General features: G+C 67.4%; 54 protein-coding genes and 2 tRNA genes (2 of these 56 running past the window's edge). 34 read left to right on the top strand and 22 right to left on the bottom strand.

The window, feature by feature from the left end; translation table 11 throughout:
- On the top strand, positions 1–388 hold the end of the coding sequence (gene yidC / locus B7P44_RS17595; protein WP_084906288.1) for a membrane protein insertase YidC. It extends 1,286 nt beyond the left edge of the window; 388 of the gene's 1,674 nt are visible here — the last part of the coding sequence; its start codon lies off the left edge, out of view; it ends in the stop codon at positions 386–388.
- A gap of 118 nt (positions 389–506) precedes the next feature.
- Here the strand turns inward: yidC and B7P44_RS17590 are convergent, their stop codons facing one another.
- Entirely contained in the window at positions 507–929 is a 423-nt protein-coding gene (locus tag B7P44_RS17590; protein WP_084906286.1) for a transcriptional regulator, read from the bottom strand.
- Between the two features lie 336 nt (positions 930–1,265).
- Between B7P44_RS17590 and mnmE the strand changes: the two genes are divergently transcribed.
- Together mnmE and B7P44_RS17580 are read left to right on the top strand one after the other, a co-directional pair.
- Positions 1,266–2,660 (top strand): tRNA uridine-5-carboxymethylaminomethyl(34) synthesis GTPase MnmE, encoded by a 1,395-nt coding sequence (gene mnmE, locus B7P44_RS17585; RefSeq protein WP_084906284.1) that lies wholly within the window; start codon positions 1,266–1,268, stop codon positions 2,658–2,660.
- Between the two features lie 231 nt (positions 2,661–2,891).
- The gene (locus B7P44_RS17580; RefSeq protein WP_084906282.1) at positions 2,892–3,803 is read left to right on the top strand and encodes a hypothetical protein; all 912 of its coding nucleotides are present in this window, start codon (positions 2,892–2,894) and stop codon (positions 3,801–3,803) included.
- A gap of 139 nt (positions 3,804–3,942) precedes the next feature.
- On the opposite strand, the gene B7P44_RS37155 is transcribed toward B7P44_RS17580, so the two are convergent.
- From B7P44_RS37155 to B7P44_RS37150, 4 genes are all read right to left on the bottom strand, one after another.
- Entirely contained in the window at positions 3,943–4,080 is a 138-nt protein-coding gene (locus B7P44_RS37155) for a hypothetical protein (protein WP_162296938.1), read from the bottom strand.
- Positions 4,081–4,216: 136 nt separating this feature from the next.
- Entirely contained in the window at positions 4,217–5,572 is a 1,356-nt protein-coding gene (locus B7P44_RS17570; protein ID WP_084906278.1) for a GGDEF domain-containing protein, read from the bottom strand.
- Between the two features lie 85 nt (positions 5,573–5,657).
- Complete coding sequence (locus B7P44_RS17565; protein ID WP_084906276.1) at positions 5,658–5,906, bottom strand: DUF2795 domain-containing protein; 249 nt, start codon at positions 5,904–5,906, stop codon at positions 5,658–5,660.
- A 78-nt stretch (positions 5,907–5,984) separates the two neighbouring features.
- Complete coding sequence (locus tag B7P44_RS37150; protein ID WP_042586622.1) at positions 5,985–6,155, bottom strand: hypothetical protein; 171 nt, start codon at positions 6,153–6,155, stop codon at positions 5,985–5,987.
- 154 nt (positions 6,156–6,309) lie between these two features.
- Between B7P44_RS37150 and speG the strand changes: the two genes are divergently transcribed.
- The 3 genes from speG to B7P44_RS17550 all read left to right on the top strand — a co-directional run bounded on the left by speG (position 6,310) and on the right by B7P44_RS17550 (position 8,350).
- Entirely contained in the window at positions 6,310–6,852 is a 543-nt protein-coding gene (gene speG / locus B7P44_RS17560; protein WP_084906274.1) for a spermidine N1-acetyltransferase, read from the top strand.
- Between the two features lie 429 nt (positions 6,853–7,281).
- Positions 7,282–7,629 carry a surface attachment protein Sap1 gene (sap1, locus tag B7P44_RS17555; RefSeq protein WP_084906272.1) on the top strand — a complete coding sequence of 116 codons (348 nt, stop codon included), beginning with the start codon at positions 7,282–7,284 and terminating at the stop codon, positions 7,627–7,629.
- 166 nt (positions 7,630–7,795) lie between these two features.
- A complete protein-coding gene (locus B7P44_RS17550) occupies positions 7,796–8,350 on the top strand; it encodes a YaeQ family protein (RefSeq protein WP_084906270.1) in 555 nt (184 codons plus the stop codon).
- An 18-nt stretch (positions 8,351–8,368) separates the two neighbouring features.
- Here B7P44_RS17550 and B7P44_RS17545 read toward each other — a convergent pair whose 3' ends face one another.
- Positions 8,369–8,782: a VOC family protein gene (locus B7P44_RS17545; RefSeq protein ID WP_084906268.1), complete on the bottom strand. Its 414-nt coding sequence runs from the start codon at positions 8,780–8,782 to the stop codon at positions 8,369–8,371.
- A gap of 409 nt (positions 8,783–9,191) precedes the next feature.
- Here B7P44_RS17545 and ada point away from each other — a divergent pair, with 409 nt between their 5' ends.
- The 3 genes from ada (at position 9,192) to gshA (ending at position 13,135) form a co-directional block, all read left to right on the top strand.
- Positions 9,192–10,295 (top strand): bifunctional DNA-binding transcriptional regulator/O6-methylguanine-DNA methyltransferase Ada, encoded by a 1,104-nt coding sequence (gene ada / locus B7P44_RS17535; protein WP_084906265.1) that lies wholly within the window; start codon positions 9,192–9,194, stop codon positions 10,293–10,295.
- A gap of 23 nt (positions 10,296–10,318) precedes the next feature.
- The gene (locus tag B7P44_RS17530) at positions 10,319–11,242 is read left to right on the top strand and encodes a DNA-3-methyladenine glycosylase family protein (RefSeq protein ID WP_084906263.1); all 924 of its coding nucleotides are present in this window, start codon (positions 10,319–10,321) and stop codon (positions 11,240–11,242) included.
- A gap of 279 nt (positions 11,243–11,521) precedes the next feature.
- On the top strand, positions 11,522–13,135 hold the full coding sequence (gene gshA, locus B7P44_RS17525) for a glutamate--cysteine ligase (protein ID WP_084906262.1): 1,614 nt from the start codon (positions 11,522–11,524) through the stop codon (positions 13,133–13,135).
- 157 nt (positions 13,136–13,292) lie between these two features.
- Here the strand turns inward: gshA and B7P44_RS17520 are convergent, their stop codons facing one another.
- Positions 13,293–13,613, bottom strand: coding sequence for a DUF4148 domain-containing protein (locus tag B7P44_RS17520; protein WP_084906260.1), 321 nt, complete (start codon positions 13,611–13,613; stop codon positions 13,293–13,295).
- A 567-nt stretch (positions 13,614–14,180) separates the two neighbouring features.
- On the opposite strand from B7P44_RS17520, the gene B7P44_RS17515 reads away from it, so the two are divergent.
- Entirely contained in the window at positions 14,181–15,824 is a 1,644-nt protein-coding gene (locus tag B7P44_RS17515; RefSeq protein ID WP_084906258.1) for an L-lactate permease, read from the top strand.
- Between the two features lie 19 nt (positions 15,825–15,843).
- On the opposite strand, the gene B7P44_RS17510 is transcribed toward B7P44_RS17515, so the two are convergent.
- A complete protein-coding gene (locus tag B7P44_RS17510) occupies positions 15,844–16,734 on the bottom strand; it encodes a LysR family transcriptional regulator (protein ID WP_084906256.1) in 891 nt (296 codons plus the stop codon).
- A gap of 234 nt (positions 16,735–16,968) precedes the next feature.
- On the opposite strand from B7P44_RS17510, the gene B7P44_RS17505 reads away from it, so the two are divergent.
- Together B7P44_RS17505 and B7P44_RS17500 are read left to right on the top strand one after the other, a co-directional pair.
- Complete coding sequence (locus B7P44_RS17505; protein ID WP_084906254.1) at positions 16,969–19,134, top strand: phosphocholine-specific phospholipase C; 2,166 nt, start codon at positions 16,969–16,971, stop codon at positions 19,132–19,134.
- Between the two features lie 164 nt (positions 19,135–19,298).
- Positions 19,299–20,024, top strand: a complete 726-nt coding sequence (locus B7P44_RS17500) for a phosphonate utilization associated transcriptional regulator (protein ID WP_084906252.1) — start codon at positions 19,299–19,301, stop codon at positions 20,022–20,024.
- Between the two features lie 114 nt (positions 20,025–20,138).
- On the opposite strand, the gene B7P44_RS17495 is transcribed toward B7P44_RS17500, so the two are convergent.
- The 4 genes from B7P44_RS17495 to B7P44_RS17480 all read right to left on the bottom strand — a co-directional run bounded on the left by B7P44_RS17495 (position 20,139) and on the right by B7P44_RS17480 (position 23,057).
- The gene (locus B7P44_RS17495; RefSeq protein WP_059611996.1) at positions 20,139–20,366 is read right to left on the bottom strand and encodes a hypothetical protein; all 228 of its coding nucleotides are present in this window, start codon (positions 20,364–20,366) and stop codon (positions 20,139–20,141) included.
- A 9-nt stretch (positions 20,367–20,375) separates the two neighbouring features.
- On the bottom strand, positions 20,376–20,741 hold the full coding sequence (locus B7P44_RS17490; RefSeq protein WP_084906250.1) for a Tse2 family ADP-ribosyltransferase toxin: 366 nt from the start codon (positions 20,739–20,741) through the stop codon (positions 20,376–20,378).
- 291 nt (positions 20,742–21,032) lie between these two features.
- On the bottom strand, positions 21,033–21,425 hold the full coding sequence (locus B7P44_RS17485) for a DUF1493 family protein (protein WP_084906248.1): 393 nt from the start codon (positions 21,423–21,425) through the stop codon (positions 21,033–21,035).
- A gap of 243 nt (positions 21,426–21,668) precedes the next feature.
- On the bottom strand, positions 21,669–23,057 hold the full coding sequence (locus B7P44_RS17480; protein WP_084906246.1) for an FAD-dependent oxidoreductase: 1,389 nt from the start codon (positions 23,055–23,057) through the stop codon (positions 21,669–21,671).
- 249 nt (positions 23,058–23,306) lie between these two features.
- Between B7P44_RS17480 and phnA the strand changes: the two genes are divergently transcribed.
- Entirely contained in the window at positions 23,307–24,545 is a 1,239-nt protein-coding gene (gene phnA, locus B7P44_RS17475; RefSeq protein ID WP_084906243.1) for a phosphonoacetate hydrolase, read from the top strand.
- 29 nt (positions 24,546–24,574) lie between these two features.
- Positions 24,575–26,029 carry a phosphonoacetaldehyde dehydrogenase gene (gene phnY, locus B7P44_RS17470; protein ID WP_084906775.1) on the top strand — a complete coding sequence of 485 codons (1,455 nt, stop codon included), beginning with the start codon at positions 24,575–24,577 and terminating at the stop codon, positions 26,027–26,029.
- An 86-nt stretch (positions 26,030–26,115) separates the two neighbouring features.
- On the opposite strand, the gene B7P44_RS17465 is transcribed toward phnY, so the two are convergent.
- Positions 26,116–26,394: a hypothetical protein gene (locus tag B7P44_RS17465; RefSeq protein WP_084906241.1), complete on the bottom strand. Its 279-nt coding sequence runs from the start codon at positions 26,392–26,394 to the stop codon at positions 26,116–26,118.
- 333 nt (positions 26,395–26,727) lie between these two features.
- On the opposite strand from B7P44_RS17465, the gene B7P44_RS17460 reads away from it, so the two are divergent.
- From B7P44_RS17460 to B7P44_RS17450, 3 genes are read left to right on the top strand one after another with little or no spacing between them, the layout of a single operon-like run.
- Positions 26,728–27,510, top strand: a complete 783-nt coding sequence (locus B7P44_RS17460; protein ID WP_084906239.1) for an amino acid ABC transporter substrate-binding protein — start codon at positions 26,728–26,730, stop codon at positions 27,508–27,510.
- Positions 27,511–27,524: 14 nt separating this feature from the next.
- On the top strand, positions 27,525–28,205 hold the full coding sequence (locus B7P44_RS17455) for an amino acid ABC transporter permease (RefSeq protein ID WP_084906237.1): 681 nt from the start codon (positions 27,525–27,527) through the stop codon (positions 28,203–28,205).
- Entirely contained in the window at positions 28,202–28,960 is a 759-nt protein-coding gene (locus B7P44_RS17450) for an amino acid ABC transporter ATP-binding protein (protein ID WP_084906235.1), read from the top strand. The genes B7P44_RS17455 and B7P44_RS17450 overlap by 4 nt, the downstream gene beginning before the upstream one ends.
- 219 nt (positions 28,961–29,179) lie before the next feature.
- Here B7P44_RS17450 and B7P44_RS17445 read toward each other — a convergent pair.
- Positions 29,180–29,255: transfer RNA gene (locus tag B7P44_RS17445), tRNA-Lys, on the bottom strand.
- Between the two features lie 192 nt (positions 29,256–29,447).
- Between B7P44_RS17445 and B7P44_RS17440 the strand changes: the two genes are divergently transcribed.
- Both B7P44_RS17440 and B7P44_RS17435 read left to right on the top strand, forming a co-directional pair.
- Positions 29,448–29,852: a PaaI family thioesterase gene (locus B7P44_RS17440; protein ID WP_084906233.1), complete on the top strand. Its 405-nt coding sequence runs from the start codon at positions 29,448–29,450 to the stop codon at positions 29,850–29,852.
- A 10-nt stretch (positions 29,853–29,862) separates the two neighbouring features.
- Positions 29,863–30,729, top strand: coding sequence for a patatin-like phospholipase family protein (locus B7P44_RS17435; protein WP_084906231.1), 867 nt, complete (start codon positions 29,863–29,865; stop codon positions 30,727–30,729).
- Positions 30,730–30,770: 41 nt separating this feature from the next.
- On the opposite strand, the gene B7P44_RS17430 is transcribed toward B7P44_RS17435, so the two are convergent.
- A complete protein-coding gene (locus B7P44_RS17430) occupies positions 30,771–31,784 on the bottom strand; it encodes a D-2-hydroxyacid dehydrogenase family protein (RefSeq protein WP_084906229.1) in 1,014 nt (337 codons plus the stop codon).
- Between the two features lie 422 nt (positions 31,785–32,206).
- Between B7P44_RS17430 and B7P44_RS17425 the strand changes: the two genes are divergently transcribed.
- The gene (locus B7P44_RS17425; protein WP_084906227.1) at positions 32,207–33,256 is read left to right on the top strand and encodes a LysR family transcriptional regulator; all 1,050 of its coding nucleotides are present in this window, start codon (positions 32,207–32,209) and stop codon (positions 33,254–33,256) included.
- Positions 33,257–33,374: 118 nt separating this feature from the next.
- Here B7P44_RS17425 and B7P44_RS17420 read toward each other — a convergent pair whose 3' ends face one another.
- The 3 genes from B7P44_RS17420 to dprA form a co-directional block, all read right to left on the bottom strand.
- Positions 33,375–36,032: a DNA topoisomerase III gene (locus B7P44_RS17420; RefSeq protein WP_084906225.1), complete on the bottom strand. Its 2,658-nt coding sequence runs from the start codon at positions 36,030–36,032 to the stop codon at positions 33,375–33,377.
- A gap of 191 nt (positions 36,033–36,223) precedes the next feature.
- Positions 36,224–36,604 (bottom strand): thioredoxin family protein, encoded by a 381-nt coding sequence (locus B7P44_RS17415; protein ID WP_084906223.1) that lies wholly within the window; start codon positions 36,602–36,604, stop codon positions 36,224–36,226.
- A gap of 40 nt (positions 36,605–36,644) precedes the next feature.
- Complete coding sequence (gene dprA, locus B7P44_RS17410) at positions 36,645–37,850, bottom strand: DNA-processing protein DprA (RefSeq protein WP_084906221.1); 1,206 nt, start codon at positions 37,848–37,850, stop codon at positions 36,645–36,647.
- Between the two features lie 185 nt (positions 37,851–38,035).
- On the opposite strand from dprA, the gene def reads away from it, so the two are divergent.
- The 14 genes from def to B7P44_RS17340 all read left to right on the top strand — a co-directional run bounded on the left by def (position 38,036) and on the right by B7P44_RS17340 (position 50,755).
- A complete protein-coding gene (gene def, locus B7P44_RS17405) occupies positions 38,036–38,539 on the top strand; it encodes a peptide deformylase (RefSeq protein ID WP_084906219.1) in 504 nt (167 codons plus the stop codon).
- 35 nt (positions 38,540–38,574) lie between these two features.
- A complete protein-coding gene (fmt, locus tag B7P44_RS17400) occupies positions 38,575–39,558 on the top strand; it encodes a methionyl-tRNA formyltransferase (RefSeq protein ID WP_084906217.1) in 984 nt (327 codons plus the stop codon).
- A gap of 111 nt (positions 39,559–39,669) precedes the next feature.
- The gene (locus B7P44_RS17395; RefSeq protein ID WP_084906215.1) at positions 39,670–40,311 is read left to right on the top strand and encodes a LysE family translocator; all 642 of its coding nucleotides are present in this window, start codon (positions 39,670–39,672) and stop codon (positions 40,309–40,311) included.
- A 106-nt stretch (positions 40,312–40,417) separates the two neighbouring features.
- Positions 40,418–41,275: a zinc metalloprotease HtpX gene (gene htpX / locus B7P44_RS17390; RefSeq protein WP_084906213.1), complete on the top strand. Its 858-nt coding sequence runs from the start codon at positions 40,418–40,420 to the stop codon at positions 41,273–41,275.
- A gap of 190 nt (positions 41,276–41,465) precedes the next feature.
- Complete coding sequence (rsmB, locus tag B7P44_RS17385; RefSeq protein WP_084906211.1) at positions 41,466–42,863, top strand: 16S rRNA (cytosine(967)-C(5))-methyltransferase RsmB; 1,398 nt, start codon at positions 41,466–41,468, stop codon at positions 42,861–42,863.
- On the top strand, positions 42,860–43,450 hold the full coding sequence (locus B7P44_RS17380; protein WP_084906209.1) for a DUF4390 domain-containing protein: 591 nt from the start codon (positions 42,860–42,862) through the stop codon (positions 43,448–43,450). Before rsmB ends, B7P44_RS17380 begins: the two co-directional genes overlap by 4 nt.
- Positions 43,440–45,881, top strand: coding sequence for a sensor histidine kinase EsaS (esaS, locus tag B7P44_RS17375; protein WP_084906207.1), 2,442 nt, complete (start codon positions 43,440–43,442; stop codon positions 45,879–45,881). The genes B7P44_RS17380 and esaS overlap by 11 nt, the downstream gene beginning before the upstream one ends.
- Positions 45,882–46,583, top strand: coding sequence for a response regulator transcription factor EsaR (esaR, locus tag B7P44_RS17370; RefSeq protein WP_084906205.1), 702 nt, complete (start codon positions 45,882–45,884; stop codon positions 46,581–46,583).
- A 61-nt stretch (positions 46,584–46,644) separates the two neighbouring features.
- Positions 46,645–46,720, top strand: a tRNA-Phe gene (locus B7P44_RS17365).
- 337 nt (positions 46,721–47,057) lie between these two features.
- Entirely contained in the window at positions 47,058–47,792 is a 735-nt protein-coding gene (gene queC, locus B7P44_RS17360; protein WP_084906203.1) for a 7-cyano-7-deazaguanine synthase QueC, read from the top strand.
- A 69-nt stretch (positions 47,793–47,861) separates the two neighbouring features.
- Positions 47,862–48,494 carry a 7-carboxy-7-deazaguanine synthase gene (queE, locus tag B7P44_RS17355; protein ID WP_060168110.1) on the top strand — a complete coding sequence of 211 codons (633 nt, stop codon included), beginning with the start codon at positions 47,862–47,864 and terminating at the stop codon, positions 48,492–48,494.
- Positions 48,495–48,513: 19 nt separating this feature from the next.
- On the top strand, positions 48,514–48,966 hold the full coding sequence (queD, locus tag B7P44_RS17350) for a 6-carboxytetrahydropterin synthase QueD (protein ID WP_084906201.1): 453 nt from the start codon (positions 48,514–48,516) through the stop codon (positions 48,964–48,966).
- Positions 48,967–49,202: 236 nt separating this feature from the next.
- The gene (locus B7P44_RS17345; protein WP_084906199.1) at positions 49,203–49,988 is read left to right on the top strand and encodes an HpcH/HpaI aldolase family protein; all 786 of its coding nucleotides are present in this window, start codon (positions 49,203–49,205) and stop codon (positions 49,986–49,988) included.
- The gene (locus B7P44_RS17340; RefSeq protein ID WP_084906197.1) at positions 49,985–50,755 is read left to right on the top strand and encodes a tetratricopeptide repeat protein; all 771 of its coding nucleotides are present in this window, start codon (positions 49,985–49,987) and stop codon (positions 50,753–50,755) included. Before B7P44_RS17345 ends, B7P44_RS17340 begins: the two co-directional genes overlap by 4 nt.
- Before the next feature lie 57 nt (positions 50,756–50,812).
- On the opposite strand, the gene rodA is transcribed toward B7P44_RS17340, so the two are convergent.
- From rodA to mreC, 4 genes are all read right to left on the bottom strand, one after another.
- Positions 50,813–51,961: a rod shape-determining protein RodA gene (gene rodA, locus B7P44_RS17335; protein WP_084906195.1), complete on the bottom strand. Its 1,149-nt coding sequence runs from the start codon at positions 51,959–51,961 to the stop codon at positions 50,813–50,815.
- A gap of 11 nt (positions 51,962–51,972) precedes the next feature.
- Positions 51,973–54,258 carry a penicillin-binding protein 2 gene (mrdA, locus tag B7P44_RS17330; protein WP_084906773.1) on the bottom strand — a complete coding sequence of 762 codons (2,286 nt, stop codon included), beginning with the start codon at positions 54,256–54,258 and terminating at the stop codon, positions 51,973–51,975.
- 113 nt (positions 54,259–54,371) lie between these two features.
- Positions 54,372–54,884 (bottom strand): rod shape-determining protein MreD, encoded by a 513-nt coding sequence (mreD, locus tag B7P44_RS17325; RefSeq protein WP_017334618.1) that lies wholly within the window; start codon positions 54,882–54,884, stop codon positions 54,372–54,374.
- Positions 54,881–55,700, bottom strand: the 3' portion of a protein-coding gene (mreC, locus tag B7P44_RS17320) for a rod shape-determining protein MreC (RefSeq protein ID WP_084906192.1). 266 nt of this gene lie beyond the right edge of the window; only the last 820 of its 1,086 coding nucleotides appear in the window; its start codon lies beyond the right edge, outside the window; the stop codon is at positions 54,881–54,883. The genes mreD and mreC overlap by 4 nt, the downstream gene beginning before the upstream one ends.

The following is a 55,700-nucleotide window of genomic DNA, read 5'->3' as shown; positions in this document are numbered from 1 at the left end:
GGAGAAGGTCAATCCGTTCGGCGGCTGCCTGCCGGTCGTGATCCAGATCCCGGTGTTCATCTCGCTGTACTGGGTGCTGCTCGCGTCGGTCGAAATGCGCGGCGCGCCGTGGATTCTGTGGATTCATGACCTGTCGCAGCGCGACCCGTTCTTCATCCTGCCGGTGCTGATGGCCGTCTCGATGTTCGTGCAGACCAAGCTGAACCCGACGCCGCCGGACCCGGTCCAGGCGAAGATGATGATGTTCATGCCGATCGCGTTCTCGGTGATGTTCTTCTTCTTCCCGGCGGGCCTCGTGCTGTACTACGTCGTGAACAACGTGCTGTCGATCGCGCAGCAGTACTACATCACGCGCAAGCTGGGCGGGGTCAAGAAGAAACCCGCCTGACGATCGACGATCGGCCGGCGCACGGGCGGAAGCTGTCCGCCTGCAGCGCCGGTCATCGCGACGATGCAAAAAAGCCGCAGGGCCTTCGGGCCCTGCGGCTTTTTTGCTGATGCGGCGCTCAGCGCTTCGACGAGTCGCCGTAGAACTGTTCGATCAGTTCCTGAACCAGGTAGCGATGGTGGGGCGACAGCGCCTCGATTTTCGACGCGAGTTCGATCGTCTCGGGCGTCGGCGGATAGCGCTCGTCGCGCGGCAGCGGTTGCGGCGTCGGATGCACCACGGCGCTCGGCGACGGGCCGTAGTGCAACCAGTGGAGCTCGACGCGCAGCCAATCCGCGAGCGTGCGCAACTTGTCCTGCGTCGGGATCGTGCGCCCTGTCAGCCATTTGTGCGCGGTTTGCGGCGACACCGGATGCTCGCCGTGGTGGCGAAGATTGAACTGGTTGGCAAGCTCCGTCGCGCCCGCGATCTTGTGCGGGCTGCGCTGCAAGGCGAATTTCAGGCGCTCGGAGAACGCCTTTTTCTCTTCGGATGTCGGCATGGAAGAGATTGTGCATTTCGACTAACGGCTTTCAGACAACCATTCAAGATAAACGTATCTCTTTCAGAAGAGTCTCAAGCTATTGTCAGACGAAATAACAGCCATGCCGGCGGCGTGTGAATCGCCCCGATTGGGCGGACATATCCGAAACTGAAGCCTGTTCGCGGGGTTGGATTTGTATTTGTCTTATCTCTAATGGGATAAATTAATTCGAGTCCTAATACCGGTTTGGCCGGGCGCGGTGACGGGCGCGTCGTCACGCTACAATGCCGGCGTCCCTATGCCAATGCGTCTTTCCGCGCGGGTTGGCCGTTCCATTGCTGATTTCCGATTGCCATGCTTGCTACCGATTCCGATCCGATCGTCGCCATTGCCACTGCCGCCGGCCGCGGCGGGATCGGCGTCGTCCGCGTGTCGTTCGGGCGGGGCGGCGAGGCGGCGGCGCTGCCGCTGATCGACGCGTTGTGCGGGCAGCGGCTCGCGCCGCGCCACGCGAGCTACGTGCCGTTCCTCGATGAGCACGGCGCGCCGCTCGACCGCGGCATTGCGCTGTATTTCCCGGCGCCGCATTCGTACACGGGCGAGCATGTGCTCGAACTGCAGGGGCACGGCGGGCCGATCGTGATGCAGCTGCTGCTGCAGCGCTGCCTCGACGCCGGCCGCGGCTTCGGGCTGCGGCTCGCGGAGCCGGGCGAATTCACGCGGCGCGCATTCCTGAACGACAAGCTCGATCTCGCGCAGGCCGAGGCGGTCGCCGACCTGATCGAGGCGAGCACCGAGGCGGCCGCGCGCTCGGCCGGCCGTTCGCTCGACGGCGCGTTCTCGCGGCAGATCCATACGCTTGTCGACGACGTGATCACGCTGCGGATGCTGGTCGAGGCGACGCTGGATTTTCCGGAAGAGGAGATCGATTTTCTCGAGGCGGCGGACGCGCGCGGCAAGCTCGCGCGCATCCGCGAGCAGCTCGCGCACGTGCTCGGCGATGCGCGGCAGGGTGCGTTGCTGCGCGAGGGGCTGTCGGTGGTGCTCGCGGGGCAGCCGAACGTCGGCAAGTCGTCGCTGCTGAACGCGCTGGCGGGCGCCGAGCTCGCGATCGTCACGCCGATCGCCGGCACGACGCGCGACAAGGTCGCGCAGACGATCCAGGTCGAGGGGATTCCGCTGCACATCATCGATACGGCGGGGCTGCGCGAGACCGAGGACGAGGTCGAGCGGATCGGCATCGCGCGCACGTGGAGTGAGATCGAGCGCGCGGACGTCGTGTTGCACCTGCTCGATTCGCGCGGCGGGATGACGGCCGACGACGAGGCGATCGCTGCGCGGTTTCCGGCGGGCGTGCCGGTCGTGCGCGTGCTGAACAAGACGGACCTGACCGGCGCGCCGGCGTCGGTTGCGCATCCGGCGGCGGAAGGGGATCTCACCGAGGTGCACCTGTCGGCGAAGCGCGGCGACGGGATCGACCTGCTGCGCGGCGAGCTGCTGCGGATCGCCGGGTGGCAGGCGGGCGCCGAGGGCGTGTACCTGGCGCGCGAGCGGCACCTGATCGCGCTGCGCGCGGCGCAGGAACATCTCGCGCAGGCGGCCGATCACGCGGAACAGCGTGCGCAGTCGCTCGACCTGTTCGCGGAAGAACTGCGGCTCGCGCAGGAACAGCTCAATTCGATTACCGGGGAATTTACTTCGGATGACTTGCTGGGGGTGATCTTCAGCAGGTTTTGTATCGGGAAATAGCCCGTCCCCTATTGTTGGCAAACATCGCCAATCAAAGCCTTTCTCGTCGGTGAAGGCGAGCCGCGGCAACACGTGTGCTTCTCGGGCGCTGGTGTCGAGATCGCGGCGCAGCAGTGTGGTCGGGGGGCGAGTGGGTTCGCATGGCAGGACGTCGCTTCGCGAACGTACGTCTCGGCCGGCGCCCGCCGCGTAACGTTCCGCGGTCACCCACTTTCGACGAAGGCCCCCTTCATGATGAATTCCCGCATTGTCAATCAGCCGGCCAACTCGACCGTGCAGCCCTCGACATCGAACCCGGCCACGCAGGCGAATGCAAATCAGAGCGCTTCCGGCGCCCGGCCGATGGCGCAGGCGACACAAGGTCCGCTCGCGGCATTGCGACGCTCCGATTCGATGACGGAGGTTCACGGGTTCCAGGGCGGCGGTGTCAGGAGTGCGATGCGTATCAGTGTGAAGGTCGGGACTGAAGCGCCGGACGTCCGGCGGACCGCAGCCTATGTGAAACGGCCCGGGGCTCAGACGGTCGCCAGACTCGACGATTACAGCACGCTGCGTGACGGGGCGCCCGGGACGCCAGTTGCAAATGTGCCGGGCAGCGATGGGAGTCGGCGCGACCAGTCGCCTGAGAGAATCGCGCGATCACAGAGACACGATGACACGCGGATTTCGATCAATGACGCGGAAGTGCCAATGCTGTTCGAAGGCCGCGAGATCGCCCAACAGGCAATGGGCGCGGCCGCAAAAACCGCACCCTGGCAGGTCGAAGTCGAGTATCACGGCAACGACGGGCCGTGCGGAGACAACGAGAACGTTGGATGCAAAGGGCGCCTGGCGAAAGCCTCCGCGACGCTCGAGGCAGAGTTTCTACGCCAGGCGCCGGCGGGATCGACGTTCAAGGCGACGTCAGTCTATTCGCGGTTCCAGGAGACCACGCGCGGAAACGATTCCATCCCGACCAAGTATGGATATTCCGAATCCGATCCAAAGATGACGTACGGCTCCGACGGTGACGAAGTCAAGGCGCACACGATTCTGGAGACCCGCAAGCCGGAGCCCCGCGTACTGCCGCCCAGCAGGCCGGTCACCTCCGGGCTCTCGTTTGCCGAGATGGCGCGCAACAAATCAAGCACGCCTGGCAGCTGAAGGCCCGCGGCAAGGAGCGCCGCGCGCGCTCGGTGCCGCTCACGCTGGAGGCGGCGAGCCGACAAACCGCTCGCCGTGCTCGACGCCGCGGAATACCGGTGCGGCTTCCTGCGCGATCCGCTGTCCGCCTTCACCACCCTCAATCCCAATCCCGATGATGATGGTGATGGTAGTACCCGCCGCCGTAATACCCGCCACCGTAATAACCGTCATACGGCGCAACGACACAGCCGCTCAACAGCGCGGCGACGCCGGCAATCAACAACAGGGTTTTCATGGCGCTCACCTGCCCAGGTTCAAGATGAACCCAGCATAGCGAGCGCCCCCGGCAGCGGCTGTAAGGAATCGTTTCCCAGCCGTGCATTGCGTAACGGCGGATTATTCCGGTCAAAACGCCCGTTAAAAAAGGCGGTTCACACCGCCATGATCCGGTTGCGTCCGGCATCCTTCGCACGATACAGCGCGGCGTCGGCTGCTTCGATCAGCGCATCCGGCATCGTCAGTTCGTCGGGCGACGCAGTCGCGCAGCCGACGCTGACCGACACGCGCCCGGCCGGCCCGTGCGTCGGCAGATTGAGCCGCAGCACCGCCTCGCGCGCTTCCTCCGCGACGAGCCGCGCGCCGCGCGCGCTGGTGTTCGGCAGCACGATCGCGAACTCTTCGCCGCCGTAACGCGCGACGAGATCCGCGGGCCGGCGCACGACGCCCGTCAGCGCATTCGCGACCGCGATCAGGCATGCGTCGCCCTTCACGTGGCCGAACGCGTCGTTGTACGCCTTGAAATGATCGACATCGACCATCAGCAGTGACAGCGGCTCGCCTTGCCGACGCGCCTGCAGGAACAGCAGGTGGAAATGATCGTTGAAGTGGCTGCGGTTGTAGACGCCCGTCAGCCCGTCGCGCGCGGACGAGCGTATCAGCGTCGCGTGCGCCTCGAACAGGCGCTGATACAGCATCGTCACTTCCCACGCGAGCACGCAGACGAGCACGCCGGGCGTGAACATGCTGAACACGCGCGCAACGTACCAGCCGACCGTGAAGCGGTTCGCGCTCAGCAGGTTCAGCGTGGTATCGGTGAGGCACGCGAGCACGGCGATCGCGAGCCACAGGTCGAGCGTCGTGCGCAGCCGGCCGGTGAACAGCACGGCGGCGAGCGCGAGTGCGTTGAGCGTCCAGACGACGAGCGCGACCGCGTTGACCGGCAACACGGCCGCGTCGCCGGGCGGACGGAACGCGGGCGGCAACGGCACCTTCAGCGCGAGCACGCACAGCAGCGCGGCCGTGGCCGCCGGCCCGCCGATCAGCGCGATCGTCCACCCGCGCATCCGCGGCGCGCTGATCGCCTTGCGCACCATGCGCTCGCGCGCGAACAGCGCCAGCAACACGAAGGACGGAAAGCCCGCGTGCCAGAAGATCCACATCCACGCGGCGCTTTGCGGCAGTGCGCCGAGCAGGCCATGCGGCGCGAACACGCCGGGAAACGTCAGCAGCTGCAGCGCGACGGCGAGCGCGGTGAACGCATAGGCGCCGCCGAGCGCACCGAGCACCGGCTGGCGTGTGACGGTGAACTGCGCGCCGAGGAAGAACGCCGCGATGCAGGCTGTGGTGAACACGGTCAGCGCGCACATCGGCATGAACGGCTCGACCGCGGGCAGCGCGACGTTCGCATGTGGTGCGGCGATGCCGAGCGTGAGCAGGATGGCGAGTGCCGACAGCGTGGCGAACCAGATTTGCCGTCGCGTGGTGTGCTGGATCAGGATGCCTTCCATGAGGTCTCCGAGGCGTTCGTGCGCGCAGCCGTCCGGCCGCCGCGCGACCGGTGCGGCCTGATCCTAGCGCGTTATGGGCGCGCGCTCAAATCCCCAGCCCCGGCCCGTAGTTGCCGGCGACCCAGCGCGTGACGGCGTCGATGTCCGCGTAGTCCTGCTCGGGCAGCCCGTCGAGCATCGACAGCACTTCGTTGCTTGCGCCCGCAACGCGCGCGGCGTCGACGATCGCATCCTTGTTCGCGGGGTAGGCGATGCCGGCGAGCACGTCGGCGATCTGCAGGTCGATCGTTTCGTGCGGGATATCCGGCTTGCGGGAGGAAGGGGTGTCGTTCACGTCAGCGCCTTGCAATGGGATCGAAACGGCTCGCGCGTCGGCAATGGGCGCAAACGCACCCGGCCGGCGCGGGATGCGTCAATGCCCGCGCCGCACGCGGCGCCACGGATGCTTCCAGTCGATATGCGGGGCGTTCTCGTCGCGCGGATGCTGACGCCGGTGTTCCTGCCAGAGTTCATCGGAAAACAGCACAGCCACGATCACGAGCGGCAGCACCAGAAAGACACCGAGTATCACTTGCTCGATCACGATAGCCTCCTTGCGGTGGCAGGAACCCTTAACCCATTCTAGGCTCTCAACCTCGCCCACGTTCATTTTCTTACCGTGTACACCGGGAGCAATCGGGACTGCGCCTGACAGGGCGCCCCTGCGCTTCATTGCGTGCAATCCAAGGACCCTTACGATGCAACTACAAAACGAAACACACACGCTCGCGCTGAGGCCGCTCGAGCGTCAGGACCTGCGCTTCGTGCATGAACTGAACAACGACGCGAAGATCATGCGCTACTGGTTCGAGGAGCCGTACGAAACCTTCGCGGAGCTGTCGCAACTGTATGACCGTCACGTGCACGACCAGCGCGAGCGCCGCTTCGTCGCGGTCGATCCGCAAGGCGAGCTGGTCGGGCTCGTCGAGCTGATCGAGCTCGACTACATCCACCGTCGCGGCGAATTCCAGATCATCATCGCGCCGCACTGCCAGGGGCGCGGCTATGCGGGCCAGGCGACGCGTCTCGCGGTCGCGTACGCGTTCAAGGTGCTGAACCTGCGCAAGCTGTACCTGATCGTGGATACGTCCAATGCGGCGGCCATTCACGTTTATGAAAAATGCGGGTTCCGGCACGAGGCGGAATTGATCGAGGAATTCTTCGGCAACGGGACGTATCACAACGCTTACCGGATGTGTCAGTTCCAGAGCGATTTTTTCGAACGGCAGCGCGCGGCCTGACGTACGGGTAAATGCCAGGGTTTCGATGCCTGGCATTTTTCTTGTTTGCGCTTAATAGCGTGGCGCAATGCAGTAAAGCCGCGCCCGCATCGGATGACTTTATGTGCGATGCATCAAATCGTCCGGATATCGAAATGGATTATCCAAACCGTTCATCCGGCGTCGTGGCGATTCGGTGAAAGCCTTGCCGGACAAGGCTTTGCGGCCCCCGTCCCGAGGCAGCGGGCCGCGCATGGATTTTTGCCGCACGGGCGACAGGTCGCCGAAAGGTGTGGCGCACCGAGTGCGACAATTCGCCGCTATTGCGATCGCACAACAAATGTGCTTGCTATCGTCTATCGGTCTCCTAAGCTGAAAAATGTTGCTTCACGCTGACCTTTAAACACATAGCTAACTCAGCCTGTCGCCAGTGCGCATGGGAGACTGAACATGATGAAACGAACCGGTGTGTTTGTTGCGCTTGTCGGTGCATTTGCCGTGGTGTCGATTGCCCAGGCAGGCGGCGATGCCGCCGTGAAGCCGCGGCAGGAGATCCAGCTGACGCAGAACGCGTGGGGCTGCCTGTCGAAAGATAATCTGGATTCCGTACTGAATCACGAGCGCGACGGCCACTCGCAGGCGAAGCAGCAATACTTCGACGACTTCCGCTGCCTGTCGGTGCCGGAAGGCCAGCGCTTCCGCGTGGTGTCGGTGGACAACGGCGACGTGCAGTTCGTCAGCGCCGACAACAGCGACCAGCAAGGCCTCTGGACCGATTCGCGCTTCATCAAGCAATAACGCGCCGTTCGATGGGCGCACGCGCGCCGGCGCAAGCCGGCGGCGCGGATCGACACGGCCCGGCTGCCTGCCGGGCCGTTCTGCTGTGCGCGTCATGCTGCGGACGCCGGGCTTTCGGTATCATCACGGCCCGACCTGAACCGATGCCCGCCCGGGCACTTTCCGCATGGCGCTCAAATCCACGATCTACAAAGCCGAACTGCAAATCGCCGACATGGATCGGCACTACTATGGCGACCACACGCTGACGGTCGCGCGCCATCCGTCGGAAACCGACGAGCGGATGATGGTGCGGATCGCCGCGTTCGGGCTGTTCGCGCACGAGCGGCTCGAGTTCTGCAAGGGGCTGTCGGATACCGACGAGCCCGACCTGTGGCAGAAGGACCTGACGGGCGCGATCGACGCCTGGATCGAGGTCGGCCAGCCCGACGAGCGGCGCATCTCGAAGGCGGCGGGCCGCGCCGCGCAGGTGACGGTGATCGCGTACGGCGGCAAGACGTCGGATATCTGGTGGCAAGGCGTGCGCAGCAAGGTGGAGCGGCTGCGCAACGTGCAGGTGCTGTCGCTCGACGACGGCGTCGCGACGGCGCTCGCGCGGCTCGCCGAGCGGACGATGCGCCTGCAGTGCACGGTGCAGGACGGCGCCGCGTGGATCTCGAGCGCGGATCACGATCCGGTCGCGGTCGAATGGACGGTCCTCAAGGCGCGCGCCGACGCGTGACGCACACGCCGGCCGCACTCACGCGATCGCGGCCGGCGGCCCCTTGAGCTCCAGCATGTTGCCTTCCGGGTCGAACAGGTAGATCGACGGGCCGTAGCCGTCGGCGCCGTAGCGTTCCTCGAGCGTGCCTGGCGGCGCGCCGTGCGCGGTGAAATGCGCGGCGAGCGCCTGCGGGTCGAACGGCTCGACGCGCAGGCACAGGTGATCGAGGTTGCGTCCGGCGCCGGGCGGCCCGCTGTCGAGCCGGTCGAGCTTCCCGCCGACGGCGAGCAGGTCGATCAGCGCGTCGCCGGCGCGCAGCTGCACGAGGCCGAGTTCCGGTTGTTCTTTTTCCACACGGCAGCCGACGGCGTCGCAGTAGAAGCGCGTCATCGCGGCCATGTCGGTCACGCGAAGCACGATGTGATCGAGCCCGCGGAGGATCGGTTTCATTGGTGAACGCTCCTTGGCAAGCGAGGTTCATCGAGTGTAGACCACGGCGACGGGGGCGACCGCGCGCGCGGCAGAATCGGCAGACGAAAAAAAAGCCCGCTCACGTGGAACGGGCTTAATCCATATCAGGAGGAGACATGGAGGAGACAGGTCCAACTATACACACGGCGATGGTGCGACGCAATATTGTTTGTGTAAAAAAACGTCAGGACGGCGTTTTGCCGCACCCGCACTGCAACATGAATGTGACGGAACCGTGACTAATGGGCCCGAATGTTGCCCGTTCGTGCCGGTTTTTTTTTGATGCGCCCCGTTTTGCCGGCGCGAATCACAGAGCAAGATTCAGGGCGCGACGGTGCGTGCGGCTGGCTAGAGTAGGCACCGTCTACACTGAGAGTGCGAGGTTCCGATGAAATCCGCCTATCCGACCGACGACGCCCGCTGGAATGCCGTGACCGCCCGTGATCCGCAGGCGGACGGCGCATTCTTCTACGCGGTGCGCACCACCGGCGTGTTCTGCCGCCCGACCTGCGCGTCACGGCTGCCGCGGCGCGAACACGTCGCTTTCTTCGACGATCCGGCCGCCGCACGCGCGGCCGGGTTCCGTCCCTGCAAACGCTGCCAGCCCGAGGGGCTGCCGCGCGAGCTCGAGATCGTCAATCGCGCGTGCGCGGTGCTCGATGCGCATCCCGAGCGGCTCACGCTCCAGCAACTGAGCGATGCGGTGCACGTGAGCCCGTTCCACCTGCAGCGGCTGTTCAAGCGCGTGGTCGGCGTATCGCCGCGGCAGTACCAGGCCGCGCAGCGCGGCGCGGCGTTGCGGCAGGCGCTGCAGAGCGGCCGGCCGGTCACGCAGGCGGCTGTCGACGCGGGCTTCAATTCGCCGTCGCGGCTGTATGCATCGGTGCCGCGCGAGCTGGGAATGGCGCCGTCGGCGTTCCGCCGCCAGGGCGCGGGGCTGCGGATCGACTACGCGACCGCGCCGACGTCGCTCGGCACGGTGCTGGTCGCCGCGACCGCGCAGGGCATCTGCCGGATCGCGTTCGGCGACGATCCCGCGCCGCTCGTCGCCGCGCTGAAGGACGCGTTCGCGCGCGCCGAGCTGGTCGAGTCGCCCGCGCGGCTCGCGCCGTTCGTCGCGCAGATCGGTGCGTACCTGGACGGCACCCGCCGCACCTTCGAGCTGCCGCTCGACATCGCGCCGACCGCGTTCCAGCAGCGCGTGTGGGAGGCGTTGACGAACATTCCGTACGGCGAGACCCGCAGCTATTCGGAGATTGCCGAGGCGCTCGGCGCGCCGCGCGCGGTGCGGGCCGTGGCGTCCGCGTGCGCGTCGAATCCGGTGGCGCTCGCGATTCCGTGCCATCGCGTCGTGCAGAAGGGCGGCGCGCTGGCCGGCTATCGCTGGGGCGTGCGCCGCAAGGCGACGCTGCTCGCGGCCGAGGCACACCATGCGCACGACGCGCACGACGACACGGCCGACATCGCCGTCACGGAGGGCAGCGCAGCTTGAAGGTCGCAACCCCCATCGCAACCATGAGCGGCGGCGTGCCGCCGTCCGTGCAACTCGAGCTGCGCTTCAAGGCGCCCTACGACTGGGCGCGCGTGCTGCGCTTCTTCAGCGGGCGCGCGATTCCGGGCGTCGAGCGGGTCGCAGGCGGCGCGTACCGACGGATCGTCGACCTGAAGGGCGAGCCCGGCCGGCTCACCGTCGAGCGGCATCCGCGCCGGCATTGCCTCGTCGCGACGGTCGAGGGCGCGGCGGCGCGCCACGTCGACGACGCGTTTGGCGCACGCATCGCGTCGATGTTCGACCTGCGCGCCGATCCGGCCGCGATCGGCACGGAGCTGGCGCGCGATCCGTGGTTCGCGCCCCTTGTCGCGGCCGCGCCGGGGCTGCGGGTGCCGGGCGCGTGGTCGGGCTTTGAGCTCGCGGTGCGCGCGATCGTTGGCCAGCAGGTCAGCGTGAAGGCGGCGACGACGATCGTCGGCCGGCTCGTCGAGCGCGCGGGCGAGCGGGTCGTGCACAGCGACGACGGTGCGCCTGCGTGGCGGTTCCCGACGCCGGACGCGCTCGCCGCGTGCGATCTCGCGAAGATCGGGATGCCCGGCAAGCGGGCGGCGGCGCTCACCGGCGTGGCGCGCGCGGTCGCGGCGGGCGACGTGCCGCTCGATCCCGCGCAGGCCGATCTCGCGACGCTGCGCCAAGCGTGGCTCGACCTGCCCGGCATCGGCCCGTGGACCGTCGAATACATCGCGATGCGCGCGTGGCGCGACCCGGACGCGTGGCCCGCGTCCGATCTCGTGCTGATGCAGTCGATCACCGCGCGCGATCCGTCGCTCGACCGGCTCGCGAGCCAGAAGCGCCGCACGGACGGCTGGCGTCCGTGGCGCGCGTATGCGGCGCTCCATCTGTGGAACGAGGTGGCCGACCGCGCAGGCGCGGCGCGCGGCGGGTGACGTAACGAAGCGGGCAGGCTGCCGGCCGGCGCATCCCGCTATCCGGCAGACGAATGCCCGCAACCGTGCGCAACCCGCCGCGTGCGCCTCGCGGCTGCCGAAAAGTCGCGAGGCGCACGGTCCTTTCCGTGCGCTCCGACGCGCCCGGCCAGGCGCGAGGCCGCCTCAAGCGCGTGTCCCGGCGAGATGTTAAAGTGCCCGCTACCAACGAAGCGACCAACAATCCTGCCGGCCGTGCGCGAGCGTTCCGCGCGCTGCCGTGCCCGCACTTGCGCATCAATGTCGAACACCATGACCATCCGCCAGACCGAATTGCTGCTGGATCGCCTCGACGTGCTGAGTTCCGGCCCGACGCGGCAGCATCTGCCCGACGGCCTGCGCGGCATCGAAAAGGAAAGCCTGCGCGTGACGCGCGACGGGATGATCGCGTTCACGCCGCATCCGCGCGCGCTCGGTTCGGCGCTCACGCATCCGTCGCTGACGACCGACTACTCCGAAGCGCTGCTCGAACTGATCACGCCAGCGGAACCCGACGCAGCGCTCACGCTCGAACGCCTCGACGAGCTGCATCGCTACGTGTACGCGTCGCTCGGCGACGAAATGCTGTGGAACGAGTCGATGCCGGGCCTGCTGCCCGCCGACGACCAGATTCCGATCGCCGACTACGGCACGTCGAACATCGGACGCCTGAAGATGGTTTATCGGCTCGGTCTCGCGTATCGGTACGGTCGCACGATGCAATGCATCGCGGGCATCCACTACAACTATTCGCTGCACGAGGAAGTGTGGCGGCGCCTGCACGCGGAAGAAGGCTCGACCGCGTCGCTCGTCGACTACCAGTCCGAGCGCTATCTCGCGCTGATCCGCAACTTCCGCCGCACGAGCTGGCTGCTGATGTACCTGTTCGGCGCGTCGCCGGCGCTCGACCGGCGGTTCCTGCGTGATCGCCCGCACACGCTCGACACGTTCGACGCCGACACGCTGTACCGTCCGTACGCGACGAGCCTGCGGATGAGCGATCTCGGCTACTCGAACACGACCGCGCAGGCGGCGCTGCAGGCGGACTACAACACGCTGTCGGGCTATCTGGACGCGCTGTCGAAGGCCGTGAGCGAGCCGTATCCGCCGTACGAGGCGATCGGCACGCATCGCGACGGCGAGTGGATCCAGATCAACACGAACGTGCTGCAGATCGAGAACGAGTTCTATTCGACGATCCGGCCGAAGCGCGTCACGTATTCGGGCGAGCGTCCGCTGCATGCGCTCGCGTCGCGCGGCGTGCAGTACATCGAGGTGCGCTGTCTCGACATCGATCCGTTCGAGCCGACCGGCATCGCGCTCGGCACCGCGCGCTTCATCGACGCGTACTTGCTGGCGTGCGCGCTCGACGCGAGCCCGCCGCTCGATTGCGATGCGTACCGGGAAGCGAACGCGAACTTCGGCGCCGTGACGATGGAGGGCCGCAAGCCGGGCCTCGCGCTGTCGCGCGACGGCAGCCCGATTGCGCTGCAAGCGTGGGCGGACGAGCTGATGGCGAAAGTCGAAGCCGTCGGCCGCCGTCTCGACGAGATTCGCGGCGGCGACGAGCACGCGCGCGCGATCGCCGCGCAGCGCGAGAAGCTCGCCGATCCGGAGCGCACGCCGTCCGCGCGCGTGCTGCGCACGTTGCGCGACAACGGGCAATCGTTCCTCGCGTTCGCGCGCGCGCAAAGCGACGCGCATGCCGCGCATTTTCGCGCACGGCCGCTTCCGGAGGCCGCCGCGCGTGCCGCGGCTGCGCTCGCCGAGCGCTCGCTCGCCGACCAGGCCGAACTGGAAGCGAAGGAAGCCGGTTCGTTCGACGCTTTCGTCGCCGCCTATCGCGCGTACACGCTGAACCGCTTCAGCGTCTGACGACCACGCACGCGGCCGCGCGCATCGGCGTGCGGATCGCCTGCGCGCGCTGCCGCCGGCGGAATCCGGCGCACGCGCGGCGGCGCGTGCAGGGCAGCCGGCGCGGGCCGGTGGCGCCGTTGGGTGACGCGTCCACGCGGTTCATCGCGCGCCCGCTTCAGTGATGCGAATAGGTCGACGGATCGATCGCAGGCGCTACGTCGCGCTTGCCGGATTCGACCGTCGCATGGCCGGTGCCGCCGTAGCCGGCGGCGTCTGCGCGCGCTTGCGCGACGCGCTGCGTGATCGCCTGCACGTTCTGCGGATAGTCTGGGCTGCTGACGATGGCGGGCCGGTAACCCGCCGCTTCGTACTCGGCCAGTTCCTGTCGAACCTGGGCTCGCGTCAGCGGTTGGGAGGCGGCTTGCGCCTGGGCCGCGGCCGCGGCACCCATCATCAGGATGCCGATACAAGCCGCGCGAATCATCGTCTTCTTCATCTTGCACTCCGGGTTGGTCGAGCGCCGCGCACGGAATCGGCGCGGCGTGAATCGATGCGTGCAGTCTAGGCTTCGGATACCCGAGGAAACATCCCGCTGGCGGATAGGCACCTTTGTTGGCAGTGCAAGATTGCAGCGGTGCGTTGCGGGGGCGGGAAGGCGCGCCGGCTGCCCGGCCGCCCGGACGGGGCGCGGCGCCTGACGCGCGGATTCGTCATATCGGGCTTGCCCCTCCTTGTACAAGCGGCGCGTGCCGCCTAACCTTTTTAAGTGACCGATCGACTGGCCGCGGCGATGTCGTTGCGCAGGCAAGCGACGTCCGGGTCGTTGTGATCGCAGACAGCTTTGCATGGGATCGGGGTGCGAAGCATGGGATACGAATAAGCGCCGAAGCGCCCACTCCGATCGCCCGCGAAGCATGGGACCGGAGTAAGCGCTAAAGCGCTAACTTCGGTCGACCGCGAAGCATGGGACCGGAGTAAGCGCTAAAGCGCTAACTTCGGTCGACCGCGAAGCATGGGACCGAAGTAAGCGCTAAAGCGCTAACTTCGGTCGACAGGAGACACGATGAACCCTTCATCCTCCCTACCCGCAGGCGCCGTCTTCGCCCAACCGCTCACGCCCGTCGGCCACTCGCTGTTGCTGTCGTTCCTCGTCGCGGTGATCCCGATCGCGGTCGCGCTGATCGCGCTCGGCGTGCTGCGCCGCCCCGCGTGGCAGGCGTCGCTCGCGGGGCTGATCGCCGGCCTCGCGGTCGCGATCGGCGCATGGGGGATGCCCGTCGGCCTCGCGTTCGACGCGGTCGCCGCGGGCATGGCGCTCGCGCTGATTCCCGTGATGTGGATCGTCTTCAACGCCTTGCTGCTGTACAACATCGCAGTGAAGTCGGGCCGCTTCGACCAGTTCCGCCAGTGGATGCTCGACCACCTGCCCGACGACCGCCGGCTCGTGCTGCTCGTCGTCGCGTTCTCGTTCGGCTGCCTGCTCGAAGGGATTTCCGGGTTCGGCACGCCGGTCGCGATCACGAGCGCGCTGTTGATCGCGCTCGGCTTCCCGGCGATCGAGGCGCTCACCTACACGCTGCTGTTCAACACCGCGCCGGTCGCGTTCGGCGCGCTCGGCGTGCCGATCACCGTGCTCGGCGCGGTCACGTCGCTGCCGGCCGCGACGCTCGGCGCGATGGTCGGCCGCCAGCTGCCGTTCTTCGCGCTGCTGCTGCCGTTCTACGTGGTGGGCGTGTACGGCGGCGCGCGCTCGATCGCGCGGCTGTGGCCGGCCTTGCTCGTGTCGGGCGGCAGCTTCGCGCTCGCGCAGTTCATCACCTCCAACTTCCTCGGCTATCAGCTCACCGACGTGCTGTCGTCGCTGACGTCGCTGATCGTGACGATCGGCTTCCTGAAAGTGTGGAAGCCGCTGGCGGATCCGCAATTCGCGATCGTGCGCAGCCCGCCCGCGAACGGCGCGGCGGGCGGGCGCGTCGGCTACGGCGGCTGGCTGCCGTGGCTCGTCGTGTCGGTGATCGTGATCGTCTGGGTGCGCGCGAACATCGCGGCGATCGGCGACGTGAAGATCCCGTGGCCGGGGCTGCACAACGCCGTGTACGTCACGCTGTACCAGAAGCCGTATGCGGCGGTCTGGGACTTCCAGCCGCTCGGCACCGGCACCGCGATCCTGCTCGCGGCGATCGTCACGGCCGCGTGGACGCGCACCGGCGCCGGCGATGTCCTCGGCTGCGTCGCGAAGACGTGGCGGCAGACCCGCATCGCGATCGCGACCGTGATGATGATCGTCGGGCTCGCGTACCTGCTGAACTACTCGGGCATCAGCTACACGCTCGGCACCGGCGTCGCGTCGACGGGCGCGCTGTTCCCGCTCGTGTCCGCGTCGCTCGGCTGGATCGCGGTGTTCCTGTCCGGCAGCGACACGTCGGGCAACGCGCTGTTCGGCAACCTGCAGGTGGTCGCCGCGCGGCAGCTCGGCCTCGATCCGGTGCTGATGGCCGCGACCAACTCGTCGGGCGGCGTGATGGGCAAGATGATCTCGCCGCAGAACATCGCGACCGGCGTGTCGACGACCGACCTGAAGGGGCAGGAGGGCGTGGTGTTCGCACGCACCTTCTGGCACAGCGTGATCCTCACGCTGCTGCTCGGCGTGCTCGTGTTCCTGCAGCAGCACGTGCTGACGTGGATGATCCCGGCGCTGCCGAAGTGAACGCGCAGCCCGCTTGCGTTCAGCGCGCGGCCGGCTCGGCGGCGGCTTCGCCGCGCTTCGGCACGATGCACGCGAGGAACGCGTCGATCGCGGGGCTGTGGCGGCGCGCCTTCAGGTAGTACACGTATTCGTCGATCGTCGTGTCGACGCCGCGCAGCGCGATGATCCGCAGGTCGGGGTGGCGTTCGGCCTCGCCGCGCGGAAACAGGCTGCCGCCGACGCCGTGCAGGATCGCCTCGCGGATCGCTTCACGGCTGCCGATCTCCGCGACCGATGCCGGCGCGACGCCGGCCGCCGCGAGGATCGTCTCGGTACAGCTGCGCGTGACCGAGCCCTGTTCGCGGATCAGCAGCCGCACGTCGGCGAGCTGCGCGGCGTCGATCGCGTCGAAGCGCGCGAGCGAATGGCTGCGATGCACGACGAGCACCAGCGGGTCGGTGGAAATCACCTGCCGCTCGAGGCCGTCCGCGTCGTTGCGCTGCGACGAGACGGCGAGATCGATGCGGAACTCGTGCAGCGCCTGCAGCATTTCTTCCGAGTTGCCGATCCGGCACGTGAGCGCGATCGACGGATGCGCATTCGAGAAGCGTCCGACCGCATCCATGATGTAGTACGGCCCCGTCGCGCCGATCCGCAGATGGCCTTCGAACAGGCCGCCGACGTTGCGCAGCATGATGTCGGCCTGCGCTTCGAGCGCGATCATCTGCTCGACGAGCGGCAGCAGCCCAACGCCGGTTTCGGTGACTTCGAGCCGCCGGCCGCTGCGATGGAACAGCTCGACGCCGTACACCTGCTCGACCTGCCGGATCTGCGCGGCGATGGTCGGCTGGCTGACGCCGAGATGTCGCGCGGCACGCGTGATGCTGCCTTGGCGGACAGTCGCGTGGAATGCCTTCAGCTGATCGAACACGGATCGGCCTCTCCCCCTTTCATCGCGCGTCAGGCTAACGCAAGCATGTGTCGGCCCCATGAAACCCGCGTCGTGCGCCGCTTCGCAAAAAAGCTGGGGATGACCGCAAGAAACCTGCGGGAACCGGTCACGGCCGGGACACGCGCTTACGGACTAATAACGGCATCGTCACGCACCGAACCGTCGGCCCCGCTCGCGCCGGCTCCATCCCTACCGACCCACAGGATCCTTTTCATGTCCTCGACCAACCGACGCGATTTCCTGCGCCTTGCCGCCCAGTCAGCCGGGGCGATGGCCGCCTACGCGGGCTTTCCGCCCGCGATCCGCAAGGCGCTCGCGATGCCGGCCGCCTCGCGCACCCGCTCGATCCAGGACGTCGAGCACGTCGTGATCTTCATGCAGGAAAACCGCTCGTTCGACCACTACTTCGGCGGGCTGCGCGGCGTGCGCGGCTTCAACGACCCGCGCCCGCACCTGCTGCCGAACGGCGCGCCGGTCTGGCTGCAGCCGCCGGCCGCCGTGCACACGAAGAACTACCATGCGCGCGGGCTCGACCCGGCCGCGCCGTACGTGCTGCCGTTCTACCTCGATCCGAAGCAGACGACCGAATTCCAGCCGGGCACCAACCACGGCTGGAGCAGCGGCCACCTCGCGTGGAACAACGGCCAGTGGGACCAGTGGGTGAACCAGAAGCAGGACGTGCTGACGATGGGCTACCTGAAGCGCCAGGACCTGACCTATCACTACGCGCTCGCCGACGCGTTCACGATCTGCGATGCGTACTTCTGCTCGGCGCACGCCGACACCGCGCCGAACCGCATCTACCTGTGGACCGGCACGATCGATTCGCGCAACGTGTACGGCACGAAGCCGAACGGCCCCGGCATCGGCGAGCGCAACAACGTCAACGGCTATACGTGGACGACCTATGCGGAGCGGCTCGAGAACGCGAACGTCAGCTGGAAGGTGTACCAGGGCGGCACCGGCATCCCGGGCGACCCGACCGACAACTACACCGACAACTCGCTGATGTTCTTCAAGCGTTTTCAGGTGAAGGAAGGCGCGAGCGGCCCGCTCGTCGACAAGGGCGCGTCGAACCACACGCTCGCGGAGCTGAAGGCCGACGTGCAGGCGAATCGCCTGCCACAGGTGTCGTGGATCGTCGCGCCGTACAAGTACAGCGAGCATCCTCAGGCGTCGCCGACCGACGGCGCGTTCTACATCAACATGGTGCTCGAGGCGCTGACGTCGAATCCGGACGTGTGGGCGAAGACGGTGTTCATCCTCAACTACGACGAGAACGACGGGCTGTTCGACCACATCGTGCCGCCGGTGCCGCCCGTCACGAGCGGCGTGAACGGGCAGGGCGTCGTGTCGGCGAACCTGCTGGGCAATCTCGGCGACGAGCTGCTCGACCTGAACAAGTATCCGGGCGAGATGAGCCCGCTCGTGCCGGGCGCGGACCCGGGCGGCATCCAGCCGATCGGCCTCGGGCCACGCGTGCCGCTGATCATCATCTCGCCGTGGACGAAGGGCGGCTGGGTGTGCTCGGAGACCTTCGATCACACGTCCGTGCTGCGTTTCCTCGAGGCGCGCTTCGGCGTCAAGGAGCCGAACATCAGCGCGTGGCGCCGCTCGGTCTGTGGCGACCTGACGTCGGCGTTCGACTTCTCCGGCAAGCCGGACGCGTCGACGGTGAGCTTCACGGTGCCGCAGCACCTCACGACGGCGGGCCAGGCGTACCAAGTGCCCGCGCAGCAGGCGATGCCCGCGCAGGAAGCCGGCACGCGGCCGGCGCGCGCGCTGCCTTACGAGGTCTTCGTGCACAGCCACGTGAACAGCCACGACGGCAACGTGTGGCTGGATTTCGCGAACACCGGCGACGCGGGCGCGGCGTTCTACGTGTACGACCGCCGCAATCCGTCGAGCCAGCCGCGCCGCTATGCGGTGTCCGCGGGCGACAAGCTCGCCGACAGCTGGAGCACGTCGGTCGCGCAGGGCGACTATCACCTCGCGGTGTACGGCCCGAACGGCTATCTGTGCGAGTTCCAGGGCAACACGGCGCGCGCGATGGACGGCCATCACGCGAACCCGGAAGCGAAGCTCGGCTACGACGTGCGCAACCGCCACGTGTACCTGCAGCTGCGCAACAGCGGCTGCGCGACGTGCCGCGTGGTCGTCGACAACGCGTACAGCCATGCGCATGCGCGCACCTATGTGCTGGAGCCGGGCGAGCGTGTCGAGGATCACTGGGAGCTGAGCTCGAGCCACGGCTGGTACGACCTGAGCATCGTCGCGACCACGACGGGCGGCGCGAGCGACAAGGTCGTGCGCCGCTTCGCCGGGCACGTCGAGACGGGCCGGCCAAGCCAGAGCGACCCGGGGCCGGTGAAGCGCTGACGCGCACCGGTGCAGGCCGCGATGCCGGAGGGCATCGCGGCCCGTCGGGGTTGGCGTTTGGAGACTGAAAACTGTTGACAATGTGTCGGGCCGCGGGTATATAACGGAGCATTCGCCGACAAGGCGCTCCCGTTTCTCACCGCATCCCCGCTGCCTGCCCGACCATGACTTCCCCGAACGCGCTCAACGCCATCGAACTCCTGCAGAGCCAGTCGCTCGCGATGATCGTGCAGGACATGCTCGAGCGCGCGATCGTGTCCGGCGAATACGCGCCCGGCGAGAAGCTCAACGAAGTCGACATCGCGACGAAGCTGAACGTGTCGCGCGGCCCCGTGCGCGAAGCGTTCCGCGCGCTCGAGCAGGCGGGCCTGCTGCGCAACGAGAAGAATCGCGGCGTGACGGTGCGCGTCGTGCCGTTGCGCGAAGCCGAGGAGATCTACGAAGTGCGCGCGATGCTCGACGAGTCGGTCGCGCGCGCGCTCGCGAAGCGCATCTCGCCCGAGACGCTCAAGGTGCTGAAAGGCATCATCCAGTCGATGAAGGCGGCGGCGAAGGCACACGACGTCACGCGCTATACCGAGCTCAACGTGCAGTTCCACGACGCGATGGTCGTCGGCGTCGGCAACACGCACCTGACCGACACCTATCGCCGGCTCGTGCGGCAACTCGGCCTGCTGCGGCAGGCGGCGATCGAGTCCGAGGAGGATGCGCTGACGGTGTCGGCGTCCGAGCACGAGAAGATCGTGCAGACGCTCGGCAGCGGCGACGAGGAGAAGGCGGTCGCGCTCGTGCGCGAGCATCTCGCGCACGGCCTCGCGCGGATGCGCCGCACGCACGAGCAGGGATTGCCGGCGACGGGAAAGGCGGCGCGGGGGAAGGCGGGCACGTGAACAACGGGCGCGGGACGCGCGGCTGGCATATCGATGACGAAAGGGCGCCGATCCGATGGATCGGTGCCCTTTGTGTTTTAGCGCGGTCCGTTTTTCCTGCCGCGCCGGATGGGTTCAGCCCCGGTCGAAATTGACGATGTCGGGGCCGAATGCGGCGACCGCCTTTGGGGTGATTTCGTCTCTGACGATGCGTAGCAGAACGAGGTCGTTGCCGTAATCGGCCACGACGTCCTCATCGTCGGATGTGTTACAGATATCGGTCCATTGCTTGTCTGTTTCGGCAAGCGCCTCGAGGAGGATTTTGACCTGACTGGCTGTTAGTTCGAGTTTCATGATTTCCATATAGAACTCCTATTTTTTGTTGAATTCCCGCGTGGCGGACATGGCCATTTCTTCAAGAAGTCCCTTGTATTTGTCAAGAGGCATGCTCCTTGCAGGGGCAATAACATAGTGATCCTTGCCATCTGGAATGATCCTCAAATCGCCAGGAACATGAGCCCCTTTTTTGAATCGCCACACCCATCCGCCAACAGGGCGATGCATGATGCCATCGGCGGTGAAGAGACTGATCCCCTTGCCGTTTGACTGCACGACATTGACGCCGTTGATCTGAACGACAGTTATATCTCTGGGCCGGATATGAGTCAATCTGGGGCTTGTCGAGTTGCCGAGGCGATAAAGATCCTCGCTTAATAGAAAACATTCGGAGGGAAGCATATGGGTCCCATATTAAATATATTGGGAGTGAATGCTAACAAGGAATTTTTTTGAGAAAATCAATCTCATTAATAAAATTAAATTTTATTGCGCTGTTGGTGCAAGCCGGAGCGGCACCGATCAATTGCGCCCGGCCCCGTACGGATGCGTCGAATGTACGAGCGTGGTTTGTCGGCGATCAGCAAGGTGCGCGGGAGAGAATCAGCATGTGACAGGGCGCATCGATGATGAAAGGGCGCCGAGCTGTTCGGGATTGCAGGTGCTTGATCTGGCTGACGTGGTATCCCGCTTCTATTTGCCGGTTTGTTTGTCGAAAAAATCGTCCATAACCCAGCCGGTCTCCGACAGAGCCTCGCAATCCCATTTTCGGTTGAGGGCCGCCTTGTGGAGCATTCCGACTGTCATTGTCTCTCTTTTTAGTGAGTGAGGTTTTCTCAGTATGTGTTTTTTGAAAAGATGCGAGATGAATCCCTCTCCTTCCATGAAAAAGTAGCGGCAAAAATCGTAGTCGCCCCGCTTCACTGTGAAGGTTTCGAAGAACTTTTCCATAAAATCATTGGCGTCATCTCCGTGTTGGCCCAAAGAATGCACAACATTCATGTCGTCGGTAATGGGCTTCTTGGGAGGCATGCAGGCCTCCTGCCGGATAAACGCAACCAGATCGTCCCGCGTGTAATTTTCCATTAAAACACTCTGTCCTCAGGCTTGGCGGCCAACACTTCCGCAATCAACCCGCCGCCCGCAGTAGTTTAGCGGGCGGCCGCCATCAATCCTGCATGGGTCTTGGCCGATCGGTTTTTTTGCACAAAGATCGCAGCACCACATGCCACCGGCATCGCCAGGCCAATCACGGGCCGGTGCGAGCCTCACGACAGTGGCCCCGACCACGCTCGGTGCGGTGCTCAGCGCGCCTTCATGACCCGCACATCAAGCCTTGTCCGCTTTCCCCGCCGCGCTCGCAAACCCGGAAAGCCAAGTATCGACAATCCACGGCCGCCTGTTCGCATCCTCCGCACGCTCCTTGCGGCGAATCGCGTTGCGCACGACATGCGAGCCGACGTAGCGCAACGGCTCCGGCGGGAACTGGCCGAGCGGGCCGCGCGTGAGCGGGCTGCGCGTCCACGCGTTGTCGAGGCCGAGCACCAGCGACGACAGGATCTGCCCGCCCATGTAGGTCGGCCCCACGCCGTTGCCCGAATAGCCGAAGCCATAGAACACGTGCGGCGCGCCGTCGAGGCGGCCGAAGAACGGGAAGCCCGTCACCGAGCGGTCCGACGGGCCGTTCCAGCTTGCGGTGATCGGCACGCCGGCGAGCGACGGGAAGAATTCGCGCAGGCTCTGCGTGAGCTGCGCCTCGTAGGGCGAGCGCTGGTCGAACACCGGCGCGATGCGGCCGCGCCACGCGAACGTGTTGCCGCCCTTGCCGAGCATCAGCCGCCCGTCCGGCGTGCTGCGGTAGTAGTACACGAAGATCCGCGAATCGAGCACCGACACGCCGTCGGCGAGCCCCGTCCTCGCGAGCAATTCCGGACACTTCTCGGTGATGACCATGTCGCTCGACACGACCGCGATCGTGCGCGCGAACTGCGGGAAGCGGCTCGCCATCCACGCGTTGATCGCGAACACGAGCTTGCCCGCGGTGACGCTGCCGGCCGGCGTGCGCACGACGGCCGGCGGCCCCGGCGTGAAGTCGAGCATCGGCGTGCGCTCGTGGATGCGGATGCCCATCGCGAGCGCGACGCGGCGCAGCCCGCGCACGAGCTTGCCCGGATGCACGGTCGCGGCGATCGGCGAGTACACGCCGTCGAGGTTGCGCGCCGAGCCCGAGCGGCGTGCGACTTCCGCCGGCGGAAGCGGCGCGTAGCTGTGGATGCCGCACGCGGCGAGCGCGTCGAGCACCGGCGCGAGCGTGCCGACCTGGGCGGGCGACGTCGCGGTGTACAGCGTGCCGTCGACGCGCAGTTCCGCATCGATGCCGTGATCGCGACAGAAATTGGCGATGTGCTGCACGGCTGCTTCGGATGCCTTCACGAGCCGGATCGCCTCGGCTTCGCCGAACAGGCGCCGCAGCGTCAGGAATTTCGCTGACCACGTGAGCAGGCAGCCGCCGTTGCGGCCGCTCGCGCCCGCGCCGCACAGGTCGCTTTCGAGGATCACGACGTCGAGCGCGGGGTTGTGCTGCTTCGCCTGAATCGCGGTCCACAGGCCGGTGAAGCCGCCGCCGACGATGCAGACGTCGGCCTGCGTCGCGCCTTGGAGCGCAGGGGCGAGATCGCCGTCGTGGAACAGCGCTTGTTCGATCCAGAAGGGACGCATCAGTCGATCAGTCGTATCGCAAGAATGGAAAGGCGGCTGTGTCGCGCACGGCCGGATACGGAAGGTAGCCGCGCTTTTTGACCTCCCGATAAAACATGCCGAAGTCGTTGCTCAGGCCGTCCGGCGCTTTGCATTCTGTTCTCTGCATGTTGTTGACAATCTACAAACCATCGATTTTAATGTCAAGCATCGAAGCGCAGCCCGGCACGGACGCCGGCGCCGCGATCCCTCCGAATCGAAAGGACTGTCATGACTCAAACGCCTGTTTCAGTGGAAGTGAACGGCCGCCGCTACAACTGGATGAGCCGGCCGGTGGTGGTGGTATGCGTCGACGGTTGCGCGTACGAATATCTGGAACAGGCGGCCGAGGCCGGCGTCGCGCCGTTCCTGCGCACGCTGCTGAAGCCCGGGACGGCGCTCAAGGGCGAGTGCGTGGTGCCGAGCTTCACGAACCCGAACAATCTGTCGATCGTGACGGGCGTGCCGCCGTCGGTGCACGGGATCAGCGGCAACTACTTCTACGATCGTGACAGCGGCGCCGAAGTGCTGATGAACGATCCGAAGTACCTGGACGCGCCGACCGTGCTCGCGGCGTTCGCCGACCGGGGCGCGCGCGTCGCGGTGGTGACTGCCAAGGACAAGCTGCGCCGCCTGCTCGGCAACGGGCTGAACGGCATCTGCTTCTCGTCGGAGAAGGCGGACGAGGCGACCATCGCGGAAAACGGCATCGACGACGTGCTCGAACTGGTCGGCAAGCCGGTGCCGAGCGTGTACAGCGCGGACCTGTCGGAATTCGTGTTCGCCGCGGGCGTGCGGCTGCTCGAGACGCGCCCGATCGACCTGATGTACCTGTCGACCACCGACTACGTGCAGCACAAGTGCGCGCCCGGCACGCCCGGCGCGAACGCGTTCTACGCGATGATGGACGGCTACCTGAAGCGGCTCGACGAACTCGGCGCGATCGTCGCGATCACCGCCGACCACGGGATGAACGCGAAGCACGACGCCGCGACCGGCGAGCCGAACGTGATCTACCTGCAGGAGCTGTTCGACGACTGGCTCGGCGAGGACGCCGCGCGCGTGATCCTGCCGATCACCGATCCGTACGTCGTGCATCACGGCGCGCTCGGTTCGTTCGCGACCGTCTACGTGCCGGCGTCGGCCGATGTCGATGCGCTGCGCGCGCGGCTTGCCGCCGTCGACGGGATCGAGCTCGCGCTGACGGGCGCCGAAGGCTGTGCGCGCTTCGAGCTGCCGCCGGCCCGGCTGGGCGACCTGATCGTGGTCTCGCGACAGGACGTCGTGCTCGGCACGCGTCGCAGCAAGCACGACCTGTCGGGCCTCGACGTGCCGCTGCGCTCGCACGGCGGGCTTTCCGAGCAGATCGTGCCGCTCGTCTTCAGCCGGCCGGTCGACGCCGACGTGGCGGGCCGCACGCGGCTGCGCAATTTCGACATCGTCGACATCGCACTCAATCACCTGCAGTGACGCGCGCGCATCCGGACGAGGACTCATACATGAACGCCACGGCAGCATCGACGGACATCGGCGAGATCCGTCACGAAGCGTTGCGGATCGACGGCGAACGGATTCGCCGCGACGCGACGATCGACGTGCGCAATCCGTACGACGGCGCGCGGGTCGGCACCGTGCCGAAAGCGACGCTCGACGACGTGCGGCGCGCGTTCGCGGTCGCCCACGCGTACCGGCCGCAGCTCACGCGCCACGACCGTGCGGCGATCCTGCGCCGCGCGGCCGACCTCGTGCGCGCGCGCACCGCCGAGATCGCGCGGCTGATCACCGCGGAAGCCGGGCTGTGCATCAAGGACTCGACGTACGAAGCGGGCCGCGTCGCGGACGTGCTGACGTTCGGCGCGGGCGAAGTGCTGAAGGACGACGGGCAGATCTTCTCGTGCGATCTGACGCCGCACGGCAAGAAGCGCCGCGTGTACACGCAGCGCGAGCCGCTGCTCGGCGTGATCTCGGCGATCACGCCGTTCAACCATCCGATGAACCAGGTCGCGCACAAGATCGTGCCGGCGGTCGCCACCAACAACCGGATCGTCGTGAAGCCGTCGGAGAAGGTGCCGCTGTCGTGCTGCCTGTTCGCGGACATCCTCTACGAAGCGGGCCTGCCGCCGCAGATGCTGCAGGTGATCACCGGCGATCCGAAGGAGATCGCCGACGAGCTGATCACGAATCCGGCGATCGACCTGATCACGTTCACGGGCGGCGTGTCGATCGGCAAGTCGATCGCCGCGCGGATGGGCTATCGGCGCGCGGTGCTCGAGCTCGGCGGCAACGATCCGATCATCGTGATGGAAGACGCCGACCTCGACGAGGCGAGCACGCTCGCGGTGTCGGGTTCGTACAAGAACTCCGGGCAGCGCTGCACCGCGATCAAGCGGATGCTCGTGCACGAGGCGGTCGCCGACCGCTTCACCGAGCTGGTGGTCGAGAAGACGCGCGCGTGGCCGTACGGCAATCCGGCCGATCCGTCGATCGACATGGGCACGGTGATCGACGAGGCGGCCGCGCGGTTCTGCGAGCAGCAGGTGAACGACGCGCTCGCGCGCGGCGCGCGGCTCTTGGCCGGCAACGTGCGCGACGGCGCGCTGTACGCGCCGACGGTCGTCGATCGCGTGACGCCCGACATGCCGCTCGTGAAGCACGAGACGTTCGGGCCGGTGTCGCCGATCATGCGCTTTCGCGATATCGACGACGCGATCCGGATGTCGAACAGCACCGACTATGCGCTGTCGTCGTCGATCTGCACGAACCGCTTCGACTACATCACGCGCTTCATCACCGAGCTGGAAGTCGGCAGCGTGAACGTGCGCGAGGTGCCCGGGTATCGGCTCGAGCTGACGCCGTTCGGCGGCGTGAAGGATTCGGGGCTCGGCTACAAGGAAGGCGTGCAGGAAGCGATGAAGAGCTTCACGAATACGAAGACGTATTCGCTGCCGTGGTAAACGCGGCACCGCGCGCACGCCTCATCGTCGGCGCGCGGTGCGATGTCCCCCGGCGGTGCGCGGCCGTCACGGCCCGCGGGCGGCGGTCAATCGTCGTCATCGCCGTGATGGTGATGGCGCCAGCCGCGATGCCAGCCGTTGTCGTGCCAGTGGCGGTAGCGGTATTCGCCATAGTACGGGCCGTAGTAGGCGGGCGCTGGTTCGTAATAGACGGCAGGCGGCGGTGCGTAGACCACCGGAGGCGGCGCTTCGATCACCGGGCCCGGCACGCCGAAGTACACACCGATGTCGGCATGCGCGAATGCGCTTGCCGACAGGCAGGCCGCCGCGATGCCAATGACGCCGGACAACAGGATTCGCTTCATCTTCCTTCGCTCCGTTCGCGGCCGATCGGCCTGCGAACCATCAACTTGATCTTGTTTCAATGGTACGTAGCCGCCGTCGCGCGGGTGATACCGCGTTGTCGCTTCTGTAACCACCCGTAACGCGTCGTCGTGCGCGCTTTCATCTGACGTTATGGCGGAGAGGCCGGCGCAAGCCGTCGTGACGCGGCCCGCGCGTTATTCGACACGCTCATATCGTTAGCCGATTTGCGTTTTTGCCGGCCATCGGGCCATCGGTAGAATTCGCGGACCGCTCGCGCGGCAGGCCGTGCCGGCGAGATCGATCACGTTGTCCAATCATTCGGGGTCCGTGCCATGAAACTCATCCGCTCCATGCTGCTTGTCGCGTTGCTGCCGGTTGTTGCGGCTGCGAACGCTTTCGCCGCAGACGACCTTTCGCACATCAAGTCGTCCGGGGTGTTCCGGGTCGGCACCGAAGGCACGTACGCGCCGTTCACGTATCACGACGAGACGGGCCGGCTGACGGGCTTCGACGTCGACCTCGCGACCGCGATCGCGCAGCGACTCGGCGTGAAGCCGCAGTTCGTCGAAGGCAAGTGGGATGGGCTGATCGCGGGCCTCGACGTGAATCGTTACGACGCGGTCGTCAACGAAGTGGCGATCACCGACGCGCGCAAGGCGAAGTACGACTTCTCGGCGCCGTACATCACGTCGCGCGCCGTGCTGATCGTGCGCTCGGACAACGCGGCGATCCGCTCGTTTGACGACCTGAAAGGCCGGAAGTCGGCGAACACGCTGACGAGCAACTTCGGCAAGCTCGCCGCCGCGCACGGCGCGGACGTCGTCGCGGTGCAGGGCTTCAATGAGGCGATCGACCTGCTGACGTCGGGGCGCGTCGACGCGACGGTCAACGATTCGCTGTCGTATCTCGACTTCCGCAAGCACAAGCCCGACGCGAAGCTGAAGATCGCGGCGACGGACACGTCCGGCGCGGGCGACCAGTCGGGCGTGCTGATCCGCAAGGGCAGCCCCGAGCTTCGCGCGGCGATCGACAAGGCGCTCGCCGACCTCAAGGCGGACGGCACTTACGCGAAGATCTCGCAGAAGTACTTCGGCCACGACGTGTCGCAACAGTGACGCGGGGCTGAACCATGCCGGCGTGGCTGCACCTGATGGGGCAATCGCTGTGGCCCCTGCTGTACGCGGGGCTCGTGTTCACGGTGCCGCTGACGCTTGCGTCGTTCGCGATCGGCCTGCTGCTCGCGTTCGCCGCCGCGCTCGCGCGCCTGTTCGGGCCGAGCTGGGCGCAGGCGGCCGTGCGCTTCTACATCTGGCTGTTTCGCGGCTCGCCGCTGCTCGTGCAACTGTTCGTGATCTTCTACGGGCTGCCGAACGTCGGCATCGTGCTCGATCCGCTGACGGCGGCCGTGATCGGCTTCTCGCTGAACGTCGGCGCATACAACGCCGAGGTGATTCGCGGCGTGATCGAATCGATCCCGAAAGGGCAGTGGGAAGCCGCCTACTCGATGGCGATGACGCGCGCGCAGGCGCTGCGCCGCGCGATCCTGCCGCAGGCGGCGCGGGTCGCGCTGCCCGCGCTGTCGAATTCGTTCATCTCGCTCGTCAAGGACACGTCGCTCGCGGCGGTGCTGACCGTGCCCGAGATCTTCCAGGCCGCGCAGCGCATCGCGGCGGTGACCTACGAGCCGCTGATCCTGTATACCGAGGCCGCGTTGATCTATCTGCTGTTCAGCTCGGTGTTGTCGACGCTGCAGCAGCGCCTCGAATTGCATTTCGGCCGCCATGCGCGGTTCCACGCGGAGCTGCGATGATCCGGCTCGAACGCATCGACAAGTCGTTCGGCGCGCAGCGGGTGCTCGCGCAGGTCGAGCTCGCGCTGAAGCCAGGCAGCGTCACCGCGCTGATCGGCCCGTCCGGCAGCGGCAAGAGCACGCTGCTGCGCTGCGTGAACTTGCTGGAGACGCCGGAATCCGGCGTGCTCACCGTCGGCGGCGCGCGCGTCGAATTCTCGGCCGGCCGCCGGCCGTCGCGCGACGCGGTGTTCGCGGTGCGTCGGCAGACCGGCATGGTGTTCCAGAACTTCCAGCTGTTTCCGCATCTGACGGTCGTGCAGAACGTGATGGAGGGGCTCGTCACGGTGCAGAAGTGGAGCCGCGAACGCGCGCGCGAGCGGGCGCTCGCGCTGCTCGCGAAAGTCGGCATCGCGGACAAGGCCGACGCGTGGCCGTCGACGCTGTCGGGCGGTCAGCAGCAGCGCGTCGCGATCGCGCGTGCGCTTGCGCCGTCGCCGCAGGTGCTGCTGTGCGACGAGCCGACGTCGGCGCTCGATCCCGAGCTGTCCGTCGAAGTGGTCGAGGTGCTGCGGCAGCTCGCGCGCGAAGGCACGACGATGCTGATGGCGACGCATGACCTGCGGCTCGCCGCGTCGATTGCGCACGACGCGGTGTTTCTTGCGGACGGGCGGGTGGTGGAAAGCGGGGCGTCGCGCGATTTGTTTGCGCGGCCGCGTGATGCGCGTACCGCGCGGTTCATCTCGACGCTTACGCAGGCGGTGGCGGTGGCCTGAGCGGCGCGGCCGGGTTACCGGGGCCGTTCTGCAGGATTGACGTGACCCGATGCAATCGGGCGGGTCATCAATCAAGGCATCCGCGATTCCCAGGCGGTATTTCACGGGGATATCTTCGCCGGATAGCCCTTCCAGAATTGTGTTGACGCAATTGACCGGAAACGACCCGGCCAAAGCAAAAAGCCCGGTCAGCTTTCGCTAACCGGGCTTCAAAATGCTTGGTGGGGCGTGAGTGACTCGAACACTCGACCTACGGATTAAGAGTCCGCTGCTCTACCAACTGAGCTAACGCCCCCAACAGAAGAGAAATTATGCACGGGTTTTTTTCGGCTTGCAAGTCCTTTCTGCGAATTTCCCAAAAATATTTCGTCATCGACAGGCGGGACGGTTGGCGACGCAACGAGTGATCGCAGTTTGCGCGCTCCCGGTATGATGACGCCCACACCTGTTGCGCGGTGGTCGCGCAACATTTCCTGGGCATTCGAAGATGGACGAAAACGCAGTCCGCGAATTGCTGGACCGGTTGCTGGCCCCGTGGGTCCGCTCGCTCGGTCTGGTCCCCGTATCGATCGCCGACGACAGCATCACGCTGCGTTTGCCTTTTTCCGGCGAATTCCGTCATTCCGGCGGCGTGATCTGCGGCCAGGTGTTCACGGCCGCCGCCGACACCGCGATGGTGGTGGCCATCTCTGCCGCGCTCGGCGAATTCCGGCCGATGACGACCGTCTCGCTCAATACGAACTTCATGCGGCCGGTGCGCAAGGGCGACGTGCTCATCACCGCGCGCGTGCTGCGCATGGGCCGCAACCTGGTGTTCGGCGAGGTCGAGCTGTTCGACGAGGACGGCAAGATGGCCGTCCATGCGACGTCGACCTACGCGCTCGTCAGCTGAGCGGCGCGCGATGTTCGACCAGATCGTGTTCGCGGGCGGCGGCAACCGCTGCTGGTGGCAGGCGGGTTTCTGGGACGTCGCGCAACCGGCGCTCGCGCTGCGGCCGCGCGTGATCGCGGGGATCTCTGCCGGCGCCGCGACCGCGTGCATGCTGTATACGCGCGACGCGGCATGGGTGATGCGCTATTACGAGGAGGCGCTGCGCGACAACCGGAAGAACGCGTACTGGGGCAACCTGTTCGGCCGCGAGGCGGTGTTTCCGCACTACCGGATCTACCGGCAGGCGTTGCTCGACATCTACGGCGAGCCGTTCGCGAAGCTCGCCGACGCACCCGAGATCCGCATCGGCGTGTCGCACGTGCCGCGCTGGCTCGGCGCGCGCAGCGCGGTCGCGGCGGGGCTCGTCGCGTACAACATCGAGAAATACGTGCGCAAGACGCTGCATCCGACGCTCGGTCGCGCGCTCGGTTTCCGGCCCGAATTCGTGCGCGCGCAGGACTGCGCGCGCGTCGAGGATCTCGCCGACCTGATCCTGCAGTCGTCGTGCACGCCGCCGTTCACGCCGGTCCTGCGCCGCAATGGCCGGCCGGTGCTCGATGGCGGGATGGTCGACAACGTGCCGGTCGGCGCGCTCGATGCGTCGCCGGGCCGCGTGCTGGTGCTCGTCACCCGGCTGTACCCGCGGCCGCAGATGTTCACGGTCGCGCACGGCGAACAGCAGCGCCTCTACGTGCAGCCGTCGAGCAAGGTGCCGATTTCGAGCTGGGACTACACGCGCCCGTCGCAGATGCGGCACGCGTACGACCTCGGCCGGCGCGACGGCGAGCACTTCCTCGCGCGTGTCGACGCGATGACGGGCGGGCGCGCCGCCGCCTGACGGTTGGCAGGCGGTTCAGCGGCGGGCGCGGCCGGGGCCGGTCAGCGCTTGCGGATCGGCGTCAGCGCTTCCGGGTTGGCGACGTTCGACATGTCGCCCTGGTCGAACGCGAGGATGTTCTGGAACGCCGCGCTGAAATACAGCTCGTAGCTTTCGCGCTCGACGTAGCCGATGTGCGGCGTGCAGATCACGTTCTCCATCCGCAGCAGGCTGTAGCCCTGCAGGATCGGCTCGCTCTCGAACACGTCGATCGCGACCATCCCCGGCCGGTTGTGCGACAGCGCGTTGACGAGCGCGTTTTCCTCGAGCAGCTCGGCGCGGCTCGTGTTGACGAGCAGCGAGGTCGGCTTCATGCGCATCAGGTCGTCCTGCTTGACGATGCCGCGGGTGTCGTCGTGCAGGCGCAGGTGCAGCGACAGCACGTCGCTCTGCTCGAACAGCGCCTCGCGGCTGTCGGCCGCGGCATAGCCGTCCGCGCGCGCGGCCTCGAGCGAATGCTCGCGGCCCCAGACCAGCACGTTCATCCCGAACGCCTTGCCGTAGCCGGCGACGAGCCGGCCGATCTTGCCGTAGCCCCAGATGCCGAGCGTCTGGCCGCGCAGCACCTGGCCGAGGCCGAAGTTCGGCGGCAGCGCCGACGTCTTCAGGCCGGACTGCTGCCACGCGCCCTGCTTCAGGTTCGCGACGTACTGCGGAATCCGGCGCTGGGCGGCCATGATCAGCGCCCAGGTCAGCTCGGCGGGCGCGATCGGCGAGCCCGAGCCTTCGAGCACCGCGATGCCGCGTTCGGTGCAGGCCTCGAGATCGATATGGGTCCCGATGCGGCCGGTCTGGCTGATCATGCGCAGATGCGGCAACTTGGCGAGCAGTTGCGACGAAATCGGGGTGCGTTCGCGAATCAGCACGAGCGCTTCGACTTCCGCCAGACGGCTCGCGAGTTGTCCCAGGCCGCGCACCGTGTTGTTGAAGACCTTCACGTCGTGGTCGGCGAGCATCTGGAAGCAATTCAGCTTGCGGACGGCGTCCTGGTAGTCGTCGAGGATGGCAATTTTCATGGTTTGCGGGAGTCGCGCGTTGAAAGCAGGGGCGGCGGCGCGCTCGCGCCTCGTCCCGCCCGGCCGGGGCCGACATGATGCAATGTCGAACGGCCCCGTGGTGTCTTTTTAACAGGTTGTTACGCCCCGCCGCAATTGGCGTCAGCCTGCTCCGGCGCCGTGCTTGCGCCCCCCGGCCCACCGCCGATGCCGTGCCGCATCAAATACGTCCTTCCTGAATCCGTCGCCTGGACGACGAGGTTCACCCAATTGTTGCTCCAATCAGAATAATTGGGTCAATTTTCCGGTTGCGGCGAGGATGTTTGACTGTTTTTATCGGCTACAAGGGGCTTGTTGAGCAACTCTGCATCAATTCCGCTGTCGTAGGAGAATTACGCATTTGCTTCATCTTTTTGAAGCAGTAACAGCGGCAGGAGTCGTTTATGGATCATTTGCAGTCGATGCGAGTGTTCGTCAAGGTTGCGGATCTCGGGAGTTTCGCGCGGGCCGCAAGTGCAATGGATATCTCCAACGCGGTCGCGACCCGTCACGTCGCCGATCTGGAAGGCCGTCTCGGCACGCGCCTGCTCAATCGCACCACGCGCAGCCTTTCGCTGACGGAGTCCGGCCAGGTGTATCTGGAGCGCGCGCGCCAGATTCTGGACGAACTCGAAGACGTCGAGCAGATGGTCGTCGCCCGTAACCACGAGCCGGTCGGCACGCTGCGCATCGTCGCGCCGGTCGTGTTCGGCCTGCATAATCTCGCGCCGGTGGTGCAGACCTATACCGAGCAGTTTCCGAAAGTGGTGCCGGATCTGACGCTGGTCGACCGGCAGGTCGACCTGGTCGAGGAAGGCTTCGACGTCGGCATCGTCGTGACGCGCCAGATGCGCAGCGCCAGCATCGTGACGCGGCGGCTGACCACCGGCTGCATGACCGTCTGCGCGACGCCGAGCTATCTGGAAAAGCACGGCGTGCCGACGCATCCGGAACATCTCGCCGAGCATCCGAGCCTGAGCCTGCCGAGCGAATACTGGGGCGACGACCGGGTGTTCACGGGGCCGGATGGCGAAGTGCGGGTGCGGCCGACCAACGTGGTCGTCGCGAACAACACCGCGATGCTGCGCCAGTTCGCGCTGCTCGGGATGGGCGTCGCGATCCTGCCGAGCTACCTGATCGGCAGCGACATCGCGCGCGGCGCGCTCGTGCGGCTGCTGTCGGATTTCCGGCTGCCGCAGGTCGAGATCAACATCGCGTACCCGAGCCGCCGCCACCTGCCGGCGAAGGTGCGCACGTTCATCGACCACCTCGTCGAGCATTTCAGCCATTCGACCGATGCGATGATGGGCGAGCAGTGGGCGGCGCAGGGCGTCGCGCCGGCGCCGATCGGCGTCGAGGTGCGCCCCGAACGGCCGGATGCGGTCGATTCGCAGGTTTCGTCGCGCCTGCCGCGTTCGCCGCGGTCGCGGGTCGCCGTGCCGTCGCCGCTGTAACGCGGGAGCAGGCGGGGCGGTCGTTGAATCGCCCGGGCAATAAAAAAACGCGGATCGAGCGATCGATCCGCGTTTTTTGTTGGCCGGCCCGGCGCCGGGTGCGCCGGGCGGCAAGCCCTTACGAGCCGGTCTTGCGCGTCGTCGTCTTGCGCGCGGCGGTCTTGCTTGCGGTGGCCTTGCTCGTAGCGGTCTTGCTCGTAGCGGTCTTGCTCGCGGCGGTCTTGCGGGCCGGCGCCGGTTTCTCGTCGGCGCCTTCCGTCACGGTTTCGGCTTCCTTCGTCGCCGATTTCGCCGTCTTCTTCGCGGCAGCCGCCTTCGGCTCCTTCTTCTCGAACTCGAAGCCGATCTTGCCGTCCGGCTGCTTCACGAGATATGCCTTGAAGTTGCGGCCGGTGCGCGACGACTTGAAGTTCGGCAGCAGGTCGGTGCGGCCGTCGGCGAGCAGCTTACCCATCTGCTCGCGGGTGATTTCCTGCTGCAGGATCACCTTGCCCGAGCGGAAGTCGCAGGTCTTCGGGTTGGCGACCGAGTGCTCGCACACGTAGCTCATCCCGTGCTCGAACACGCGGCCCTTGCACTTCGGGCATGCGCCGACCGGCTCCTGCGCAGAGAAGTCCGGCGCTTCGCCCTCCTCGCCGCCCTGGTCCTGGCCGAAGTCGAACTCCAGCTTGTAGTTCTTCGTCTCGTCGTCGAACGAGAGCTTCAGGATCGCCGAGAACGGCCGCCCCATCTTGCTGCGGAAACCGGACAGCGGGCCGATTTCCTTCTTCTGCAGCAGCTCCTCGACTTCCGCGATCTCGAACTGCCGGCTGCCCGGGATCTTCGAGATCGAGAACTCGCACTTCGTGCACGCGAAGCGCCGGTAGTTTTCCTTCACCTGGCCGCCGCAGTTCGGGCACGGCGTCTCGAGCGTCGCGTAATCGCCGGGGATCGTGTCGGAATCGTATTCCTTCGCGCGCTTGACGATCTGCTGCGTCATGCGGGCGATTTCCTGCATGAACGCGTCGCGCCCGAGGTTGCCGCGTTCCATCTGCGACAGCTTGTATTCCCACTCGCCGGTGAGCTCCGGCGCGGTCAGTTCCTTCACGCCGAGCCCGCGCAGCAGGGTCATCAGCTGGAACGCCTTCGCGGTCGGGATCAGCTCGCGGCCTTCGCGCACGAGGTATTTCTCGCCGAGCAGCCCTTCGATGATCGCCGCGCGCGTGGCCGGCGTGCCGAGCCCCTTCGCGGCCATCGCCTCGCGCAGCTCGTCGTCTTCAACCAGCTTGCCCGCGCCTTCCATCGCGGAGAGCAGCGTCGCTTCCGAGTAGCGTGCGGGCGGTTTCGTCACGAGCGCCACCGCGGCGATCTCGTCCGTCTTCACCTTCTCGTCCTTCTGCACCGGCACGAGGTTCGCGTCCGCGCCTTCGGCGTCGCGGCCGTACACCTGCAGCCAGCCCGGCTCGACGAGCACCTTGCCCTCGGTCTTGAAGTGATGGCCGGCCACCTCGGTGATCCGGGTCGTGACCTTGTATTCCGCGGCGGGGTAGAACACGGCGAGGAAGCGCTTCACGACCAGGTCGTAGAGCTTCTGTTCCGGCTCGGACAGCGATTTCGGCGCCTGCAGCGTCGGGATGATCGCGAAGTGGTCGCTGATCTTCGAGTTGTCGAAGATCCGCTTGTTCGGCTTCACCCAGCCCTTGTCGAGCACCTGCTTCGCGTGCGGCAGGTAGTTGTGGCTCTCCTTGAGCATCGCGAGCGTCGACTTGACCGTGTCGATGTAGTCTTCCGGCAGCGCGCGCGCGTCGGTACGCGGGTAGGTCAGCACCTTGTGCTTCTCGTACAGCGCCTGCGCGAGCCCGAGCGTGTTCTTCGCGGAGAAGCCGAAGCGGCCGTTCGCTTCGCGCTGCAGGCTCGTCAGGTCGAACAACAGCGGCGACAACTGCGTCGACGGCTTCGATTCCTCGCTGACCGTGCCGATCTTGTCGCGGCAGGCCGCGACGATCGTTTCGGCAGCGGGCAGGCTCCAGAGCCGCGAGTCGCGCTTTTCCGGATCGAATTCGTCGCGCTTGAATTTCGGGTCGTACCACTTGCCTTCGTAGAAGCCGCCCGCGCACGCGAATGCCGCCTTCACTTCCCAGTAGTCGCGCGGGACGAAGCGGCGGATTTTCTCTTCGCGTTCGACGACGATCGACAAGGTTGGCGTCTGAACGCGGCCGACCGTGGTCAGGAAGAAGCCGCCGCCCTTGCTGTTGAATGCGGTCATCGCGCGGGTGCCGTTGATCCCGACGAGCCAGTCGGCTTCCGAGCGGCAGCGGGCCGCGTCGGCGAGCGGCTGCATGTCGGAATCGCTGCGCAGGTGCGCGAAGCCGTCGCGGATCGCCTGCGGGGTCATCGACTGCAGCCACAGGCGCTGGACCGGATGCTTCGCCTTCGCGTGCTGCACGATCAGGCGGAAGATCAGTTCCCCTTCGCGCCCCGCGTCGCATGCGTTGATCAGGCGGTCGACGTCCTTGCGCTTCATGAGCTTGGTCAGCACTTTCAGGCGCGACTCGCTCTTGGCGATCGGGTTCAGGTCGAAATGCGGCGGGATGACGGGCAGGTGCGCGAAGCTCCACTTGCCGCGCTTGACTTCGTACTCTTCCGGGGCGGCGATTTCGAGCAGGTGGCCGACAGCGGACGACAGGACGTACTCGTCGCTCTCGAAGTATTCGTCATGCTTCGTAAAGCCACCCAAAGCGCGCGCGATGTCGTTCGCGACAGAAGGCTTTTCCGCAATGATCAGAGCTTTGGACATGACTGTGTGTGTTGGTAGACCGGGTTTGCCGGTTGTGGGTCCCTTTTACGACGGCTTTATAGCACACGGCGCCGTGACGGAGGCTCGGCGTGCAAAAAGCGGCTCATCATAGTGGGGGGCCGTGACGGCGGCAAGCGTGCGGCGCAGCAGGACGCGCTTTCGCGCGAAATACCGCAGCGCCGGCACGCGGCTCAGGCCTCGACGTTCAGGATGTTGCGCAATTTTGGTGCATGCGGCGCGCCCGGCACGGCGGAGAGGTCGGACAGCATCCGCTCGACGATGGCTGCGTGCGGCAGCACCGTGCCGAAAAAGCGCGCGGCGTTGGCGTCCTCGATCAGGATCGTCGGGAAATTCTCGACGTCGAGCTCGTCGAGCCGGTCGGCATGCGTTTCGATGTCGATCCACGCGAAGCAGGCCTCGGGATGCGCGTCGGCGAGCTGGTCGAAGGCCGTGCGGTATTCGCGGCAGGTGCCGCACCAATCGGCGCACAGGCAGGCGACGAGCAGCGTGTCGGGATGGCGGAGGCGCTCGGCGATCCGATCCGCGTCGGTGTCGAGATTCAGCGCGGGCATGGGTTTCCTTGCTTGAAGTCGGCGGGCGGCGCAGCCGCCCCTATGCGGGGGAATGTAGCACGCCGCGTGCAAGCTGCGGCGCGGCGGGGCCGTCGAGCCGGACGAAGCGGCCGCCCGGCACGCTCGCGACGCGGCCGGCCAGTTCGAGCGCGAGGAGCGCGCGGTGGAGCGCGTCGTCGGACAGGCCGCTGCGCTCGGCCAGCCATTCGTATGTCACGGGGCCATATCCGAGCGCGGCGAGGACGGCCTGCTCGGTTGCATCGCCGGACGTCGCCGCGGCCGGCTCCGCGTCACCCGGTGATCCCGCGTTCAGCCCATATTCGTCGAGGACGTCCTCAGGCGTCGCGGTGAGCTTCGCGCCGTCGCGGATCAGCGCGTGGCAGCCCTGCGCAAGCGGCGCGTGGATCGAGCCCGGGATCGCGAACACGTCGCGGCCCAATTCGTTCGCGAGCCGCGCGGTGATCAGCGAACCGGAGCGCGGCGCGGCCTCCACGACGAGCGCGCCGCTCGCCAGCGCGGCGATCAGCCGGTTGCGTTGCGGGAAGTGCGCGGCGCGGGCCGGCGTGCCGAGCGGCCACTCCGAGACGATGACGCCGTGCGCGGCGATCTCGTGCGCGAGCGTGCGGTGCCGCGCCGGATAGACGAGGTCGGCGCCGGTGCCGATCACCGCGATCGTGCTCGAGCGGCCGTCCAGCCCGCCCCGGTGCGCGGCGCCGTCGATGCCGAGCGCCAGCCCCGAGACGATCGCGAGGCCGGCGTCCGACAGGATGCGGGCGAAGCGCGTCGCATCCGCGAGGCCCTGCGGCGTGGCATGCCGGCTGCCGACGATCGCGATCCCGCGCGCGTGCAGCAGCGCGACGCGCCCCTTTACATATAGCAGCGGCGGCGGATCGTGCAGGTCGAGCAGCCGCGGCGGGTACGCGGGATCGCCGAGCGGGACGATGCAATTGCCGGGCGCGTCGCGCCACGCAAGCGCCGCGGCGGCCCGTGCGTCGAGGTCGGCGCGCTCGCTCGCGCGCACCGCCTGCGCCGCCGCCGGGCTGCTTGCGGCGGCGATCGCGTCGTCCGGCGCGTCGATGAGCGCGCGCGGCGAGCCGAACGCGCCGAGCAGCACGCGCAGCACCGCGGGCGTCAAGCCGGGCGCTTCGGCGAGCTGCAGCCAGGCGCGCAGCGCGGCGGCGCTCAGCGGGTGCGGCGACATGAGGAAACCGTCGAATGCGATGGCCAGCGGGACGCGTGTCGCCATGTTAAAATTTTCATCATCCGAAATAATCCGATGAGGCTGCGCGCAGGCGCGCGGCCGGTTGCAGGTCGCGTGATCCGCGGGCGTCGATTCGCCGCGCATCCGCCTCATCTTCATTGCTTCCTCGCGGCTGGGCCAGTCGGCCGGATGGCCGACGCGAACCGCCGATTTACCGATTACCGAACGCCATGGCTTTGCTGAACATCATTCATTACCCCGACAAGCGGCTGCACAAGGTCGCCAAGCCCGTCGACAAGGTCGACGACCGGATCCGCAAGCTCGTCGCCGACATGGCCGAAACCATGTACGCCGCGCCGGGCATCGGCCTTGCCGCGACGCAGGTCGACGTGCACGAGCGCGTGATCGTGATCGACATCTCGGAAGACAAGAGCGAACTGCGCGCCTTCATCAACCCCGAGATCGTGTGGTCGAGCGACGCGAAGCAGGTCTACGAGGAAGGCTGCCTGTCGGTGCCGGGCGTCTACGACGAAGTCGAGCGTCCTGATCACGTGCGCGTGCGTGCGCTCGACGAAAAGGGCGAGGCGTTCGAGCTCGACTGCGAGGGCTTGCTGGCCGTGTGCATCCAGCACGAGATGGATCACCTGATGGGCCGCGTGTTCGTCGAATACCTGTCGCCGCTCAAGCAAAGCCGCATCAAGTCGAAGATGAAGAAACTCGAACGCGCGATGTGACGCGCGTTCGCCCTGCCTGACCCCGATCCGTTGTCATGACACATTCGTTGCGCGTCATTTTTGCCGGCACGCCGGAATTCGCCGCGGCCGCGCTCGCCGCGATCCACGAGGCCGGTTTTCCGGTGCCGCTCGTCCTCACGCAGCCTGACCGCCCCGCCGGGCGCGGGATGAAGCTGCAGGCGAGCGCCGTGAAGCGCTATGCCGTCGAGCACGGCATGCCCGTCGCGCAGCCGCCGTCGCTGCGCCGCGCGGGCAAGTACCCGGCCGAGGCGGCCGAGGCGATCGAGCTGCTGCGCGCGACCCCGCACGACGTGATGGTGGTTGCCGCATACGGCCTGCTGCTGCCGCAGGAGGTGCTCGACATCCCGCGCCACGGCTGCATCAACATCCACGCGTCGCTGCTGCCGCGCTGGCGCGGCGCCGCGCCGATCCATCGCGCGATCGAGGCGGGCGACGTGGCGACGGGCGTCACGCTGATGCAGATGGACGCCGGGCTCGACACCGGCGCGATGCTGCACGACGCGCGCGTCGCGATCGAGTCCGACGACACGACCGCCACGCTGCATGACCGGCTCGCCGCGGAAGGCGCGCGCCTCATCGTCGACGCGCTGGTACAGCTCGAGCGCACCGGCAGCCTGCCGGCGACGCCGCAGCCGGCCGACGGCGTGACGTACGCGGAGAAGATCGGCAAGCACGAGGCCGCGCTCGACTGGCGCGAGCCCGCGGACGTGCTGGCGCGCCGGGTGCGCGCGTTCGATCCGTTCCCGGGCGGCGTCGCGACGCTCGACGGGGCGGCAATCAAGCTGTGGGCGGCGGCGCCCGTGGACGCGCGCGGCGACGCGGCGCCCGGAACGATCGTCGACGCGGGCCCGGACGGCGTTGTCGTCGCATGCGGCAGCGGCGCGCTGCGCGTCACCCAACTGCAGAAGCCGGGCGGCAAGCGGCTGCCGGCGCGCGAATTCCTGGCGGGCGCACCGCTGGCCGCGGGCCAGCGGTTCACGCTGCCCGACGCATCCTGAGCGTCATTCGACACGGCTCGCCGGCGGCGCGCAATCGGCCGAACGGCCGAGTCGCAACGCACGGCGCGCACGCGTAGAATTTCCTTGCGCTTTCCCGGCTCCGAGGTTTCCATGCTTGGCATCACCCATTTCGGCTTCTTTCTCCTGGCGGTGTTCCTGCTGAACGTCACGCCGGGTCCCGATACCGCGTACATCATCGGCCGCAGCGTCGCGCAAGGCCGCGGCGCCGGGCTGATGTCCGCGCTCGGCATTTCCGCCGGCTGCTGCGTGCACGCGCTCGCCTGCGCGTTCGGCCTGACCGCGGTGCTGGCCGCGTCGGCTACGGCGTTTACGGTGATCAAGCTGGTGGGCGCGGCCTACCTGATCTACCTGGGCGTGCGGATGCTCCTCGCGAAGCCGGCGGCCGGGGCCGACACGGCGCAGGCTGCGCCGGTCGCGGCCGCCAAGCCGTTGCGCCAGCTCTTCATGCAGGGCTTCTGGACGAACGTGCTGAACCCGAAGGTCGTGCTGTTCTTCGTGTCGTTCTTTCCGCAGTTCGTGTCGGCCGACAGCGTGCACAAGGCGCTGGCGTTCCTGACCCTCGGCGCGGTGTTCGTCGTGATGAGCACGATCTGGAACAGCATGCTTGCGTGGGTCGCGGGCAGCGTGACGCGCCGTTTTTCCGGCAAGCCGGGCGTGAAGAGGTGGCTGGACCGCACGGTCGGCAGCGCGTTTGTCGGGCTCGGCCTCAAGCTCGCGACTTCGCAGCGCTGAGATTGAATTTTTCCGATACGTACTTATCTAACAGATCGCTTACAATTTTTCCGCCACGCCCCTCGAGGCAACCGGCGGGTGCTGCATTCGGATAAGGAGTGGACGTATGTTCAATTGGGTCAAAACCGCGATGCTGATGGCCGCGATCACGGCCCTGTTCATCGTGATCGGCGGGATGATCGGCGGCTCGCGCGGCATGACGATCGCGCTGCTGTTCGCGCTCGGCATGAATTTCTTCTCGTACTGGTTCTCCGACAAGATGGTGCTGCGCATGTACAACGCGCAGGAAGTCGACGAGAACACGGCGCCGCAGTTCTACCGAATGGTGCGCGAGCTGGCGACGCGCGCGAACCTGCCGATGCCGCGTGTGTACCTGATCAACGAAGACGCGCCGAACGCGTTCGCGACGGGCCGCAACCCCGAGCATGCGGCCGTCGCAGCGACGACGGGCATCCTGCGCATCCTGTCGGAGCGCGAGATGCGCGGCGTGATGGCGCACGAGCTCGCGCACGTGAAGCACCGCGACATCCTGATCTCGACGATCACCGCGACGATGGCGGGCGCGATCTCGGCGCTCGCGAATTTCGCGATGTTCTTCGGCGGGCGTGACGAGAACGGCCGTCCGGCCAATCCGATCGCGGGCATTGCGGTCGCGCTGCTCGCGCCGATCGCTGGCGCGCTGATCCAGATGGCGATCTCGCGGGCGCGCGAGTTCGAGGCGGACCGCGGCGGCGCGCAGATTTCCGGCGATCCGCAGGCGCTCGCGGCGGCGCTCGACAAGATCCATCGCTACGCGGCGGGCATCCCGTTCCCGGCGGCCGAGGAGCATCCGGCCACCGCGCAGATGATGATCATGAACCCGCTGCACGGCGGCGGCCTGCAGAACCTGTTCTCGACGCACCCGGCCACCGAGGAGCGCATCGCGCGCCTGATGGAAATGGCACGGACGGGGCGTTTCGACTAAGCCTCCCTGTCGCCTCGTGCGTGGTTGTTGGACGCGCACGCTCGACCTCACCCCGCATGCACTGTGCTGCGGGGTGTTCCGTTTGTGCGACCCGAAAAGGGGCGCGCATGCTCCCACGCTACAATGCGCGGTTTGGGATCGCGGCGGCCACGCCGCCGCGGCTCCCGTTGCTTGCCGACGCCTTGACCCGATGACACGAAACCGCACCTCCGCCAAACCTTCGTCCGGCCGCCCGGCTAGCCTGTCGGCACTGCATCTCGCGCCCGAGTCGCTCGGCTTCGCGCTCGATGCGGCCGCGCAGGCGGTCGACGCGGTGCGCCGCGGCACCGCGCTGCCGGCCGCGCTGGCGACGGTGTTCGCGGGCATGGCGTCCGGCGCGCAGGCGCTTGCGCGCGGCGCGACGCAGGACGTCGCCTACCGGACGATGCGCCGCCTCGGCAGCGCCGACTGGATGATCGGCCGACTCGTCAGCAAGGCGCCGCCCGCGCATGTCCGGGCCGTCCTCGCGTGCGCGATCGCGCTGCTGCTCGATGAAGGCGACGCCGCCGCGTATCCGGCGTTTACCGTCGTCGACCAGGCCGTGAGCGCGATCGGCGCGCGTCGCGAGGTTGTATTCGCGAAAGGGATGGTCAACGCGGTGCTGCGGCGTTTCCTGCGCGAGCGCGATGCATTGGTCGCGGCGATGCAGGACGATCCGGTCGCGCGCTGGAACTACCGTGCGTGGTGGCGCGACGCGGTGCAGGCCGCGTGGCCCGACGGCTGGCAGGCGATTCTCACGGCCGGCGACCGTCCCGGCCCGCTGACGCTGCGCGTGAATGCGCGCCGCACGACCGTCGACGCGTATCTCGACACGCTGCGCGCGCACGGCATCGACGCCGCCGCGATCGGCAAGCATGCGATGCGGCTCGCCTCGCCGCTGCCGGTCGAACGGATCCCGGGCTTCGCCGACGGCGTCGTCTCCGTCCAGGACGCGGGCGCGCAACTCGCCGCCGAATGGCTCGGCGCGGCCGACGGGATGCGCGTGCTCGACGCCTGCGCGGCGCCCGGCGGCAAGACCGGGCACATCCTCGAACTCGCCGACGCGCAAGTCGTTGCGCTCGAAAGCGACGCCACCCGCGCGACGCGCATCGGCGAGAATCTCGCGCGGCTGTCGCTGGTCGCGGACGTGCGCGTCGGCGACGCGGGCGCGCCCGGCGAATGGCACGACGGCCAGCCGTTCGACCGCATCCTCGCCGACGTGCCGTGCTCGGCGTCCGGCATCGTGCGCCGTCATCCCGATATTCGCTGGCTGCGCCGCGAGGCCGACATTCCGGCGCTCGTCGCCGAGCAGCGCCGCATCCTGTCGGCGCTGTGGCCGCTCGTGAAGCCGGGCGGCGAACTTCTGTACGTGACCTGCTCGATCTTTCCGGAAGAGGGCGAGCTGCAGGCGCGCTGGTTTGAAGCGGCCTGTGAAGATGCGGTACGATTGGACGCGCCCGGCCAGCTGCTGCCGCGCGCCGTCTCGGACGGGGCGCAGGCAGGCGCGGCCGGTCCCGACCAGAACACCGATCACGACGGATTTTTCTACGCGCGGTTTCAGAAACGGTGACGATCAAACACCTTTTTCCACTTCGGCTCGCGGCCGTGCTGATGGTCGCTTTGGCCATGTGCCTCGCGATCGCGAGGCCGGCGCGCGCCGAATCGATCGCCGTGCAGCGCGCGTCGCTGCAGTCCGACGGCAGCGGCTGGAGCCTTGACGCCCGCTTCGACTTCGAACTGAATTCGAACCTCGAGGACGCCGTCAACAAGGGTATCCCGCTTTACTTCACGACCGATTTCGAGCTGGGCCGCGCGCGCTGGTACTGGTTCGACGAACAGCCGGTGTCGGTGTCGCAGACGATCCGCCTGTCGTTCCAGCCGCTCACGCGCGAATACCGCGTGTCGACGGGCGGCCTGCAGCTCGGCTTCGGCACGCTGAAGGACGCGCTCGCGGTCGTCAAGCACATCACGTCGTGGCACGTGATCGACCGGAACCAGGTGCACCAGGGCGAAACCTATACGGCCTCGGTGCGGATGCAGCTCGATACGGCGCTGATGCCGAAGCCGTTCCAGGTCGACGCGGTGAACAACCGCGACTGGACGCTCGGGTCGGACTGGAAGCGCTTTACCTTCACGGTGACCGAACGTGCTAAATAAAGTACGCCGCGCGGCCAGCGGGAAGAGCCTGCTCGTGCGCGTGATCGTTTCGACCGTCGCGCTCACCGCGCTGCTGCTGCTCGTGCTGCTGGCGGCCGCGAGCGCGAACACCGAATTCTTCGACCGCTACTACTCGTGGCTGTACGCGACCAACATCGTCGTCGCGCTGGTGTTCCTGCTTGTCGTGCTTGGCCTGATCGGCATGATCGTCGTGCGCCTGAGGAAGGGCAAGTTCGGCACGCGGCTGCTCGCGAAGCTCGCGGTGTTCTTCGCGCTCGTCGGCGTCGTGCCGGGCGGCATCATCTACATCGTGTCGTACCAGTTCGTGTCGCGCAGCATCGAATCGTGGTTCGACGTGAACGTCGAGACCGCGCTGACCGCCGGCCTCAACCTCGGCCGCGGGATGCTCGACGCGTCGCTGTCCGACCTGCAGACGAAGGCGCGCCTGATGTCCGACCAGCTCGCGAGCGCCGATACCAACACGAACGGCACGACGCTCACGCTGCTGCGCCTGCGCGACCAGTTCGGCGTGCAGGACGCGACGATCGTCGAGCCCGGCCGCAGCGGCCCGGGCGCCGCGCCCGACCTGCACATCGTCGCGCAGGCGTCGGGCAATTTCGCGGCGCTGATCCCGGACGACCTGCCGACGCCGCTGATGCTGAACCAGGCGCGCGAACGCGGCGCGTACGCGGCGATCGAGGGCGAGGTCGACGGCGATCCGCATGCGCACGGCGCGAAGGGCGCGCTGCGGCTGCGCGTCGTGCGGCCCATCCCGAATGCGACCATGTCGCTGCTGCAGCCGGCAGAGCGTTTCCTGCAGCTCACGCAGCCGGTGCCGCCGACGCTCGCGCACAACGCGGACGCCGTGCAGCGCGCGTATCGCGAATACCAGGAAAAGGCGCTCGGCCGCACGGGCCTGCGCAAGATGTACATCGGCACGCTGACGCTCGCGCTGTTCCTCGCGACCTTCATCGCGATGATGCTCGCGCTCGCGCTCGGCCAGCAGCTCGCGCGGCCGCTGTTCCTGCTCGCGCAGGGGACGAAGGAAGTCGCGGAAGGCGACTACACGCCCAAGCGCGAGATCAAGTCGCGCGACGAGCTCGGCTTCCTCACGCAGGCGTTCAACGCAATGACGCGCCAGCTGTCGGAGGCGCGGCTCGCGGTCGAGAACAACCGCATCGCGCTCGAGCATTCGAAGACCTATCTCGAGAGCATCCTCGCGAACCTGACCGCGGGCGTGTTCGTGCTCGACCGCCAGTTCCGGCTGACGACCGCGAACCGCGGCGCCGAGCGGATCTTCCGGCAGCCGTTCGATGCGCTGATCGGCGCGACGCTCGACCAGGTCGGCGTCGTCGCGGGATTCGGCGCGATGGTGCGCAAGGCGTTCGCCGATCGCGAGGCGGCGTCCGACGGCGGCAGCGGCGATCGTGGCCACTGGCAGCAGCAGTTCGCGGTCGAAGTGCCGGGCGAAGCCGATCCGCTGACGCTGCTCGTGCGCGGCACGCGTCTCGTGTCGACGGTGGAAGGACAGGCGGACGATCCGCAGACGTCCGGCTACGTGGTCGTGTTCGACGACATCTCCGACGTGATTTCCGCGCAGCGTTCGGTGGCGTGGGGTGAAGTCGCGCGGCGGCTCGCGCACGAGATCAAGAATCCGTTGACGCCGATTCAGCTGTCGGCGGAGCGGCTGCAGATGAAGCTGTCCGACAAGCTCGCGCCGACCGATGCGGACGTGCTGAAGCGCGGCGCGGCGATGATCGTCAACCAGGTCGCGGCGATGAAGCGGATGGTCGACGATTTCCGCGAATATGCGCGCACGCCGCCGGCGGTGCTCGCGAGCCTGCAGCTCAACGAACTGGTGAGCGAGGTGCTCGGGCTTTACGGCGTCGGCGAAGGCAAGAGCCCGATCGTCGTCGAGCTCGCGCCGCTGCCGGTGATTCGCGGCGACGCGACGCAACTGCGCCAGGTGATCCACAACCTGCTGCAGAATGCGCAGGATTCGGTCGCGGAAGTCGCGCAGCCGCGTGTGTTGATCGAAACCAAGACAGTAGAATATGGCGATCCCGACACCGAGGGCAAAACGCGTGTCGCGGTGCGCCTGACCGTGTCCGACAACGGGCCGGGCTTTCCGGCGCGCATCCTGACCCGCGCGTTCGAGCCTTACGTGACGACGAAGGCGAAGGGCACGGGCCTCGGGCTGGCCACGGTGAAGAAAATCGTCGACGAGCACGGCGCGCGGATCGATCTGCGCAATCGCATGCACGGCGAGGCCGTCGAGGGTGCGCAGGTGTCGATCCTGTTCCTGCAACTGGCGAGCGATGCGCCGGGCGCCGAGCATGGTGTGCAGGGTGGAACAGCCCCCGGAAGGCCGGCCCCCGGAAGGCCGGCCCCCGCAAAGACAAAAGCAAGTGAGCAGACAAAGGCAGCGTAAATGGCAACCATCCTGGTGGTAGATGATGAAATGGGCATCCGGGAATTGCTCTCGGAGATCCTCAGCGACGAAGGACATGTCGTCGAGGCGGCGGAGAACGCGCAGGCCGCGCGTGACTACCGCCTGAACCAGACGCCCGATCTCGTGCTGCTCGATATCTGGATGCCCGATACCGACGGCGTCACGCTGCTCAAGGAATGGGCGGCGCAGGGGCTGCTGACGATGCCCGTGATCATGATGTCCGGGCACGCGACGATCGACACGGCCGTCGAGGCGACGAAGATCGGCGCGCTCGATTTCCTCGAGAAGCCGATCGCGTTGCAGAAGCTGCTGAAGGCGGTCGAGCACGGGCTCGCGCGCGGCGCGGCGCCGGCGACCGTCAACGCGGAGGCGAAGGCGGGGGGCGGGCAGGCCGCGGGGCCTGCGGCGATCGCGTCCGCGGCCGCGTTGCCGACGCTCGGCGACGACATGGCCGCGACGCTCGGTCTCGCGGGGCAGACGGCGGCGATTCCGTTCGACATCCCGTTGCGCGAGGCGCGCGACGCATTCGAGCGCGCGTACTTCGAGTATCACCTCGCGCGCGAGAACGGCAGCATGACGCGCGTCGCGGAGAAGACGGGCCTCGAGCGCACGCACCTGTATCGCAAGCTCAAGCAGCTCGGCGTCGAGCTCGGCAAGAAGCCGCCCGAAGGCGTCGTATAAAAGATTTCACGAAAACACTTGCGCAACGACAGATACGTGGATATAATTTCTCTTCTTCGTTGGCCCGGTAGCTCAGTTGGTAGAGCAGCGGATTGAAAATCCGCGTGTCGATGGTTCGATTCCGTCCCAGGCCACCAGCATTTTGAACCCCAAGAATCGCCAGATTCTTGGGGTTTTTCGTTTGTGGTGGCACACGTGCCCGGCGGCATTCGCGGCGACGTGATAAAATCCGTGCCCGCTCAATGACTTAGCGCGTCGCTTCGCGTGCATTGCGAAGCGGGCGATCCGGCATCGCGCCGGTGCGCGGCGCCGATGCCGCGCGATGGGCGGTATAAGCGTCCCGTCGGCGTCGATGCGAGCGGCGCTGCCTATACTGGTCGAGCCGGCGCAGCCGGCACGCGTCGGGCCGCGAGGCGACAGCTTGGTCGCCCGGGCGCAGCGCGACGCGAGCCTATACATTCACGGAGTATCACGGTGATTCGGACAGACGCTAAAGACGGCGCGCTCGTGTTGTTTTCCGGCGGGCAGGACTCGGCCACGTGCGTGGCCTGGGCCCTCGAACGCTATCAGACGGTCGAAACCCTCGGCTTCGACTACGGCCAGCGCCATCGCGTCGAGCTGGAGTGCCGCGAAGGCGTGCGCGACGCGCTGAAGCGCCAGTTCCCCGCGTGGGCGGGCCGGCTGGGCGACGATCACATGATCGACCTGTCGGTGCTCGGCGCGATCAGCGACACTGCGATGACGCGCGCGATCGAGATCGAGACGTCGGCGAACGGCCTGCCGAACACGTTCGTGCCGGGCCGCAACCTGCTGTTCATGACGATCGCCGCGGCGATCGCCTACCGCCGCGGGCTGCGCGTGCTGGTCGGCGGGATGTGCGAGACCGACTTCTCCGGCTATCCGGACTGCCGCGACGACACGATGAAGGCGCTGCAGGTCGCGCTGAACCTCGGCATGGACACGCGCGTCGTGCTCGAGACGCCGCTGATGTGGCTCGACAAGGCGCAGACCTGGCAGCTCGCCGAGCAGCTCGGCGGCCAGGCGCTCGTCGAGCTGATCCGCGTCGAGACGCATACGTGCTACGTCGGCGAACGGGCGGAGCTGCACGACTGGGGCTTCGGCTGCGGCGAATGCCCGGCGTGCAAGCTGCGCAAGCGCGGCTACGAGGCCTACCTGAAGGGCGAGCGCGTGACCGAAGCGCCGCTGTGACGCCCGCGCGCCGGCGGCGCACAATGATGAACTGATCGAGAACGAGCGGCGCGAGCCGGATCCACGACGATGACTTACGCGGTCAAGGAAATTTTCTACACGTTGCAGGGCGAAGGCGCGAACGCGGGCCGTCCGGCCGTGTTCTGCCGGTTCGCCGGCTGCAATCTGTGGTCGGGCCGCGAGGAAGACCGTGCGGAGGCGGCGTGCCGCTTCTGCGACACCGATTTCGTCGGCACCGACGGCGAGAACGGCGGCAAGTTCAAGGACGCGGCGGCGCTCGCCGCGCAGGTCGCGAGCCTGTGGCCGGACGGCGAGGCGCACCGCTTCGTCGTCTGCACGGGCGGCGAGCCGATGCTGCAGCTCGACCAGCCGCTCGTCGACGCGCTGCACGCGGCAGGCTTCGAGATCGCGATCGAGACCAACGGCTCGCTGCCGGTGCTCGACTCGATCGACTGGATCTGCGTGAGCCCGAAGGCCGACGCGCCGCTCGTCGTCACGAAAGGCAACGAGCTGAAGGTCGTGATCCCGCAGGACAACCAGCGGCTCGCCGACTACGCGAAGCTCGACTTCGACTATTTCCTCGTGCAACCGATGGACGGCCCGTCGCGCGACCTCAACACGAAGCTCGCGATCGACTGGTGCAAGCGCCATCCGCAGTGGCGCCTGTCGATGCAGACGCACAAATATCTGAACATTCCCTGATTCACCGGCTTTTGACATCGTGCTGATTACCCGAAAACTCGAATTCGACGCGGGACACCGCATTCCCGATCACCGCAGCCAGTGCAGGAACCTGCACGGCCATCGCTACGTGCTCGAAATCACGTTGCGCGGCGATCTCGTCGATACCGAGGGCGCGCCCGACCGCGGCATGGTGATGGATTTCGCCGACGTGAAGGCGCTCGCGATGGAGCACCTGGTCAGCAAGTGGGATCATGCGTTTCTCGTCTACGCGCGCGACGAAGTCGTGCGCTCGTTCCTCGAGCAGATGGCCGATCACAAGACCGTCGTGATCGACCGGATTCCGACCGTCGAGAACCTCGCGGCGATCGCGTTCGACATCCTCGCGAACGTCTACGACGCGCACTACGGCATCAACCTGCGCCTCGAACGCGTGCGCCTGTACGAAACGCCGAACTGCTGGGCCGACGTCGAGCGCGCGCCCGGCCGCTGAGCTTCCTGACACGGCAGTCCCGCCCGGCCGGCGCGGGACTGCCGCCGCGCTGCATGGCGGTAATCCCCTAGCGGTTTTCCGTCCCGCCCCTTCCCACATTCCGCCGTGGGCCGCGCTATGATCGTTGCGTGGCATCGCAAAACGCGTCAGCGTCCCCGCGCCGGCGCAGCCCGGCGCGCCCCGTCCCGCCCGTTGCTTGTCCCTTTCGAATGCCCGTCCGCCCGGAGGCCGTTTCGATGAGCACGCTCACCAATTCCCTCAAACAACGCCTGCACGACGGCGACGACCCGCTGTACGGCCTGTGGCTGACGCTCGCGAGCGACGCCGCCGCCGAGGCGCTCGCGCACGCCGGCTACGACTGGCTCTGCATCGACATGGAGCACGCGCCGAACGACAGCCACGACGTCGCGTCGCAGCTGCGGGCGCTGGCCGCCGCCCATCTGCCGAGCGAGCCGGTCGTGCGCGTGCCGGCGCGGGAGCCGTGGCTCGTGAAGCGGGCGCTCGACGCGGGCGCGCGCACGCTGATGTTTCCGAACATCGAAACCGTGGACGACGCCGCGCACGCGGTGCGGCTCACCCGCTACCCGTCGCCGGAATCGCCGGACGGGCTGCGCGGCGTGGCGGGCATGGTGCGTGCGGCGGCCTTCGGGATGCGGCGCGATTACCTGCAGACGGCGAACGCGCAGGTGGCGGTGATGGTGCAGATCGAATCGGCGCGCGGCGTCGACGACGTCGAGCGGATCGCCGCGATACCGGGCATCGACTGCCTGTTCATCGGTCCGGCCGATCTCGCGGCGAGCCTCGGGCATCTCGGCGACATCCGGCATCCGGCCGTCGAAGCCGCGATGGCGCGCGTGCTCGCGGCGGGCCGGCAGGCGGGCGTCGCGGTCGGCATCTTCGCTGCCGACACGGCCGCGGCGCGGCAATACCGCGACGCCGGCTACCGGGTCATCTCGCTGTCCGCCGACGTCAGCTGGCTGCTGCGCGCGACGCGGCAGGCATTGCAGGAGGTACGGTCATGAATGCAAGCGCCGGCGCGTGTCGCCGCACCTGCGCGCGCGCGCTGCGGGCGGGCGGCGCGGCGCTCGGCCTGTGGGTTGCCTGCGGCGCCGCGCTCGCACAGGGCGCGCACGCGCAGCCTGAGCCGGCGCGCGAGACGGAGGCCGCGATCGCCGATTACAACGCGGGCAATTTCCGGGCGGCGCTCGTGCAGTTTCACGATGCGGCCGAGCGCGGCAACCGTCTCGCGCAGTTCAATTACGCGATGATGCTGATTACGGGCGAGGGCGTGACGGCGAACGTCGACGAGGGGCTGCGCTGGCTGAGGCGCGCGGCCGACGCGAACATGTCGCACGCGCAGTACGTGTACGGCCGGATGCTGGATGACGGCGAATTCGTCGCGCGCAATCCGGCCGAGGCGCATCGCTGGTTCCTGAAGGCGGCGAAGCAGGGCCACGTGCAGGCCGAGCTGTCGCTCGCGAACCAGTTCCTCGACGGACGCGGCACGCCGCGCGACAACCGCCAGGCGTTCGTCTGGTACAAGCAGGCCGCCGACGCGGGCGATCCGACCGCGCAGTACGTGACGGCGTCGTTTTACGAGCGCGGCGGCGACGGCGTGGAGCAGAACCTGAACATCGCGCGCGCGTACTATGCGGCCGCAGCCGCGCAGGGCGACGAGACCGCGGGGCTCAAGTTCAAGGAGCTCAGCGAACGCGTGAAGGCGCAGGGCCCGGCGAGCGGCGCCGGGGCGGCGCCGGAGGGCAGTCAACGCGCTGCGCCGCCGCAATGACGAAGCGGCGCACGAGGCGCCGCTTCGATGCACTGCTGCCTTGATGTTCCGCGCGGGTCAGCTCTTCATCAGCCGCCTCTGCCGGCCGACGCTCATGATCATCCCGATCGCGATGCCGAGTGTCGCGAGCGCGGTGCCGCCGTAGCTCATGAACGGCAGCGGCACGCCGACGACGGGCAGCACGCCGCTCACCATCCCGACGTTGACGAACGCATAGACGAAGAACGCCAGCGTGAGCGACCCGGCGAGCAGCCGGCCGAACAGCGTCGCGCCCTGCGCGGCGATGTACAGCCCGCGTGCGATCAGCGCCATGTACAACGTGAGCAGCACGAGGCCGCCGGCGAGACCCCATTCCTCGGAGAACACCGCGAAGATGAAGTCGGTGTGCTTTTCCGGAATGAATTCGAGGTGCGCCTGCGTGCCCTTCAGGTAGCCCTTGCCGAGCGCGCCGCCCGAGCCGATCGCGATCACCGCCTGGATCGTGTGGAAGCCCTTGCCGAGCGGGTCGGACGTCGGGTCGAGCAGCGTGCAGACGCGGTGCTTCTGGTAGTCGTGCATCAGCGGCCACTGCACTTCCGGCTGGCAGATCCGCTCCTCGAACACCGCGATCGAGCCGACCGCGATCACGCCGGCGATCAGCACCGGCACGATCAGCTTGAACGACAGACCCGCGAGATAGATCACGAAGAAGCCCGCCGCGAACACGAGCAGGCCGGTGCCGAGGTCCGGCTGCTTCGCGATCAGCCCGACCGGCACCATCAGGATGCCGAATGCGGCGAGGAAGTCGTACCAACGCACGACGCCTTCGCGGCGCTGGTAGTACCACGCGAGCATCAGCGGCGTCGCGATCTTCAGGATCTCGGACGGCTGGATCACGACGCCGACGTTCAGCCAGCGCTTCGCGCCCTTCTTGGTCATCCCGAACAGCGCGACCGCGATCAATAGCGCGACGCCGAACGAATACAGCGGGACCGCGAAGCGCATCAGCGTCGTCGGCGGGATGTTGGCGATCACCCACATCAGCACGAACGTCAGCAGGATGTTGCGCAACTGGTCCTCGACCCGGCCCGGCATGTCGATGCTCGCGCTGTACAGCGTGACGATGCCGACGCACAGCAGCAGGAACACGATGAGGGCGAGCGGGCGGTCGAAGCCCGCGAACATCTGCTTGATCTTGTCGAGCCAGGCGCGCTTGTCGAATTGCATGCCTTTCTCCGTCAATGAGCGGTGCCCGCGTCCGCCGCCTTCGCGGGAGACGTGGCACGGTTGTCGTTGCGCGGCGCGGCGGCGAGCGGCTGCGCGTCGCCGGCCGGCTTGTGCGGCCGGTGCGGCATGCGCCGGAACGGCGGCATGCTCGCGGCGGCCGGCGCCGCGGCGCTTGCCACGACGGGCGCGGCAATCTCGGCGGCGTTCGCGCCCGATGCAGCGCTCGCGGCCGGCGCTGATGCGCCCGACGCCGCTTCCGCCGCGCCCGGCACGACCGGCTGCGGCAGCATCTTGAAGCCCGCCGCGACGGTGACGGCTTTCGACGCGTCGCCGACCACCGGTGCGTTGATCGGCTCGGTCGCCGACGCCGCGGCGGCCACGGCGGCCGCCTCGTTTTCCGGCTTCTGGCGCTCGACGAGGTAGAAGTCGAGCACGCGGCGCGCGATCGGGCCCGCGGACTGCGCGCCCCAGCCGCCGTTCTCGACGATCAGCGCGAGCGCGATCTGCGGATGGTCGACGGGCGCGTACGCGATGAACAGCGCGTGATCGCGCAGGTGCTCGGCGAGCAGGTGGCCCTTGTAGTTGCCGCCCTGCAGCGAGAACACCTGCGCGGTGCCGGTCTTGCCGGCGGCGAGGTACGGTGCGCCGCGGAACACCTTGTATGCGGTGCCGGACGGGTTCTCGATCACGTTCTCCATCCCGCGTTTCACGACGTCGATGTCGCCCTGCTTGAGCGGGATCGTGTCGCTTTCCTTCGGCACGGTCAGGTGACGCCCGCGCGAGATCGGATCCTCGACCTCCTTCACGAGGTGCGGCTTCATCACGACGCCGTCGTTGGCGAGCGTTGCGGTCGCGTGCGCGAGCTGCAGGATCGTGAACGAGTTGTAGCCCTGGCCGATCCCGAGGCTGATCGTCTCGCCGTCGAACCACTTCTGCTGCGCGGCCTTCTTGAAGGTCTTGCGCTTCCAGTCCGGCGACGGCAGGATCCCGCGCGCCTCGCCCTGGATGTCGATGCCGGTGATCTGGCCGAAGCCGAACGGCTTCATGAAGTTCGCGATCGCGTTCACGCCGAGGTCGCGGGCGAGCATGTAGAAGTAGGTGTCGTTCGACACCATGATCGCCTTGTTCATGTCGACCCAGCCCTGGCCCGAGCGCACGTCGTTGCGGAAGGTGTGGCCGCCGAACGTGAAGTAGCCGGGATCCTGGAAGCCCCAGCCGGGCGTGCGCTTGCCGAGCGTCAGGCCCGCGAGCGCCATGAACGGCTTGTAGGTCGAGCCGGGCGGGTAGGTGCCGTGCAGCGGCCGGTTCAGGAGCGGCTTGTCGGTCGAGTTGTTGAGCTCGTCCCAGGTCTGCTGGTCGATCCCGTCGACGAACGAGTTCGGGTCGAAGCTCGGCGACGACACGAACGCGAGCACGTCGCCCGTCTTCGGCTCGATCGCGACGAGCGCGCCGCGCTTGCCGGCGAACGCCTGCTCGGCGACCTGCTGCAGCCCGATGTCGAGCGACAGCACGAGGTTGTTGCCGGGCGTCGCCTGCGTGCGCGACAGCGTGCGCACCGGCCGTCCGCCCGCCGTCACCTCGACTTCCTCGAAGCCGGTCAGGCCGTGCAGCTCGGTCTCGTAGCTCTGCTCGACGCCGATCTTGCCGACGTAGTCGGTGCCCTTGTAGTTGTTCGCGTCGCGGCGCGGATCGTAGTGTTCCGGATCGCTGTCGTTGTCGTCGCTCATCGCGTCGATCCGGTCCTGGTCGCGCTTCGAGATGCGGCCGATGTAGCCGATCACGTGCGCGGCGGTCGTGCCGAGCGGGTACTGGCGGAACAGCCGCGCGCGCACGTCGACGCCGGGGAAGCGGAAGCGCTGCGAGGTGAAGCGCGCGACTTCGTCGTCGGTGAGCCGGGTGCGGATCGGCAGGCTCTCGAAGTTCTTCGAGTCTTCCTGCAGCTTCTTGAAGCGGCGGCGGTCGCGCGCGTCGATCTGGACGATCGTCGCGAGCTTGTCGATCGTGTTCTCGAGCGTGTCGGTGAGCTTCGACGGCGTGATTTCGAGCGTGTACGCGGAATAGTTCTTCGCGAGCACGACACCGTTGCGGTCGGTGATGATGCCGCGGTTCGGCACGATCGGCGCGACCGAGATGCGGTTTTCCTCGGCCTGCAGCGCGTACTTGCCGTGCTGCCAGAGCTGCAGGTAGAAGAAGCGGCTCGCGAGCAGCCCGAAGCAGACGAACACGAACACGCCCGCCGCCGCGACGCGCAGGCGGAACTTCGAGAGCTGCTGTTGGGTGTCGTTGAATTCGGTCATGCGGTTACGGTCGATCGGACCCGCGCGCGGCACGGGCGTAGCGCCGCCCCGTGGTGCGGCGGGCGAAAGGGCGGCGGGGGTTCAAGGCGGGGTCCTGGCGGTGCGGCTGCGGCTCAGATGGGGCGCGTGTCGTCCGGATCGACCGGGCGGCGTTGCGGCATCAGCAGCAGGTGGCTCGCGATCGGCCACAGCGCGGCCTCGACGAAGCCGTCGACCAGGTAGCGCCAGCCCGGGAACGCGGCGCCCATCAGCAGGCGGATCACGAACGGCACGAGCTGCGCGACGACGAGGAGCGGCGTGACGTACAGCACCTGCACGCCGATCGGCATCCACAGCACGCGGCGGTGGATCGTGATCGCGCCGTACGACAGCAGCGTGTAGGCGAGCGCATGCTCGCCGAGCAGGCCCGCTTCGTGCACGTCCATCAGGATGCCGAGCGCGAACGCGACGCCCATCCCGACCTTGCGCGGCTGGTGGATGTTCCAGAACAGCAGCACGAGCGCGACGAAGTCGGGCACGCCGGGCAGGCGGCCCCACGGCATCAGGTTCAGCAGGAACGCGGCGGCGAGGCTGAAGACGATGAAGTACGGGTTGACCGGCTGCAGGATGTATTGCGGGCGGTTCATCGCTGGGCTCCTGGTTGCCCGGCGGCGGGCTTCGCGGGCGCGGCGGGCTTGGCCGTTGCAGTCGGGGCGGCAGGGGCGGCGGGCGCAGCCGGCGCGGGCGTCGCGCCGGGCTGGGCCGCGGCCGCCGGCTTCGCGCCTGCGTCGACCTTGTCACCCGCCTTGTCACCCTTGGCGGCGCCCTTCGCGGCCTTCTTGCCGCCCTTCGCGTTCTTGTCGGCCGATTCCGGCTCGGCCGGACGCGGCGGAATGGCGTTCTGGTAGTGCAGCACCAGCATCTGGCGCGCGCCGCGCACCGCCGCGACCGGTGCGCAGGTCACGCGCGCGAACGCGGTGTCGGCGAGCTTGTCGACGCGCACGACCTTCGCGACCGGCAGGCCGGGCGGATAGACGCCGTCGAGGCCGCTCGTGACGAGCTCGTCGCCGGCGACGACGTCGGCGCTCGTCGGCACGAAGCGCAGGTCGAGCGAATCGCCGCGCGGGGTGCCGTAGATCACGCTGCGCAGGCCGGTGCGCAGCACCTGGACCGGAATCGCGAGATCGCGGTCGGTGATCAGCGTGACTTCGGCCTGCAGCGGGAACACGCGGGTGACCTGGCCGATCACGCCGTCCTCGCTGACGACGGGCGCGCCGTCCTGGATGCCTTGCTGCATGCCTTGCCCGATCACGATCTTCTGCGTGAACGGGTCGGCGGTGTCGTACTGGATCTCGACGGGCGTCGACTGCGTCGCGATGTGCTGGCGCAGCTCGAGCACCGCGCGCAGGTGCGCGTTTTCCTGCGTGAGCACGGCGGCCTGGTTGGCCTGCGTCGACAGTTGC

Source organism: Burkholderia ubonensis subsp. mesacidophila (genome assembly GCF_002097715.1).
Lineage (GTDB): Bacteria > Pseudomonadota > Gammaproteobacteria > Burkholderiales > Burkholderiaceae > Burkholderia > Burkholderia mesacidophila.
The sequence above is the reverse complement of the archived record's forward strand: the minus strand, read 5'-3'. Positions and strand labels throughout refer to the sequence as shown.

What these genes read in the sequence shown, in the direction of transcription:
- B7P44_RS17590 (WP_084906286.1), bottom strand. Translation starts at nt 929, where the DNA reads ATGCCGACATCCGAAGAGAAAAAGGCGTTCTCCGAGCGCCTGAAATTC.
- mnmE (WP_084906284.1), top strand. Translation starts at nt 1,266, where the DNA reads ATGCTTGCTACCGATTCCGATCCGATCGTCGCCATTGCCACTGCCGCC.
- B7P44_RS17580 (WP_084906282.1), top strand. Translation starts at nt 2,892, where the DNA reads ATGATGAATTCCCGCATTGTCAATCAGCCGGCCAACTCGACCGTGCAG.
- B7P44_RS37155 (WP_162296938.1), bottom strand. Translation starts at nt 4,080, where the DNA reads ATGAAAACCCTGTTGTTGATTGCCGGCGTCGCCGCGCTGTTGAGCGGC.
- B7P44_RS17570 (WP_084906278.1), bottom strand. Translation starts at nt 5,572, where the DNA reads ATGGAAGGCATCCTGATCCAGCACACCACGCGACGGCAAATCTGGTTC.
- speG (WP_084906274.1), top strand. Translation starts at nt 6,310, where the DNA reads ATGCAACTACAAAACGAAACACACACGCTCGCGCTGAGGCCGCTCGAG.
- sap1 (WP_084906272.1), top strand. Translation starts at nt 7,282, where the DNA reads ATGATGAAACGAACCGGTGTGTTTGTTGCGCTTGTCGGTGCATTTGCC.
- B7P44_RS17550 (WP_084906270.1), top strand. Translation starts at nt 7,796, where the DNA reads ATGGCGCTCAAATCCACGATCTACAAAGCCGAACTGCAAATCGCCGAC.
- B7P44_RS17545 (WP_084906268.1), bottom strand. Translation starts at nt 8,782, where the DNA reads ATGAAACCGATCCTCCGCGGGCTCGATCACATCGTGCTTCGCGTGACC.
- ada (WP_084906265.1), top strand. Translation starts at nt 9,192, where the DNA reads ATGAAATCCGCCTATCCGACCGACGACGCCCGCTGGAATGCCGTGACC.
- B7P44_RS17530 (WP_084906263.1), top strand. Translation starts at nt 10,319, where the DNA reads ATGAGCGGCGGCGTGCCGCCGTCCGTGCAACTCGAGCTGCGCTTCAAG.
- gshA (WP_084906262.1), top strand. Translation starts at nt 11,522, where the DNA reads ATGTCGAACACCATGACCATCCGCCAGACCGAATTGCTGCTGGATCGC.
- B7P44_RS17520 (WP_084906260.1), bottom strand. Translation starts at nt 13,613, where the DNA reads ATGAAGAAGACGATGATTCGCGCGGCTTGTATCGGCATCCTGATGATG.
- B7P44_RS17515 (WP_084906258.1), top strand. Translation starts at nt 14,181, where the DNA reads ATGAACCCTTCATCCTCCCTACCCGCAGGCGCCGTCTTCGCCCAACCG.
- B7P44_RS17505 (WP_084906254.1), top strand. Translation starts at nt 16,969, where the DNA reads ATGTCCTCGACCAACCGACGCGATTTCCTGCGCCTTGCCGCCCAGTCA.
- B7P44_RS17500 (WP_084906252.1), top strand. Translation starts at nt 19,299, where the DNA reads ATGACTTCCCCGAACGCGCTCAACGCCATCGAACTCCTGCAGAGCCAG.
- B7P44_RS17495 (WP_059611996.1), bottom strand. Translation starts at nt 20,366, where the DNA reads ATGGAAATCATGAAACTCGAACTAACAGCCAGTCAGGTCAAAATCCTC.
- B7P44_RS17490 (WP_084906250.1), bottom strand. Translation starts at nt 20,741, where the DNA reads ATGCTTCCCTCCGAATGTTTTCTATTAAGCGAGGATCTTTATCGCCTC.
- B7P44_RS17485 (WP_084906248.1), bottom strand. Translation starts at nt 21,425, where the DNA reads ATGGAAAATTACACGCGGGACGATCTGGTTGCGTTTATCCGGCAGGAG.
- B7P44_RS17480 (WP_084906246.1), bottom strand. Translation starts at nt 23,057, where the DNA reads ATGCGTCCCTTCTGGATCGAACAAGCGCTGTTCCACGACGGCGATCTC.
- phnA (WP_084906243.1), top strand. Translation starts at nt 23,307, where the DNA reads ATGACTCAAACGCCTGTTTCAGTGGAAGTGAACGGCCGCCGCTACAAC.
- phnY (WP_084906775.1), top strand. Translation starts at nt 24,575, where the DNA reads ATGAACGCCACGGCAGCATCGACGGACATCGGCGAGATCCGTCACGAA.
- B7P44_RS17465 (WP_084906241.1), bottom strand. Translation starts at nt 26,394, where the DNA reads ATGAAGCGAATCCTGTTGTCCGGCGTCATTGGCATCGCGGCGGCCTGC.
- B7P44_RS17460 (WP_084906239.1), top strand. Translation starts at nt 26,728, where the DNA reads ATGAAACTCATCCGCTCCATGCTGCTTGTCGCGTTGCTGCCGGTTGTT.
- B7P44_RS17455 (WP_084906237.1), top strand. Translation starts at nt 27,525, where the DNA reads ATGCCGGCGTGGCTGCACCTGATGGGGCAATCGCTGTGGCCCCTGCTG.
- B7P44_RS17450 (WP_084906235.1), top strand. Translation starts at nt 28,202, where the DNA reads ATGATCCGGCTCGAACGCATCGACAAGTCGTTCGGCGCGCAGCGGGTG.
- B7P44_RS17440 (WP_084906233.1), top strand. Translation starts at nt 29,448, where the DNA reads ATGGACGAAAACGCAGTCCGCGAATTGCTGGACCGGTTGCTGGCCCCG.
- B7P44_RS17435 (WP_084906231.1), top strand. Translation starts at nt 29,863, where the DNA reads ATGTTCGACCAGATCGTGTTCGCGGGCGGCGGCAACCGCTGCTGGTGG.
- B7P44_RS17430 (WP_084906229.1), bottom strand. Translation starts at nt 31,784, where the DNA reads ATGAAAATTGCCATCCTCGACGACTACCAGGACGCCGTCCGCAAGCTG.
- B7P44_RS17425 (WP_084906227.1), top strand. Translation starts at nt 32,207, where the DNA reads ATGGATCATTTGCAGTCGATGCGAGTGTTCGTCAAGGTTGCGGATCTC.
- B7P44_RS17420 (WP_084906225.1), bottom strand. Translation starts at nt 36,032, where the DNA reads ATGTCCAAAGCTCTGATCATTGCGGAAAAGCCTTCTGTCGCGAACGAC.
- B7P44_RS17415 (WP_084906223.1), bottom strand. Translation starts at nt 36,604, where the DNA reads ATGCCCGCGCTGAATCTCGACACCGACGCGGATCGGATCGCCGAGCGC.
- dprA (WP_084906221.1), bottom strand. Translation starts at nt 37,850, where the DNA reads ATGGCGACACGCGTCCCGCTGGCCATCGCATTCGACGGTTTCCTCATG.
- def (WP_084906219.1), top strand. Translation starts at nt 38,036, where the DNA reads ATGGCTTTGCTGAACATCATTCATTACCCCGACAAGCGGCTGCACAAG.
- fmt (WP_084906217.1), top strand. Translation starts at nt 38,575, where the DNA reads ATGACACATTCGTTGCGCGTCATTTTTGCCGGCACGCCGGAATTCGCC.
- B7P44_RS17395 (WP_084906215.1), top strand. Translation starts at nt 39,670, where the DNA reads ATGCTTGGCATCACCCATTTCGGCTTCTTTCTCCTGGCGGTGTTCCTG.
- htpX (WP_084906213.1), top strand. Translation starts at nt 40,418, where the DNA reads ATGTTCAATTGGGTCAAAACCGCGATGCTGATGGCCGCGATCACGGCC.
- rsmB (WP_084906211.1), top strand. Translation starts at nt 41,466, where the DNA reads ATGACACGAAACCGCACCTCCGCCAAACCTTCGTCCGGCCGCCCGGCT.
- esaR (WP_084906205.1), top strand. Translation starts at nt 45,882, where the DNA reads ATGGCAACCATCCTGGTGGTAGATGATGAAATGGGCATCCGGGAATTG.
- queE (WP_060168110.1), top strand. Translation starts at nt 47,862, where the DNA reads ATGACTTACGCGGTCAAGGAAATTTTCTACACGTTGCAGGGCGAAGGC.
- B7P44_RS17345 (WP_084906199.1), top strand. Translation starts at nt 49,203, where the DNA reads ATGAGCACGCTCACCAATTCCCTCAAACAACGCCTGCACGACGGCGAC.
- B7P44_RS17340 (WP_084906197.1), top strand. Translation starts at nt 49,985, where the DNA reads ATGAATGCAAGCGCCGGCGCGTGTCGCCGCACCTGCGCGCGCGCGCTG.
- rodA (WP_084906195.1), bottom strand. Translation starts at nt 51,961, where the DNA reads ATGCAATTCGACAAGCGCGCCTGGCTCGACAAGATCAAGCAGATGTTC.
- mrdA (WP_084906773.1), bottom strand. Translation starts at nt 54,258, where the DNA reads ATGACCGAATTCAACGACACCCAACAGCAGCTCTCGAAGTTCCGCCTG.
- mreD (WP_017334618.1), bottom strand. Translation starts at nt 54,884, where the DNA reads ATGAACCGCCCGCAATACATCCTGCAGCCGGTCAACCCGTACTTCATC.